Source organism: Chitinophaga sp. SYP-B3965 (assembly GCF_009647655.1).
Taxonomy (GTDB): domain Bacteria; phylum Bacteroidota; class Bacteroidia; order Chitinophagales; family Chitinophagaceae; genus Chitinophaga.
The window spans coordinates 3,338,488-3,396,158 of sequence record NZ_WJFD01000001.1 but is presented as its reverse complement, the minus strand read 5'-3'; the positions used below and the strand labels follow the sequence as shown (position 1 = coordinate 3,396,158).

Below are 57,671 nucleotides of genomic sequence, written 5' to 3'. Positions count from 1 at the left end.
TGGTTTTCATTATGGCAGGAATTAATAGGCTTTTTACGGATGCGGGTGAATTTATGCCATATGATTCCAGCGAGGGCGGGTACTTGGGGGAAACCTTTGACGATAATGACCTAATTGAACTTATCGACTTAAATATTGATAATTATGAACTGCAAAAGGATATTTGTTACTGCATAGCTGACCGGGCCTGGGCTAAAGAATATGGGAATGATAAAGCGGAGATCCTCACGTACGGCTGGAAATATTTTAAGGAGGTAGTAAAGCATCACTCTCGATACTTGTTTTCTCAAACATCGAAATTCCACAATGAGGAGACAAGGCAGAATTCTTTTGAAATCCTTAATGATATTGGGATGATCGCCCGAAAGTATGGATTGTATACTACCATTTCGTCAAGCGTAGCGCTATATAGATGTCGGCAGCATGCCATAGCAGAAGTAATTAAGCCTCCCAAGGACCTTGCTTCCCCACCTCGTCAATATGCGATTTATCCTAATAGAATGAGTCCAGCGGGAATTTCAATGTTTTATGCCGGTTTTGATCGGGATACGGCGATAGAAGAAACAATAGATTACAACAATACCAAGAAAAAAAGGATTACCTCAGGTAGATTTTTGCCCAAGTGTACGATAAGGGTGCTGGATTTTTCGCGACTACCTCAATTGCCTAGCATATTTGACGAGGAAAAATTCCCGGATTATTTCCCAATTTCTTTCTTAAAGAGTTTCGTAACTGATCTATCGGGTAGTATTGTTCATGATGGGAAAGAGCATATTGAATATGTACCAACACAAATTGTAACCGAATTTTTCCGTTTTACCTTTGCTGAAACCAATACATTGCCTATCAATGGTATTGTATACCCTTCATCTAGATGTCGGGGCAAGAATGCTTGTGTGTTGTTCATGGATCACGAGCAGTCGTTAAAAGAGTTGGATTTTGACCCGGCTAGTCTTGAGACGATCAAAGTAGGAAAAATATCCAAACCTACTTCTCTGTAGGAAATTTCAATAAGGTTCAGATATAATAAGGCCTGTGGATACGGGTAATTATTAAGATTCTTGTTGCTTCAAAAATGCTGTTTTTGTGTTTTTAGGGGTACTCATTTCAAATATTAGTAAATCTTATAATTAATCGGTATATTAGACTACTAACCCAAAACCCTAAACCCAATTTAGCTATGAAAAAGAAATCTGTCCTTTTAATTCTTTGCGCACTATTCATGATCGTTGCCTGCAGAAAAAACATTTCAGATCGTACGGCCGAAACCCAGGTAAATAAAACAGTTAACGAGTATGTGGTAGACTACAGATCCTCATTTAAGGATAGTGTGCTGCATTTTGAACTGGAGATCTCAAAAACAGCGGAGATCATCAAAGAAGATCTTGACATCGATCTGAAAGGGAAACGATACCTGAAGACCATCTATCAAACCCTTCAGGAGCGATCTTTAGATAGTAAGTACAGCAACATCACAGTGGGACAAGCCAGGGAAATTTGCCTTTCGCTGAGAGCAGTAATTGCAGAGCACACCAGTACTTTAACACCGGAACAATTAAAAAGCCCCAACATACAGGGGATGTATATGAGCCTGGCCTTTGCCAGACGTATACTAAAGAACAAGATGAGCGTCTCTAACCTTGCCAGGACTGGTAAACTTAGTACGACTGATCCGTCAGCCGAACCTCCCTTACTTCTTGATCAACCCAGTTATGCACAGGATGTTTATGAGGGCTACGAGATTGGGTTAGCGCCCTTTGTTTTCAATGAAGATATCATTGTTAATAAGCAGGCATTTTTAGATATAGTGGACGAAGATGCAGGCGCGGCAGAGCAGGACGATCGGGGTTTATATGTTTTTCAGGATGTTCTAAATAGCATGCTGGCCAACAGTTTTAGCTTAAAGGACTTATTAACCGAAATAGATTACTATGTGGCTACACATCCTGAGAATTGGACGAGCGGATCAGGAGGATGTGCAGGAGGTTGGTGGCCCTCAGGCAGCAGTCATGGATGTTGCGGCAACTATAGCGGGTGCTGCTATTACTGGCATCCGATATGTTATGTACATGATAAAATATGTTCAAATTGTAAACCCAGATGGTTCTGTTTTAGCGGTTGTGTACCAGATCCCAGATCTGTATCACAGCCAGCAGTATTTACTTTTCTTGAAGATCCGGCAGTACTTGCAGAAGAACCAGGGGAAGACGGTATGTATATACCAGCAACTGTGGCCTTCGAAGGGATCTATTACAAAACAGAGCTGAGTGAACTGAGTTTATTCGTACCTCAACTCTATACAGACATCTATCTTAATCCGACTGATCTGAAGTATTACTCGGATCTGGCATATACTATTTTAGTGCCAGATGGATATTATGATTCACCAAACGAGATTGTTGGTAATAACCATAAGTATTATCACATTGTGGGGGGAGTAGTTGTAGCGCGGTATGGTATAGTTATTTTTCAGTAGCGGAAACAAAGAGATTGAAACCCGTTGGAAGTGTAAGTTTCCAACGGGTTTATTTATTTGATTATGGAGAATAGGGGTGTTTTGTGGAGAATTAGATGATAGTTGCAGGATTTGATTTTAAAGGCAAGAGAATGCATTTGTTGCTTAAAATCAATGATTTACACAGTTTTTTTGTTTATGTGCGTGGTGGCAGCTATTGCTCTTTTGGTAAAAGGGTGGATTTTATGGAGAATTAACCTTTGTTTTTATCATTGAACATCGACGTATTTTTTGTGCAGGATTTCCAACACATGTTTTGGTGAAGTAATATCAGTTGATGTGCCGGGAGATTGTACCAGAAGGTATTTTGTTCCTCGTCCGGTTCCCTCTGAGGTAACAATCCCATCTTCCACTAGTTTGGTGATTAAGTATTTAATCTGATTCCGGTTTAAGAAGGCAACTAGTTCTGTTTCCAATTCTCCCATCTTTAATTTTCTATTCTGAAGAATAGCTAATACCTGTTTTACTTCTTTAACAAAGTAACGTGTGCCAATCCGGTTTTCTTCACTGGTTAATTCATAATAGTTTATTGGTAATTCGTAGCGGGAAGAATTAGTAGTCCTGAAAATGAGATTTTCTTCTTCCAGTTTCCTGATCACACCTGAATTGATATTAGCATATTGCCCTTGTTTTAGTCTATGTAGCCCAATAATTTCCTGCACGCCCAGTTTTTCTTCCGGGGTTCTCACATTTTGTACTTTCCTGATAAATGTAGAAAAGGCAGGGTCTTCCATTTTCCCATCCAGTATCAGACTTACCTGATACATATTAGAATGCGTATAGTCTGGTTCCGCTTTTCCTTCCTGTAGGGTCAAAGAATATATTTTATCTACTCCCTGACCAGATCGTTCCACAAGTCCCGTTTTTTCCAATACTTCTGTCATCAGGCGGCTTCGTGGAGTGCTGGAAACAGTGACGAGATTTTCAAGACTAACACCTTTGGGGAATCCTCCCGGATTGTGGATCTCTATTTTATAAGGATATTGCCTGATCACTACTTCACTTTGCATGGTATAATCACGATGTGCTATAGCGTTTAGAATAGCTTCCCGGATCACTTCTTCATTGAATACGTGGGTTGGAAAAATATATGCCTGATCCCGCATAGGAATAGGTGAATTTTTATCATTGATAAGTTCCCAAATCCGATCAATAGCAATAAACAAAGGCTGTCTTATCACCTCTCTGAAATTATAAGGCGTTTGGGATATCGTATATCGGAACTCCCAGATGATACTGGCTTGTGGTAATTCTCTAGAGATAATATCTTCCTGTCCTAAAAGGATCAGTGCTGCATGGGTCAGCTTTCCTCCCGGATTAGCCAGTCTAAGGTCCGAAAGTAATTGGGGAAGAGGAAGATGCATGATATTGGGGTTTCCATTCTTCCTGCTGTATGCCTGGCGCATTTTTACTATAGCAGCTATGTCAAGGTCTATAGGCCTTACGCCTTCACAAATTTTTGCAGAGAAGTCTGGTTCTTGTTCAGATAGTATGTGCCAGATCATTGTCTGATCCATGTTGCGAAGGCTGTCACCTGTGCGCATTAACGGAACACCTTCAAAATCGAGGTATCTGCCTAAAGGCCTGCCAGGGATTTTAACGCATACAACTCTCAAATCATTTTCAAATAATTCCAGGATCTGTACTCTTATCTTTAAGCTGATATAGACATTGTCTTCCGCTTTTTTAATTCTACCCTTGAGGAATTCAGTTCCAACAACTGTATGAGGAATACGATCACTCATTCCTAATATCAGCATACCGCCTCCTTCATTGGCCAAAGCAACAATATATCCAAGCAGGCACTTCCGCCGTTTGATCTGATCTTTATGATCACTGCCATCAAAAGAAAATCCGTTTCTGGCTTCTTTAAACTCAACATTATCTTCAGATTCTTTTAATAGTTTTAATTCAGCTATGGTCATGATTGTGAATGTTCTAATTGATAAGAGTAAAAAAACATGCGGGGAGGGCTAATTTATTTATGATTTAATGTTTCCTTATTCAATACATATCAACCAAATCCCAAATATTAAACTAAATCCCCATAAAGCACTGATAATCCATATTTTAGATACCTTCGGGGCAAAATTATGCTCATGAAGAAAATGTTATTCCCAATTATTGCTGCCCTTATTGTTTTAACCTCTTGCGCTGCCTCTAAAAAACTAACCGCTGAACAGCGATACATGAAGCAGCAATACAATGAACTGAAAAGTGCTTTAAATGAAGCGGATGTAACGATCCTCAACGATAGTGTGAAAGTGATCTTCCCGGATCATGTATTGTTTGCCACTGCTTCTGATCAATTGAAAGATGACATTAAACCAACGTTTGAACGTTTTGCAGCGGTGCTTAATAAATATGATAAAACGAAGATCCTGATCACCGGGCATACGGATAATACAGGTGAGACTGCTTATAACAGGAACTTGTCTGAAATGCGTGCGGTGAATGCGCGGCAGTTACTGAATAATTACAAGGTAGATCTGGATCGTATGTTCACCTGGGGGCTTGGAGATCATGTGCCTGTTGCGGATAATGCTACGGACGCCGGGAAAGCAAGGAACCGCCGGGTGGAGTTTGTGATGTTATATAATCTGAAATAGTTTTTATCCTGATGGCCTTTTCGCCTTTGCAATAAGGGATGCGGCAACTGGTAACCGTGTTGCAGCTGCCATTCCATACAAAATCAACTTCTCCGGATACAAGGATGCCAATGATCTCATGGGTATTCATGTTGAACACGGGAGAGCCTGAATTACCCTGGAATGCATCCAGGGAAGTATAAAAATATTGCGGGTGATTGTTCTCTTTCACACCGGCATTCATGGCTACTTTTGCAGGCAGGCCGCAGGGATAGCCGATCATATATACATCCTGTTCTTTTGCCGGGGCGCTGGTGGAAAACGTTAAGGGTGGTCTGTCTGTTGGTTTATTCAATGCTGCTACTGCCACATCGAGTTGTTCGTCTTTATAGAGTATTTGCGTGAGGTAATAGATATCTGTAATGGGGATGAATGTTTCGTAGGCGCCACCTGTTTTATTCAATACTTCATATCCGAAAACAATGGCATAATGATCTACGGGTTCGGTGAAAACGTGATTGGCTGTCATTATTTGCGGGCCGTCGCCCTTGATGAGGAAAGCGGTACCTTCTCCGGCAACGGGTTGGGTTGCAAATGCCTGTCCGATGCATAACCCATATTTACTGCCTAACGTTAGACTTGTATTAATGCGGTAAAAACTATCGGTTACAGCTTGCAGGTTTTCTTTCAGGATGATCAGCCCTACGGAACGTGCGTTAGAAATTATCTGGTTTTCATTATTTATCAGTGGGTTGAGGTCCCGGAGTTCGATCCGGCTGTCAAATTGAGAGGGGCCGACGTACCTTTTCCTGGCAGGATACTTTGCCTGGTCCTGGAGATATTGCTCCATGTCATCTTCAACAAGGCCTTTTCCTTCCCTTTCCTCATCTTTTTGGAGTGCTTTCTGTGCCAGTATTGACTGATCAAGCTCCAGGGAGTTTTTTTGTTCCTGCTGGGTAGCTTGTGCTTTGATGATCATGAATGTATTGGCATCATACTCCGGAGCGGTACGCGTTACTTTGTCAAACACTACTTTCTTCTCATAAGATTTAATGCTGGCAGAGTCTCTCAGAGGCAGCCTTGGCGGTCTGATCTTTATACGGAACTGTGCCGTGCTTGTTTGCATGATCAGCAAACATACCAGTAACCCAATTAATTTCATTTCCTGAGTTTTGTATGCAGGTTGAGTAAAGGTATATCCAGCACAGCCCCAATTCCTATACGATAGGAATCAAATGATTTGTAGCTATTATCACTTTGCAGTACCCTGAGTTCCGGTCCATATTGGATCCCGAGATTAATGGAGAAAGGTGTTTTTGGAAAGCCTAAGCTAACATGCAGGCCGGGTGCCAGGATATTTTTAAAATTAAATTCCGGTAACGCGCGGGTGCTATCAGAACTATTCAACCTTAATCTTGTAACAGCACCAATATCAATTACAGACAGGAACCCTCCCAGTGAATATCCGCATCCGATACCCCACGACATGCTTATGCCGATCGGAGCTGTAAAACCAACACTCATAGCAGACTTATTCTCAGAAGGGGTTATTTCATAAGCTGCCATGATCCCGGGATAACTGTTAAGAGAGAAGTTTTTTGCGGCTTTACGTTTGATGGCATAACTGCCAGCTGGTAATGCGAATGCTTCTATAGCTTTTTCTACTCCTTCTGCATCCTGAGCAACCGCCATATCATTTACAAAATGAATGAGTGAGATCAGCCTGGGATTCAATTGCAGATCTAATTTCTCAGGTAATTTCAGCGCGTATACACGAAGGGCATCCGTCAGGGCCCTTCGTTTTTCCTGTAGTTCTTTTCCTTCTTCTTTGAGGCCCAGTATAAAATAGTTTGTGCAAATGGCTAAAGAATATGCCTTAATACTTTCAGTGATCTGCGTTGCTTCCTTAACAGTAAAGAGCGGTTCTGTGGTATCGCTGGCCCTTTTTATGCGGATACTAACTAGTTCACTTTTTATCGAATCAAGCTTTTCCTGTAATAAGTTTTGCGAATAATAGGAAACGACCACCTTAATAAAATCTGGGGTGTTTAGGAGTTCTTGTGTTTTTTGTAGGTTTGCGGCAGTCATACTCCCTGAGGTATATGCTTCCAGGCATAGTGTTTTAAATACGTCTATCGGGCCATTGAATATTTGAGGGTCTTTATAATTCCTGGTGTAGTAATTTTTGACCTTGTCAAGTTCAATATTGAAACGGGGGATGGCTTCTTTCATTGTTGTGTTCACATGTCCTTTTATTATTGCCGGAGCAACTAAGGCCCAATCATATACACTGAGGTTGAAACGGCTATTGTCCACACTTTTAACAAAATTGCTTACCAATGTAAGCTGGTTGTTTTGAAGCAAAGGGGCACTGATCTCCAGTGCTTTTATCAATGCTGTGGTATATTTTTTACGTTGTATATCGTAAATGACATCATTGGTAGTATTGGCAATGGTAAAGTAAGGTTTGGTGAGTTGTGATATCTCTATCCTTTCGGTTGCCTTGTCTGTATCATCCAGGTAATTGATCAGTTTATCTGCTGCACCGGTAGTTTCTTCGGAGAAGGAAATAATGCTTTTGATAAAAGCGTAAACAGTGTCTGCTCCTGGTTTGATGCCTGCCTTGTTTGCTTTGCGGATATCTGCGGCGAGCGTAAATACTTTTTCTGCATTCTTTGCGGACTGTGTGATCAGATCTGTGAAGAATATCCGGTTGGCCTCCATGTCATCAACATAATCCAGCACCTTTTGCTTAAACAAACTTTTTAATAGAACAGGATCTTTATCATTATTGATAAAGGCGATGTCATAATATTTGAGGTTCTGCTGGTGAAGGAATCCGCTGTATAAAATGAAGAAGATACTTTCCTGCGCATAGGTGGTGAGGAATTCTGTACTTGCGAATCTTTTTTCACCATTGTCTATCACCACCAGGCTTCTTGAAAGGAGGGCCGTGAGATAAACGCCATTTGCAATATTGTATCTGATCTTACTCTCCTTCTCTTTTTTCCATCTGCTGATATTCCGGCTGGTTTCGAGGAAAGTAAAGTAATCAACCGGGTTCTTTATTTTGGAGATATCCGGTATCAGTTCTAATGCTTCAAATGCAAAATCAAGGTCTGGATACCGGGAAAGGAGTTTACCTATCCTGGGTGTATTACGGAGGTTTGCAGCATTGTCCAGCAGGTGATTCAGATCATCTTCGATGTATTGTTTGATCTCATTTGGAAAATTGGTGATCTGGTCTGCATTAAAACCTATCAGGAAGCTGGTGGTTTTGGGAAGCAATACTTTAAATTCTGTCAGCGGGTCATTTTCATCCGGGTTTTGAAGCCAGATCTTTATCCGGTCCAGTACGTAAGTGGTCAGTTCCTCTTTTATCCTTTTGGCAAGAAACCGGCCAAGGCCATCTATCACTGTTTCAAATGTCAGGGCGCCTCCTATAAAGGGAATGCTTTTTTGAACGGAGGAAACGGTATTGGAGGTAGCAAACAGGTCAATCTCATTAGTGTTTAAGGAAGTGTATTTATCTGCAAACTGTTTGATAGCTTTCACCAGGAACGCGTTATCGCTGTACTGGTTTGAGATGGCATCCAGTTCTAACAGATCTACTTCAGTTTTCCTGGCATTATATCTCCTTTTGATTCCTTCCAGTTCCTGGGTAACGGATACAGCTTTGTTCAAGGTATTTAAGTCCTTTTCATGCTCGGCCATGTAAATATCCAGTTCCTTTTTTTTCATGTTAACACTGTCCAGGCAGGCTTTCAGTTCGTTTGCACTGGTATTAAAAAGTTTGGATTTCAGGCTTGCCTGCTGCGGGTCCGTGAGATAAGACTTAAAAATAGCAATCACCTGCGTCCTGTCACGGCTGATGTCTGTTTCCCGTTGTTCAGGGTCCGTAGCGCTATAATCCTTTTTTAAGAGATCGGTAAGGGTGGCAGCATGCCCTGCCACCGGGGCATCTTTCTGCGCGTACAGGAAAGAAGGGATCGAAAGGAGTACTAGGGTAACCAGGTAAAGGGAACGTTTCATATGTACAGGGGGTAAGTATGCGCGTAAAAATATCAATTATAATGGGTTTTCCAATAGCCAAACATAATTGCATAATATTTGTTAAATAACATTATCTATTTAAACCATGGTGCCAACATGTAGTCATTGATAACATTAATGGATATACAATGGTGTTCTTATTAAGGTCGGGAGTAGCAATAGTGCTTGTTTTTCTATTAAGTGGCAGGGTGCTGGCGCAGGACAGCCTCCCCGCCAAATGGGGTTTGCAGGATTGCCTGGATTATGCCATTCAGCACAACATCCAGCTGAATAGCCTACGGTTAAGCCGTTTGAGCAGCGGGCAGGATGTACTGCAATCCCAGGCGGCCAGGTTACCGGACCTGAATGGCTCCGCTTCTCAGAACCTCAGTGGGGGCAAGGTGGTGAGGTCTGCCAACAGCACGCCTTACATAGTAGGCAGCTCCGGTAATTATTCCCTCAATTCAAACCTGGTGATCTTCCAGGGTGGCATGCTCAACTATGACATCAAACAGAAGAACCTCGCGGTACAGGTGGCGGACCTGGACATTGCCCAGCAGGTAAATAATATCACCTTACAGATCACACAGGCTTTCCTGAATATTTTACTGGCTAAAGAGAACATCGTTTATGTAAAGGATGTGGTGGCTACTTCTGAAGCACAGGTGCAGCAAGGGCAGCAGCGTTATGATGCAGGCAGCATTGCATTGAAGGACCTGGCCCAGTTGCAATCTCAGCTGGCCAATGATCAATACACATTGGTGGCCGCAGAAAATCAACACCGGCAGAATAAACTGGTGCTAAAACAATTGCTGCAATTGCCTTACACGTACAGTATGGAAGTCAGTGAGCCGGATACGATCACCACAACGGAAACCCCTTATCCTTTGCGGGAAGCGCAGGATGTGGCGCTTACCAGCCGGCCGGAAATTAAAAGCAGTGAACTGGGCATTGAAATAGCAGGGCTGAACCTGGCAAAAGCAAAAGCGGCTTACCTCCCTACATTAAGTGCCGGCGGATCTATCGGCAGCTCTTATGCAAGAGACCCGGATTTTGCTTATCTCAAACAACTGGATAATAACTTTTACCAGCAGATAGGGCTTACATTATCCGTTCCCATTTTTACACGGCGGGTGAATAAAACCAATGTGGAGAAATCAAAGATAGAAGTGGATCAGTCCAAACTGGTATTGCAGGATACCAAAACCAATTTATCGCAGGCAGTGGAGCAGGAATACATCAATGTGCAGAATGCACAGGCGCAATATGATGCGGCGGTGGTGCAACTGAAATATGCACAGGAGAGTTATCGTATTGCCGCAGAACAACAGAAAGTGGGAGTGGCCAATATGGTGGAATTCCTGCAGCAGAAAAACTTATACATACAGGCCTTTCAGGCATATATACAAGCTAAATATACTGCAGCATTAACTATCCGGATATATGACTTTTACAGGGGCGTACCCGTAAAACTATGATCAGATGAAAAAATATAAAAAAGGCATTATTACAACTGTGCTGATCCTTGTGGCGGCGATAGCTATCTGGTATTTTTTTATCAGGAAGAAGGAAGTGCCGGTGAGTTTTGAAACGGCAGCACCGGAGTATGGACACATTGCCACTACAGTTACGGCTACGGGTACACTCCGGCCTGTGGATACTGTAGCAGTGGGTACACAGGTATCAGGTACTATCAAGAGCCTTTATGTGGATTTTAATACACAGGTGAAGAAAGGGCAATTACTCGCCGAGCTGGATAAATCTTTATTCCAGGCACAGGTAGATCAGTTCAGGGCTAATCTGCAGGTGGTGCAAAGTAACCTGCAATACCAGCAGAATAATTTCTCTCGACAGGACCTGCTCTATAAAACAGGCGCTATCAGCAAAGCGGATTATGATAATGCCTTTAACCAGATCAACCAGGCAAAGGCAAATGTAGCCAGCGTGAATGCGCAATTACAAACGGCCTTAAAGAACTTCTCTTTCACGGAGATCTATTCTCCGATAGATGGTGTGGTACTGAACAGGAATGTGAGCTTAGGGCAAACGGTGGCAGCCAGTTTTAATACGCCTACCTTATTTGTGATCGCAAAAGATATTTCGCATATGCAGGTGGAAACGAGTGTTGATGAAGCAGATATCGGTAACGTGGCAGATTCGCAACGGGTAACTTTCACGGTAGATGCTTATCTCGATGATGTGTTTGACGGGCAGGTACAGGAGATCAGGTTATCTCCCTATGTATCCTCCAACGTGGTTACCTATAATACGATCATCAATGCCGCGAATGCATCCATGAAACTGAAACCGGGGATGACGGCCAACGTGACCATCTTCACCGCAGAAAAAGATACAGCCTTATTGTTACCGGTAAAAGCATTGAAGTTCCGGCCGGATTCTGCGTCATTGGAAGATTATGTAATTGTAAGTGCGGTGCAGAGAAAACCGAAAGCAGATACAAATACAGACAAACCCCGGCAACGGATGGGTTCTTCCAATTACGTTTGGTTGCTGCGTGGGGACACGCTTGTGCAGAAACACATCCGCACGGGTTTAAATGATAATACACATATAGAAGTACTGTCCGGCTTGTCGCCAAAAGATGTGGTGGTGATGTCTATGAATGGGAGCAGCGGTCCTGCGGTGGCAGGTGGTGCCAGCAGTCCTTTTATGCCAAGAATGGGAGGGCGCAGACGATGAACAACAAAATACTTGAACTACAGGAGATCCGGCGGGAGTTCGTGATGGGCACGGAAGTAGTACGTGCGCTGAAAGGTGTTTCCTTTGATGTGCATGCCGGTGAATTTGTGACCATCATGGGCAGCAGTGGTTCCGGGAAAACAACCCTGCTCAATTTACTGGGGTGTTTGGATAAACCTACCTCTGGTAATTATTTGCTGGATAATGTGAACGTAAAAGAGCTGTCCCGCAATGAGCTGGCCAGGTTGCGTAATCATAAGATAGGATTTGTATTTCAATCTTATAACCTGCTACCACGTACTTCTGCATTGGAGAATGTGGAACTGCCGCTATTTTATAATCCTTCGCTGAGCACACATGAAAGAAAGGAACGTGCAGTAAAAGCATTGCAATCCGTGAAACTGGGAGACCGGCTGGATCATATGCCCAATCAGCTTTCCGGTGGACAGCAACAACGGGTGGCTATTGCCAGAGCATTGGTAAATCAGCCGGTGATGATCTTAGCGGATGAAGCTACGGGTAACCTGGATACACGTACTTCTTATGAGATCATGATGCTGATGCAGGAATTAAATCAGCAGGAAGGTAAAACGATCGTGTTTGTTACGCACGAACCGGATATTGCTGCATTCAGCAGCAGAACGGTGATGTTGCGGGATGGGAAAGTGGTGAAAGACAGTATCAATGAAAACATCCGTTCGGCAAAAGAAGCATTGGCTGCTTTGCCTGCGGCAGACGACTATTAAGCATGAATGCAATGAACCTCATACGGATAGCATTTAAAGCATTGCAGCGTAATAAACTGCGTGCTTTCCTTACGATGCTGGGTATCATCATCGGCGTGGCGGCTGTGATTGCCATGGTGGCTATTGGCGAAGGGTCCAAGCAAAGTATCCAGTCGCAGTTGAGCAGTATGGGTTCTAATATGATCACCATCCTGCCCAGCAGTAATGTAAGCGGTGGTGTGAGGATAGAAGGCGCCAGTTTTCAGAGCCTCACCATTGAAGATGTAAGGGCGATAGAGAACAATGCGGAGTATGTAAGTGAAGTATCGCCGGTGTCTTCTACAAAAGGACAGGCTATTTTTGGGGCGCTTAACTGGCCTACGAGTTTACAGGGAGTAGGGCCTGCGTATTTTGATATCCGTAAATTAGTGGTGCAGGATGGGGTGAGTTTTTCTGAAGCGGATGTTGCTACTTCGGCTAAAGTATGTGTGCTGGGACAAACAGTGATCAATAATTTATTTCCCAGCGGGGAAAGCCCTGTCGGCAAAGTGATCCGGTTAAATTCTATTCCCCTGCAGGTGATAGGTACGCTGGCGGCAAAGGGGCAAAGTTCCTTCGGGCAGGACCAGGACGATATCATCCTCACGCCATACACCACGGTGCAAAAAAGAATTCTCGCCACTAATTATTTTCAGAGCATTTATGCTTCTGCTATCAATGAAGGGGCTTCTGCGCAGGCTACGGAAGAGATCATCTCCATCCTTCGGGAAACACATCGGCTGCGGCCAACAGATGAGAATAATTTCCAGGTGAGAACGATGGAAGAGCTGATCAAAACACTCGGTTCTACGAGTAGTTTGCTGACGATATTGCTTACTGCTATTGCGGGTATTTCCCTGGTGATTGGAGGGATCGGGATCATGAATATCATGTACGTTTCCGTTACAGAGCGTACGAAAGAGATAGGGTTGCGGATGTCCATCGGGGCCAGGGGGATTGATATCCTTTTGCAGTTCCTGGTGGAAGCGATCATTATCAGTATCACCGGTGGGATCATTGGGGTGATACTGGGGATCACTTCTGCGAAAGTGATCACGCTTACATTGGGATGGCCAACGCTGGTATCTGAATCCTCTATTGTGTTGTCCTTTATGGTGTGTGCGTTTACCGGAGTGTTCTTTGGATATTACCCGGCACAGGCAGCTTCCCGTCTGGATCCTATTGAGGCTTTGCGGTATGAATAAATTTATTTGATCCGGTCAAAGCCTTTGTAATCTGAATAATAGCGTTCTGCGGACCTAATCTCATCCTTGTCCAGCATTTCTTTCAGATCTTTTTTCGCGATGGATATAATATCGTCTTTTACAAAGAAATCGCCTTTAGCGAATTTTGATACATAGCGATTGTACTCCAGGTTACTGTGATAGCCAAAAACGGAATCTCCTTTTACTTCTGTGAGCCTTATAAAATAATAAGTGTTTTCTTTTTTGATGGTGAAAACATCGCCTGCTGCGGGTGCTGCTACGTACTGTGCTTTTGCTTTGTTTCCTGCAATGACGGCGTAAACAATGAGCAGTGCCAGAGCGGCAATGATCATTAATCCTGCGTAATAATAGAAAGGAGGTTTGGCTGTTTTTTCAGCATGTTCCTGTAATGATTCGTCCTGAGCCAGGTTGCCGCAGCTCTTGCAGGTGATGGTGGCTGTTTTTCGTCCGTAAGGGAAGAAGGGGATATAAAAAACGTGGAAGTATTTTTTAAAGACTTCAACCTGCATATCGAAAGCTTTGCAGTTCTTGCAGCTTTCCTGGTTATAGGCGTATTTTTGGATGGTGGCGTTGCGTTTTCCGTAAATGATGAACATAGGATAAGGGATTTTTTTTGAAGATATAAAAAGGGAGCTTGCCGCGCAACAGAGGGCGGTATTTTTTTTCTTCTGGGGGAGAAGTTATTTCTTTTCAGGGAAGGGGTAGTTATTTCCCCTTTTAGAAGACCTTGGTAACTACTGCAATGGGTCAACTATAGGCAAACAGGCCACGATGGCTATATGAACCTTAGATGGTTGTTGGAGAGGATGTGGAGGGGCTTTGGAGCCGTTGTGGAAGCGATGTGGAATCGGAGTATCAGTAGATTTTGTGTGATTTGGGGGAATTGGGGAGGGTTCTTATAATGATTCGGGGTTTTTCTCTTTCGGGCGGATGCAGCTTGCGCTGAGAAAGCCGGGCTTTTCTTATTTTCTTGTCACCACTAAAACTATGGATCATTCCAGTTGAGGGATAGTGGTCTTCCCGTAGTGATGTTTGGTGGGAAGCAATGCGGGTATCTTCTTCAGGGATGGTTTGCTGTTTGATCTCATTTCTATTACTGGCATCGGTGGCAGTACGGCAATGATGTCTGCAGCACAATAGTTCTTGTCTTCAAATACACTCTTTGCTCCGTTCACTTCTTCCAACGCACGTACCTGTAAGATCACCAGTGCGGTTTCTTTACCCGGGCGGGGCATTGTGAGTTCCAATGGCTTCCAGGGTTGGTGAACATCAATCAGAATGGCTTCGGAAGTTGTTTGTTTGAATGTGCCTCCTGCAAAATCTGCACTGATCGCTATCGCTTTTATTTCTACATGCGTGGTGCGTTTGGTGCGTTTGATCTTGGAAACGATGGGGATATTCACGGTGATGAATGCAGTTTGCTCTATCTCTGCTTCTATGCCCAGCAGCACAGTATCCAGTTTTGTTTCTTTGTTAAAAGCGAAGCCCTTCAGCAACGATAAATGCTCAGGCAATACCAATCGGCTGCCAGCCAGGTGGGCTGTATCTTTGCGGATCACCTTCGCCAGTACTTTATTCAGGCGGTTAGTGAGGCGGTGTTCCTGCTTCAGGTCCATTGACTGATGCAGCGCTTGCCGGATCAGTTTACCGCAGGTGCTTGCTACGCCGAAATCTTCGGCGGCCAGCTTTGTGGCGGCTGTTTGTGTTATCTCGTCGGGTATGGCGCGGAAGAAATAATCATTTCCCACTTTATAACCGACCATTCCGTTGTAAGTCCCGGTGAAATAAAAGGGACCCATTTGCCTTGCCATAAAAACAGATCATTTTGGTGATCCTCAATTTACGGAAACAACCATAGAATAAATGTATTTAATTATTAATAATTAAATATTCAACATATATTATTGGTGTGTTATTTATATTGGTAGAAGAGATCAGTGTACTTGTGGATGACTGCGTCAAATAATAACCCGATGGGTATAAAAACAAAACTGGTGTAGGGGAAACTTTCTATTAACAGGTAAGAGTGTCCGAAGTCTTCCTTTGGCCCGAAAGTAAATGTAGCCCATGAGTAAATAAAGTAACCACAGGGATGTACCAAGAAACAAAGAATAACAAAAAAAAGACTGATCCATTCGCTTGCAAACCGACCTGTTCTAATGACCATTTTTTTAATCATCCTCAGAAAAAGAATAATTACGATCAAAAGCGTTGCAGTTAACAGAACAGTTGCCAGTTTGTCGTGATTAACATGAAAGAAGCCATTACCTGTTAGTAGTTGTGCAAGATTTTTAAAAGCAAATGCCGGAACAATAAAAAGGGCAGGTCCTATATAAGTAAGGATCGATAATAATGATAATACAGTGAAAACGATTCCCAGGTTACGCCCATCGTGCGGCTTTTTACTATTCATATATCGTTCAAATTAATAATAAATGCGGTAGGTAATAAATCTTTTGTACATTTCTCGGATGAAACGCGTCCTCCCGATACTATGTCTTATCCTGTTATGCCACATTGTATCAGCCGCTGATGTTCCATCATGGCTGCGTTATCCTGCCATTTCACCAGACGGAAAAACCATCGTTTTTTCCTGGCGGGGTGATCTGTATAAAGTCCCCACAGCAGGAGGTTCCGCTATCCAGCTCACTTCAGATACTACTTATGAATGCATGCCGGTATGGAGCAAGGATGGTAAGTCGATTGTATTTGCGGGGAATAGCTTCGGCAACTTTGATCTCTTCATTATTCCGGCTACCGGCGGTAAAGCCAAAAGGCTCACCTGGCATTCTGCAGATGAATATCCTTATGACCTGGTGAATGATAAAGTGATCTTCGGCGCGGTGAGATTAGATGATCCGGAGAACCGGCAGTTTCCTTCAGATGCTTTGCAGGAATTGTATGAAGTGCCAATGCAGGGAGGGCCTGTTACACAAATTCTTACTACTCCTGCGGAAGATGCGAAGGTAAGTTCCACTGGCCGTTATATCATCTATCACGATAGAAAAGGCCGTGAAAATATCTGGCGCAAACACCAGGTATCTTCCATTGCGCGGGACATCTGGCTGTATGATACCCAAACGGGTTCGCATAAAAAGATCACTTCTTTTGCAGGGGAAGACAGAAGTCCTGTATGGGCCGGGGAAGGAAATATCTATTATCTCAGTGAGCAAAGCGGAAGCTTTAATGTATTTACAACTGATCTGAAAAACAATGTGCAGCAGGTGACTTTCTTTAAAGAACATCCTCTGCGTTCTTTGAGTATTTCGCAGAATGGCACGCTCTGCTTCAGTTACAATGGGGATATCTATCAGCAGCAAAAGGATAAGAAACCAGTTAAAATAAACATTCGCATTGCTGCACCTGTAAAGAACAGGGATGAAATAAACGTACCGATCGCAGATATTTCAGAATTGGCTATTTCCCCTTTCGGTAAGGAACTGGCTTTTATTTCCAGGGGGCATATTTTCACGGGTAGTACTACTGGTAAGAGTTTCAGGTCATATGTAAGTGGGGGCACGAGTGTCAGCTTTTCTCCGGATGGGAAGGACCTCTTGTTTGCCAGTTTTGTGGAAGGCAAATGGAGGATCACTTCTTCTTCAACAACGATAGCAAATGAACACGATAATTACCAGCCGGTATATTCTCCGGATGGAAAAGAGATCGCTTTTATTGAGGACAGAACAACACTGAAAATATTCAACATAGCAAATCATACCTTCCGCACCATCCTTGGTCCTGATCAGCTAACCAGCCGCAGGGACCATGATCAGTATTTTGAATGGAGCCCGGATGGTAAGTGGCTCCTGGTAAAGTTTAATGAACAGGGTGCAGGCAATGATGAAGTAGGCATGATCAGTACATCGGGAGAAGGCAAACTCATCAACCTCACAAAAAGCGGATACAGTGACACCAACCCGCATTGGGCCCTGGAAGGGAAGATGATCGTATGGTTCACAGACCGGCATGGCCTGCATAGTTATGCGAATAGCAGTACACGGCAACAGGATGTATATGCTTTATATTTTGATAAAGACACTACTACAAAGAGAGAAAGGCTCACCAATTATCCTTCCCTGCTGGCCAGTGCATTGGTAAACCGCAACGGGGACATGTTATATTACCTCAGCAAACTGGGAAAGAATTACGACCTGTGGAGCTGCAATCTTCGTACAAAAGAAACGAAATTACTCCTGCCGCTGAACATAGAGGAAACCACGATGGAATGGGATAAGGAAAAGCAATTCATCTATATGCTGGCGGACGGGAAAATATTACGGGTAGACCCGGTTGCAGGGAAAAAAGAAAACATCGAATTCAAAGGCAGCTTCCCTGTAAATATAAAAGAAGAGCGAAAGGTGATGTTTGAATACGTCTGGAATAAAACAAAGCAAACTTTCTACACGGCCGGTATGCATGGTGTTAACTGGGAAGCACTCAAAGTAAACTATGAGAAATTCCTTCCTCATATCAATAACAATTATGATTTTGCCGAAATGCTCAATGAGCTTTTGGGGGAATTGAATGTAAGTCATACAGGTGCTACTTATGACAGAAGGGATGGGGATGTAACGGCTTCTTTGGGTGTGTTCTATAACCAGCAGTACAAAGGCCCTGGGGTGGAAATAAAAGAGATCATGAAAGGGAGTCCGCTGGAAGGTTTGGTGAAAGCCGGCGCAGTGATCGAAGCGATAGACGGGGAAAAGATTATGCCGGATAAGGATTTCGCGGCGTATCTTAACCGCAAGGCAGGTAAGAAGATAGCACTAACGATAGATAAGCAACAGATCACGATCCAACCCATTACACCAGCCGCGGAAACAGATCTGCTCATTGAACGATGGGCACAACGTAATGAAGCAGATGTAGATAAACAGAGTAATGGTACATTGGGATATGTACATCTGTACAGAATGAATGATAACGCTTACCGGCATACGTATGAAGAAGTGTTGGGAAAATACCCCGGCAGAAAAGGTATCATTGTAGATACGCGTTTCAACAGGGGCGGGGATCTCGCTTCAGAACTGATCATGTTCCTCAGCGGCAGAAGAGTAAGGGATAACACCACAGATCATTTCCTGCTGAATAGCGAGCCTTCTTTCAGATGGACGAAACCTTCCATCGTACTGGCTTGCGAAGCGAATTACAGCGACGGGCAATGTTTCGTGCATGATTACCAGGTATTGAAAATGGGTAAACTGGTAGGTATGCCAGTCCCGGGAAGCTGTACCTGGATGACAGGGCAAACTTTAGTAGATAACACCATGCACTTCAGTGTACCTACTGTAGGCGTAAAAGACCTGCAGGGAAAATATCTTGAAAATGTAAGCACCCAGCCGGATATTACGGTGATGAATGAATTCGACAAAGTAGCCCGGGGGCAGGATCAGCAGCTGGAAGCGGCTATCCGGGAATTAATAAAAGATATAAAATAAAGTGACAGGGGAAGAAAACAATAGCGCTTATTGGGAAGGCATCAGGAAAGGGAATAAACAATCCTTTTTTGATCTCTATAACAATACCTATTTCCACCTGGTGCGGTTCGGCTTGAAGGTAACAGCCAATGATGAATTGGTGAAAGATACGGTGACACAGCTTTTCCTGCAATTATGGGAAAAACGGCAACGGCTGAATGAAGTGACGCATGTGCGGGCTTATCTATTCACGGCGCTTCGCAGGATGCTGATAGATCAGCTGGAATACCATGCAAAGATTGATACGGCTATAGAAAGGATGTCTCAACAGGAGGTGGCTACAGAGTTGCCTTATGAAGAGATCATTGTACGAGTGCAGCAGGATGAAGAGCTGAAACGTAAGCTCTATCATGCTATGCAGCAGTTAACCCCCCGGCAGAAGGAACTGATAGGATTGATGTTCTTTGAGGGATATTCTTATCAGCAGATAGCAGAGCATACTTCCCAGAGTGTGAAAACGGTGTATAATACGATCTATAATGCGATTCATTTGCTACGGAAGCTGTTGAAATGAGATCCTCTTGGCTACGAGTAAGGGGGGGATTTTTTTTAAGTAAGAAGCAGGGGATTTTTTAGGTAAGTTAACTACGCAAGCTTTTGAATGAGGTACTTCCCTCAATGGCGCTATGCGCCATTACTATAAAAAAATACTCCCCCCTTGCTCGTAGCCCCTGAAACTCCCCATCACACCCCATCTTAAAAAATAATTAACATTTCTTTGGGTAAAACTCACCTTTCTGCTGTCTGTAGTATATAAAGGTGTATGTAGATGGACCAAAATTACCGTACCGCAGAGGATTTCCTCTGTGATGAATCCTTTCAGCGCTATTGCCTGGGCACAGACCCATCCGCTATAACGGAATGGGAAAAATGGATAGCAGAGCATCCGGAAGCGACTGCCGACATAGCAGAAGCAAAAAAGATCTTCACTATCCTGAATGCCAACCAGGGCAACCTGCAGGAGCAAACCGCCCAGCTCAGAGATGGCATGGGCCGTTCCGCACTATTAAAAGAAGTATTAGCACAAGAGCCTAAAAGCAGAAAACTCCGCAACCTCTCCATCGCCGCCACTATTGCAGTATTGCTCGGTATTACGGGCATCTGGACATACACCGGCACTAAAAAAGAAACACCACCCGCACTGGCCTCAACCATCCAGTCCGGCAATGAACCCAGGAAAACACTGGTACTCCAGGATGGCTCTGTACTGACCATGAGGAATAACAGTACCGTCTCTCTCTCAGAAGGATTTGGTAAAAGCAACAGGATCCTCACCCTCTCCGGCGAGGCCTTTTTTGACGTAACGCCAGATCCCGCGCATCCCTTCATCGTACACACAAAAGACGCTAGTATAGAAGTATTAGGCACCGTATTCAACGTAAGTGCCTATCCGGAAAATGTCTATACGGAAACAGCCCTGTTCAGGGGAAAGGTATCCGTTACCTCTAAAACAAAACCAGAGTACAAAACCATCCTTACACCAAATCAAAAACTCGTAGTCTATGCTGATAAAGCAAAAGACACTGCTGCATTAAAGGTACGTTCCCTGGCGGTTGATCCTCAGGACCATAAAGCAACCGAAATTGCCTGGGTAAGAAGCCGGCTGAAGATCCAGGATGAATCACTGGAGCAGATCGCTATCCGTTTACAGAAATGGTATGGCATAGAGATCGTTATCACTGACGAAGCGGTAAAGCAATACAGCTATTCCGGCACTTTTGAAAGTGAAACAGTGGTCAAAGCATTGGAAGCATTACAGTTATCTTATCCATTCAGTTTTCAGATGGAGCAGAACAAGATCGTTATCAGTAAATAAGTCAGTAAATAAAAAAAAGTGGGAAGTGTTGGCGCACTTCCCGGCGGTTAGTTAAAAGAATTAGGGTATTCATTCACTAAACCATAACAAAGTTATGAGAAAAAATGTGTTGGAGCCGGGTTTTATATGCCCGTTTCCATCTAAACGCGCGCTAATATTAGCTATGAAACTAATTACGCTACTGCTTCTTTTAGGCCTGCAGGTTTATGCCGTAAACGGCGCAGGACAAGACAAGATCAGTCTGGACCTGCGTAAAAGCAGCATCCGGCAGTTATTGAACGAAGTGGAAAAACAGACGGATTACCGTTTTGTTTACCACACGGGCACTTTGCCGGACAACCAGCGGGTGAGCATTTCTGTACAGAATGCCAACCTGGCGCAGGTACTTTCCCGCGCTTTTGCCGGACTGGGATTGGGTTATGTGGTGAAGGAAGATCACCTGGTGGTGATCATGGCCAACGACCAGAACGCCCCGGTAGACAAAGTGGTGAAAGGCCGCGTAACAGGAACTTCCAATGAAACCTTACCGGGTGTGACCATCCGGGTTACAGGTAACGCTACAGGAACTGTTACAGATGCCAATGGCCGTTTTGTGCTGGCGGTACCGGATGGCGCTAAAACACTGGATTTCACTTTGCTGGGATTCATTGCCCAGCAGGTAACGATAGGGGACCGGGAGGAAATCAATGTAGTGCTGCAACCTTCTGTTACTGGTTTGGGCGAAGTAGTAGTAACAGGTTACACCGGTTATAACAGGAGTAAATCAGTTTCTGCTGCTACTACTGTTGGCGGTGATAAGATAAACGATGTACCCGCTGCTACTTTTGAACAAGCTTTACAGGGCCGCGTTCCGGGTTTACAGGTGAATGCTGTGTCCGGCCAGCCGGGTACCAGTGCAAAAGTAACGTTGCGTGGTGTAGGTACCATTGCAGGAAATACTTCGGTGTTGTATGTAATGGATGGTGTGCCCATTGAAGCGGGTTCTTTTCAATCTATTAATCCGGGAGATATTGAATCCGTGACGGTGTTGAAAGATGCATCTGCGAAAGCATTGTATGGTTCAAGAGGTTCTAACGGGGTGATCGTGATCACTACCAAGAAAGGGAAGGCTGGTAAAGTTTCGGTGGATTACAGATCACAATATGGTGTGTCTACGCTTACTTCGCCACGTTTCGATATGATGAATTCTCCACAGCGGAAAGAATTTGAAGAAGGCATTGGTGTGGAAACTGGCGACCCATCTGGTCCGTTCTGGACGTATTCAAAACTGAACCCTGATTATGCGCTGATGTCTCCTGCTGAACAAGCAGAAGCAGATCATATCGTAGACAGTCTTCTCCAAATGGATACAGACTGGAGAGACCTGTTCATGCGCAACGGCAAATACATGGAACAACAAATCAGCGCCAGCGGCGGTAATGAAAATATTCGCTTTTACACTTCCCTCAATTATTTTGATCAGCAGGGATTGGTAAGGGTTTCAGATCTTAAACGATACACACTAAAAAACAATCTGGACTTTACGGCAGGTAAATTAACTGCCAATCTGAACGTGAACGTAGGGTATTCAAAAGGTAATCTCATTCAGCAGGAGGGTGCTTCGGCAGCGAATAATCCTTTATCTGCCGTGTATTATGCGTTACCGTATGAATACCCTTTTGCGCCTGATGGAAAACTGGTAACTACAGGAGATGGTGCTGCTTATCCTGTGCTGGATATCCGTGAAGGCAGTGATTCTTATGAGCGGATGCTGAACACCTCCAGGAAACAGAACCAGTTGAAACTGATCGTGAGCACATCCCTCAGTTATGAGATCGTAAAAGGACTGGTAGCAAAAACAAGATTGGGTATCGACTTCCGCGACCAGGTAAATGAAGACTGGATCAATCCGGATTCTTATGCAGGCCGCAGGGTTTCCAACGGCAGGTTAGGTAGTTATGGTGAAAGCGGTGTGAAAAATTCTTCGCTGATCTCTACTTCCGGTCTTACCTATAACACGGTTTTCAATTCGAAACATGAACTGGAAGTATCCGGGTATTTTGAATTCCTGCAAAACAATTATAACTCCTTTGGCTTTACCGGTTACGGTTTGGATCCAAGGATCGTACAAACACCAGCAGGTGTAGGTGATCCGGGAACTTTTACTCCATTGCTTTCCGGTGGTAAATCAAAGAATGCAACCGCTTCTTACATCGGGTTGCTGCGTTATACTTACAACAATAAATATACTTTCAACGGAAGTTACAGAAGGGATGGTTCTTCTATGGTGCCGGCTACTAACAGGTGGCATGGTTTCTATTCTGCGGGTGTAGCCTGGGAAGCAAAGAGAGAACAATTCCTGGAAGATGTGAGCTTCCTTTCCTCGTTGCGTTTCAGGGCCAGTTATGGTACTACGGCCAGTCAGTTTGGTAGCGATTTTGCTTACCTGGCTACTTTCGCCAGGGCTTCTTATGGTGGCAATGCGGCTATTGTGCCCAGTCAACCTGGTAACGCTGAATACGATTGGGAATATGCAAAAGAGCTGAACGTAGGGTTTGATCTCGGGCTGACTAAAAGCAACCGTATCCGCCTTACTATGGAATATTACAACAGGATCACGAGTAACCTGTTCATCGATCAGCGTTTGTCTTTCACAGCAGGTGTACCGGATGAAACATTACCGATCAGTTCCGGAAAGATGCGGAACAGGGGTGTGGAAATTGATCTGCAGGGAGATGTTGTACGCAAGAGTGACCTTACCTGGACGGTGGGTGTGAACATGGGCTATAACAAAAACAAAGTGTTAGACCTGGGTGGTGCAGATGAGTTTGAAAATGGTTATACCGGTATTATCCGTGTAGGACTTCCTTTCGGCGCACATTACGCTCCTAAATGGGCAGGTGTGAATCCGGCAAATGGAGATCCGCAATATTATACAGCGGATGGCGTGATCACTACAAACTATAATGCGGCTACGATGAGTGTGGCAGAATTTGGTACTTACATTCCTGAAATAACAGGCGGTATCAATACTTCCCTCACCTGGAAGAACTTTTATGCCAATGCCTTGCTGAGCTTTAATGCCAGGGTGATGCGGTATAATAATGAGGATTATTTTAATGAGAATCCCAGCTTCACGCAAAGTAACCAGTCTACCCGGTTCTTATATGACCGCTGGAAGAAACCAGGTGACATTGCTATCCTGCCACGTATCAGTGCAGCCCGTAATTACACTTCCAGGGATATACAGGATGCTTCTTTCCTGCGCTTAAGGAATGCGAACATCGGGTATAACCTCCCGAAGAGTGCATTGGGCAATATGAAATTTGCAAAAGGTGTACAGATCTATGTACAGGGGCAAAACCTTTTCACCTGGACCAAATGGAGAGGTTTCGATCCTGAGAACGGCAACGAGTATGCCCGTTTCAGTTATCCTGCTCCGAGGACTTACGTGGTTGGTTTAAATGTTAACTTTTAATCCTTCATTATGCGCATCAGAAAATATTCTCTATATATCATTTTCATAGCCTTTGCCGCTTCTGCCTGCAATAAGCAGATAGATCTGCGCCCATCCGATTTCATTGATCCGGATGGCGCATACCAGAAAGTGGACGATATCAACAAAGGATTGCTGGGGGCTTACTCCACACTCGATTTTCGTTCCAGCATGTATTATACTTCCATCATCACGGATGAGAACATGCTGCCTTCAGAAAACAGCACTGGTTCCGGTTTTGCCACACACCGCTGGCAGTACGACGGTAGTTTTCTGCACCCTGCTTTTAAAGATAACTATGTTGCCATAGATCGTTTGAACAGGGCTTTGAGTGCTTCCTGGAAAATTCCGGTGAAACCTTCAGAGGAAGAAGCTATCAAACAGTACAGGGGTGAATTACTGGCTATGCGTGCCTATTGCCACCTGGAACTGATCCGGAACTTTGCTGCCAAATATGAAGCGGATTCTTTAGGTGTGCCTTATATGGATAGTTCCATGAACGGCAAACCCGCGCGCCTCACCTTTGCACAAACCATGGCAAGGATCAATACAGATCTTACTGCTGCCAAGGCCCTCATACCGGCAGGGTTTGATGACAGGATCCGTATTACATTACCTGCTGTTTCTGCTTTGCAGGCACGTGTTGCCCTGTACGAAAAGAACTGGGATAATGCCATCACTTATGCCACGGAGGCCATTAATGCTATGCCATTAGCTTCTAAAACTGCTTTCCCGCAGATCTGGAAAGATGGTTCCAATGCAGAAGTGATCTGGAAACTGAAAAGGGTAGAAGGAGATGAGATCATTGGTAACTTATATACACAACAAGGATTCCTGGATGATCCTGCAGGATCAAGGATCTACTACGCTGCTTCTTACAAACTCACCAACCTGTTCGATAAAGTAAATGATGTTCGTTTCGGTTCTTATATCATGATCGAGCCGGGCCGCCAGGGAACTGGTAAAGTGCCGAACGTAGTGGTGAAATACATCAAAGGAGATGGCTCTAATCTTACGGACGTTAAATTACTCAGAACAGGAGAGATGTACCTGATCCGTGCAGAAGCGTATGCAGAAAAGAATAATCTTCCTAAAGCAGGAGATGATCTGAATGAATTACGTGCGGCCCGTATTACAGGTTATGTACCAGTAAACATCGTGGATAAGGATATCATGATCGATAACATCATGACGGAACGTTTTAAGGAACTCGCTTTTGAAGGGCATCGTCACTTTGACCTGCGCAGGCGCAACCTGTACATCTCCCGCAACCCGGAAGATGCGGTGAATGCATTAGGAGCGGTATTACTGAAACCTACAGATGCACAGTATGTGTACCCTATTCCTAACAGTGAGTTAAGGGCTAATCCAAATATGAAACCAAATCCGGGATACTAAGTATGAAAAGATATATGATCGGGTGCCTGTTATGCATATCAGTATATGCACAGGCACAAAGGGTGGCATCGTTAGGATTCACCGGAGATACAACAGACGTTAAAACAAAAACCAGTGGCGGCGTAGCCCTGGTAGGCGGTGGCGGAGATGTGCCCGGTGCTTTTCAATGGATGATCAAAAAGAGCGGTGGTGGCAATGTAGTAGTGATCCGCGCATCCAGTAATTATTTATATAACAGCACCATTGATAGTTTAGGTAAAGTAGCTTCTGTGGAAACATTATTGATCAACTCCCGCGAGGTGGCCAATAACCCTGAAGTGGAAAGAGTGCTCAGGAATGCAGAGATGCTTTTCATTGCAGGCGGAGATCAATCCAACTACATGAACTTCTGGCGCGGCACCAAAACGGCCGATGCCATCAATTACCTGCTGAATGTAAAGAAAGTACCGGTAGGCGGAACCAGCGCAGGCTGTGCTATCCTCACAGGACTTTATTACAGCGGAGAAACCGGCAGCGCTACCGCAGCTGCATTGATGAATCCATATGATACATTAGTAACATTATATAACAACGACCTGCTGCGTCCGCCTTTCTTAACGAACGTGATCAGCGATCAGCACTATGTAGCCAGGAAACGCCAGGGAAGGCATATGGCCTTTATGGCACGCATCATCACAGACTGGAAGATCTTCCCGAAAGGTATTGCACCGGACGAAAGAACAGCGGTTTGCATTGATGAGAACGGACAGGCACAGGTGTATGGAGAAGGTAAAGCGTATTTCCTCCTGACTAAAGAACCACCTGAATTATGTGCCCCCGGTAAACCAGTACAATGGAAAGCCAATGAAAAGGCAGTGAAAGTGTATGAGTTACAAGGTGCTCCACAAGGAAATGGTCACTTCTCTGTAGCGGATTTTTCTGCTAACAAAGCGAAAGGAGGAAAGTGGTACTTTTGGTGGGTAGAAAACGGACTGTTAAAAGAAAAGTTACAATAAAATCTATTCCTGTTTTATGAGAAAACTACTTCTCTTTTTGCTGCTTCCACTTCTGATGGGAGCCTGCAAAAATGCACAACAACGGAACATCGGGAACTATGTATTGGTGATCCATGGTGGCGCCGGTACCATTCTCAAAAAGAACATGACACCTGAAAAGGAAGCCCGCTACAAAGCTGGTCTGGAAGAAGCGCTGAAGAAAGGTTATTCCGTTCTGCAATCAGGCGGTACCAGTCTGGATGCGGTGGAAGCCACTATCCATATACTGGAAGATAATCCTTTGTTCAATGCGGGTAAAGGTGCGGTATTTACACATGACGGCCGCAATGAACTGGATGCCGCTATCATGGATGGTAAAACATTGTCAGCCGGTGCGGTAGCAGGAGTGCGTACCATCAAAAATCCTATCAGCCTTGCAAGGGCAGTGATGGAAAAGTCTGAACATGTGATGATGGTAGGCAGTGGAGCAGAACAGTTTGCTGCAGAAGTAGGTGTTGAAATAGTAGACACTTCTTATTTCAGAACAGAAGAACGCTGGCAGGGATTACAAAATGCATTGAAGGAAGATTCTATTAAAGCAAAGCTGGACCATAGTTTTCTGACGCCACAAAAAGCAGGTACGATCAACCGGGATAATAAGTTCGGTACAGTCGGCTGTGTGGCGTTGGATAAACATGGCAACCTGGCCGCAGGGACTTCTACCGGTGGCATGACCAATAAAAAATACGGCCGTGTGGGTGATGCACCTATCATTGGCGCAGGTACTTATGCTAACAATAAAACGGTAGCTATATCCTGCACAGGATGGGGTGAATTCTATATCCGCAGTGTAGTGGCACATGATCTTTCCGCACTCATGGAATACAAGGGATTGAGCGTACAGGTAGCTGGTAAAACAGTGATCAAAAAAGTAGGTGACCTGGGTGGTGATGGTGGATTGATTGCGCTGGATAAAGATGGCAACATGGCCATGCCTTTCAATACAGAAGGGATGTATCGGGGCGCTGTTACGAAAGATGGTAAGATTGAGATCTTGATCTACAAAGAATAGTTCTAAAAAGGCCGCTTCATCAAGCGGCCTTTTTTTATAGTAACACTAACGATAAGATATATACGATCACTAATGTTGTTAGACCCATCAATAAAGTAGCTACGGAATATACCTTCAGCATGGGTTTCATTTCCAGTCCGGAGAATTTGCTGATCACCCAGAAGTAAGCATCATTGGCATGAGAGATCATCATAGACCCGCCTCCCAAAGCCAGCATGCAGAGCAGTTTGCCCATATCACTATCCAGCCCCAGTGCAGGTAATAAAGGATGAATGATAGAAGCAGCTGTGATGATAGCCACCGTAGAAGAGCCCTGTGCTGTTTTTAATAAGAACGCCAGTAAGAAGGGGAAGATGATACCCAGGTTACCCAGTGACAAAGAGTTATTAAAATGATCGCCGAGTTTAGTGGTAGCGAGTACTGCGCCAAAAGCCCCGCCGGCACCAATTATCACTAATATACTGCCAGCTTTTTCGGCGGCTTCCTGCATGAGATTACTCACAGCATCCCGGTGCCAGCTGGTGCTGGTAAAGAAAGCCAGGATCACACCAATGAACAATGCTATTACCGGATCTCCAAGAACATGCAGGATGGTGGCGCCTTTTTGCAGATCACTGAATGCACCGATACCAATTAAAATAATAGGAATGATAATGGGGAGGAATGCTTTCCAAACAGGAATATTTGGGAGTGTCTGTGTTTCTTCTTCTTCTTCCACATCTGTTACGGGGATCTTTTTACCCATGTAAGAAGCCCACCAGCAACCCACAACAGCAGCAGGAATGGCCACCAGGATACCCATCAGGATGAGCTTTCCGATATCTGCTCCTATGATGCCCGCAGCAGCTGTAGCGCCGGGATGCGGAGGAATTAAACAATGCACCGCGTACAATCCGGATGCCAGTGAAACAGACATCACGAGAATGGAGATGCCACTTCTTCTCGCTACAGACTTATTCAATCCACTTAATACAATATATCCTGAATCACAAAAGATGGGAAGGCCAACAATGAAACCGGTGATGCCCATCGCGGCAGCTGCATTCTTTTCTCCTACTAACTTTAAGATGAATGCTGCCATTACGCGTGTACTGCCGGTATGCTCCAATACCACGCCCAGCATGGTACCCAGCATGATCACAAAACCAAGGTTCTTCAGGATGTGCCCGAAGCCTTCTTTCATGGCTGTTACAATTTCAGCAACAGATAACTGCACACCTAATCCCACCACAAAACAGGCGAGGAATAAGGCGAAGAAAGCATGTACACGGAACTTTACCGTTAATAGTACGATCAATCCGATACCTGCTGCGAGCGACAGCAGTACTTGTAAGAAGGAAGGCGTCATACCTTAAATATACAATATTCCCTCCATCACAATGATAGATGTACCACTGAGCCAGATGCCTTCAGGAGTTACGCGGAAACGCAGCACAGAGGGCTGATTCATTTTAACGCCTTGCAGGATGCTGTAGTCTGTGTTCTGATGGATGTATCCCTTATGAAAGAGGAATCCGCCAAGAGGCCCGGCAGCGCTGCCGGTAGCAGCATCTTCATCAATACCGATGCTGGGATTGAAGAAACGTGCCTGCGCGATCTGTGGGGTATCCTTGTCCGTTATAGTGAAGCAATAACAACCTTCAAAACCATAACCGGTGGCGAGGTTCTTCAGGCTGTTTTTTACAGATACAGCCCGGTTGAGGGCTTCCATATTTTTAATGGGTACCATCAGATGCCCCACTTCCGTTTTAACAACCGTAGGCTGCCAGTCGCGCACAGCGAGATCTTCCGGCTGGAGAGAAAGTGCTGCTGCCATATCTTCTATGGGAACCGTGTTGCCGGTGGTAGCTGGTTTTTGTAACATGCCTATATAGGGAAGATCGTTACCGTTGTTTTCAATTGAAATAGGGATGCGTTCCTTTTTCATGATCACAAAAGGCTTTTCCTGGTGGCGGAAAATGTTCATGTCCTTCAGCTCTGCGAGGCAGATAGCGCCGAGGAGATTATGCCCTGCACCATTTATCTCAATGCCGCTGGCGGTGAAGGAGCGGACCTTTAATGCTTTTTCTTCTTTGGAATAGTGAATGAATGAGGTCTCTGAATAATTAAATTCGCGGGAGATATCATGATAGAGTTTGAGATCAAGGTCTTTGTTGATCACCACTACGGCCAGCTGGTTGCCTTTAAACCTTTCATGGGTGAATACGTCCAGCACATAATACTGCATGGTCCTTTGTTCCGTTGTCATAGATAGCCAGTTAAATTGGGAATTAAATGTACACGCCCTGCTCTAACCGGCCAAATTATTTATGCCAGCGATAACAATTTATTTCTCACCAGCAGGCAGGCGCCAATGATCCCTGCTTTTTCGCCGAGGCGGGAAAGGATCAGGTGGGTATCATTATTCACCAGGCTGAGGGAGAATTTATTGATGGCGCTCTTGATCGGCAGGCGGATGTAATCTCCTGTGGTGGAGAGGCTGCCGCCGAGGATCACCAGTTCCGGGTTAAAGAGATTGATGAGCATGGCAATGCCTTTGCCTAACTTTTCGCCGATCTCCGCTACGAGTTCAATGGCCAGCATATCGTCGTTATTGGCGGCCTGGATGATGTCTGTTAAAGTGATCTGTTCCGGTTGTTTGTGTTTGCGCATCACCACGGTAGAAAAACCTTCCTTTAGTTTCTCCTGGAATTTGCGGACCAGTGCGGCTCCGGAGGCTTCTGTTTCCAGGCATCCTTTTTTACCGCAATGGCAGATGAGTTCATTATTAAAGAAAGGGATGTGCCCAAACTCCCCGGCAAAACCGGATTTACCATAATATAACTGCCCGTTGATGAGGATCCCCAAACCAATACCATGGTCCAGGTTCACGAACAGTACGTTCTTTTCGTTGTTCACAGTACCACTGCTGAATTCCCCATAGGCCATGGCGCGGGAATCATTCTCGAGGAAAGTCCTGATACCAATGCGGGCTTCTATCACCTTGCTCAGCGGTTCTTCGTCGAAATGAAAAAAGCTGTAGCTGTAACCGGTAGCATAATTAATACGGCCGGAGAGGTTCACGCCGGCGCCCAGGATCTTTTCCCGGCCAACGGGTAGTTCATCAATGAACTTTACTATGATCTTGCAAAGGTCGTCTAAGGAAGCGGCGGTGTTTTGCAGATCGTAAGGGATCTTCTCCACAAACTTCACGAGGTTCTTTTTGAAATCCAGCAGGCCCAGGTTAATATGATAACGTTTTACTTCCACGCCAATAAAGAAACCGGCGTCCGGCGCCATACCATATAAGTTAGGTCTTCTGCCACCTGTGCTATCCACTTTTCCGTAGTCGTGCACCAGGCCTTCCTGGAGCAGTTCGTTTAACAGGTTTGTTACTTTAGGTGTGCTGGCATTCAATTCCTTGGCCAGGTCTGCAATGGTCGCATTATTAATATTGGCAAAATAGGCGATCATCTTCTTCTTCAGGCTCAGGTTCTTATACGCAACACCGCCCAGGGTTTCATTATTTAATTCTTCAAAGAATGTTTGACTCATGTGAGTGTGTGGGGATAGGTTTATTTAAAAAGTTTTACAGCATTTGCCACATCTTATAAATGTACAATCTACGCAAAGATATTCTTTTTAAAAAAAATTAAAAACAAATCTTGATAATCTGGGCTTTTTAGGGATAATTCCTTCTTTTTCTCCTATGACCCTGGAATCGGTGATACTATTTTTCCTTTTAAGCCTTACTTTCCTCATTTTAGAGGTTAATAATACTATAGTTATAAAATAATATTAAAAAGTACTTGTCTTTTAATAAAATTTATTCTTATTTAGAGGAATCATTTTAAATATTTAGACACCAACCAGAACAGAGGGACTTTAACAACACAAATTGACTAGAAGGATGCGCAATTGTACTCAGTTATTAATACTGGTATTCGGTTTCGTTTGCACTACTGCGAACGCACAAACGAAAACTGATCTGCTTGTGATCGGCGGTGGTGCAAGTGGCACCATGGCAGGTATTCAGGCTGCACGTTTGGGTACAAATACACTGATCATAGAAGAAACTACCTGGCTGGGCGGCATGCTTACTTCCGCAGGGGTATCTGCTATTGATGGCAATCACAGGATGCCTTCTGGTTTATGGGGCGAGTTCCGTTCTCATCTGTATACATATTATGGTGGTCCAAAAGAAGTATTCACCGGTTGGGTGAGTAATTGTTTGTTTGAACCGCATGTGGGGAATGATATATTAAAGAAGATGGTAACTGCGGAGCCCAAATTAAAAGTTGTTTACCAAACAAAATGGCAATCCATCCGCAAGGTGAACGACCGTTGGGAAGTAACCATCTTACAGGGAAAAAAGACCAGCACCATTGAAGCAAAACTGGTGATAGATGCCACTGAACTGGGAGACGTGATGGCGGCTGCCGGTGCAAAGTATGATATCGGGATGGATAGCCGGGAGGAAACAGGAGAATTACAGGCGCCTGAAAAAGCCAACGATATTATCCAGGACCTTACGTATGTGGTAGTGCTGAAAGATTACGGAAAAGGCGCCAACAAAACCATCACCAAACCGGAAGGATATAATGCGGCGGAGTTTGCAAAGAGCTGCGATGTTTCTGATCCTGCTTCTTTTGATTCTCCTGATAATAACTGCAACCACATGATGCAGTACGGCCGTTTGCCGAATAATAAATACATGATCAACTGGCCGAAATCCGGCAACGATTTTTATCTCAATATTATTGAGAATACACCTACCGAAAGGGAACAAGCCCTGAAAGCCGCCAAGCTGCATAGTTTGCGCTTTATCTATTACCTGCAGACTGCGCTCGGTTACAAACACCTTGGTATTGCGGACGATGAATTTCCCACCACTGATAAATTACCGATGATCCCTTATCACCGCGAATCCCGCCGTGTAAAAGGAGAGGCTGTGTTAACAGTGAATGAAGTATCCCGGCCTTATGATAAAACGTTGTATCGTACGGGCGTGGCTGTAGGCGATTACACAATAGATCATCACCACGATAAAAACCAGGCGGCACCTAAGATCGATTTCGTAAAGATCCGTGTGCCTTCTTACAATGTTCCGTTAGGAAGCCTTATACCGAAAGGAGTAGATGGATTGATCGTAGCAGAAAAAAGCATCAGCGTTACCAATATCGTGAACGGCGCTACCCGTTTACAGCCTGTGGTATTGGGTATTGGCCAGGCAGCAGGAGCACTGGCGGCGCTTTCCCTGCAAAAGAACATCCAGCCACGTGAAGTAAATATCAGAGCAGTACAGCAGGCCTTGCTGGATGCAAAGGCTTACATCATGCCCTTTATTGATGTGCCTGCAGAAAGCGCACATTTTGCAGCTATCCAACGTATAGGCGCTACCGGTATCCTTAAAGGAACAGGTGTGCCTTTTCAATGGGCGAATCAAACATGGTTCTACCCGGAGAAGATCATTTCCCGTTATGAACTCGCAGAGGGCCTTCGCCCCTATTATCCTTCCCTGCTCAATTACTGGGGCGCATCCGGCGATCCTTTAACACTGCAGTTCCTGCTGGAATTATTGGAGAAAGCAGGTACGAAGGTAACACTGCAACAGGTGGAAGCAGATTGGAGCAAACTGGCTATCGCCGGCAAACCTGCAGCCACACTGGAACTAAACAGAAGCACTACAGCTGTATTAATAGACTATTATTTGAAGCCATTCCAAAAGGGCGTGGACTTTAGCGGACAACTAAATTAATTCCTACTCACCTAATCAATGATTTTTATGGAGGTTTTATCTACCAAAAGAAGAATGGTCAGATGGCTGCTATGCCTCGCTATCCTGATAGCGCCATCCATCCACACCTACGCGCAGACGGGCAATGTTAGCGGAACGGTGACGGATGAAAAAGGAGGCTTTTTACCGGGTGTTACTGTGCAGATCAAAGGTACTTCTCTCGGCACCAAAACAGATGTTACAGGTAAATTCTCTTTACCGTTGAAAACGGCATCTGCCACGTTAGTATTTAGCTTTATCGGCTATCAGACAAAAGAAATTTCCACTGCAGCTGCTGGTGATCTTAAGATTACACTCGCAGAATCTGCCAGTGGTTTGAATGAAGTGATCGTAGTAGGTTATGGCAGGCAAAAAAGACAAAATGTAATTGGTTCTGCTGTGCAGATCAGTGGCGATCAGTTGAAACAAGCGCCTACCATGAACCTTTCGAATGCATTGGCAGGTCGTTTACCTGGTCTTACTGCATTGCAGCAGTCCGGCCGCCCGGGTAATGATGAAGCTACTTTGCGCATCCGTGGTGTAGCTACTTATAACGGTAATCAAAGTCCATTGGTGATCATCGATGGAGTGCCACGTAGTTCTTTTAGCTCGCTGGACCCGAATGAAGTAGAGTCCATTACACTTTTGAAAGATGCGGTATCTACAGCGGTATATGGTTTGCAGGCTGCCAACGGTATTATCCTCGTTACTACTAAACGTGGTAAATCCGGAAAACCGCAGATCAGTTATGATGGTGGTATACAGGTAACTTCCAATACGCGTTTCCCTAAATTCCTGAATGGCCCGGACTACATGACCTGGTATAATAAGGGTATAGAGATGGATAGCGATTACCAGGAGAACATTGGTGCTGGTCCTGTTCCTTTTGTGTATTCACAGGAACAAATTGATGCAGTGCGTAATGGTACCAATACGAATCCTTTATTAGGTAATACGGACTGGGTAGGAAAACTGGTGGGCAATGAAGCTATTTCACATCAGCACAATATTACAGTAAGAGGTGGTACAGATAAGGTGAAATATTTCACCAGTGCAGGTTTCCTGGACCAGAACGGCGTGGTGGAAAACACCGGTTTCAAACGTTATAATGTTCGTTCCAATATTGATGCAGAATTGAGTGATATCTTCTCTGTGTCGATGGACCTGGGTGTTCGTCAGACAAATACACGCACACCTGGTCTCTCTCCGGATAATGATGCTTACCTGAATCCATTCTACCAGGCGGTGCGGATGCTTCCCAACATGCCGGAATATGCGCCAAATGGTTTACCGGTTGGTTATAACAGTAATGCAGGATGGGTGAATCCCATTGCATCTGTACAACAATCTGGTTATCAGAACGGGCAATCCAATATATTCCAGGGTAATATCACCTTCCGGGCTAAAATACCCTGGGTGAAAGGTCTGGAAGCAAAGGTGCTGGCAGCTTATGATAAAACCAGCACGGAAAATAAAAGCTGGCTCACCCCTTATACATTGATGGGGCGCAACAGGGATCAAACCACGGGTGACTTTACTCCGATAAACTCTTTGCCGGGGATCACAAGAACTACCTTGCGCCAGTCTTACGTGCAGAGTTTCAGAAAAACATTCCAGCCAAGCATCACGTATAACCAAACATTTGGCGACCATGAAGTAAGTGCGCTGGCCTTGTATGAATTTGGTCAGGGCAGGAACAACTTGTTCTCTGCAGGTGCCAGTAATTTTCCGTTAACGGATATTCATGAGATCAATTACGGCGGGCAGGGTGCATTGGATGTAATTGCACCAACCGGTAGCAGCAATCTGGATTCACGCGCGGGGTATGTTGCCAGGATCAATTATGCTTATAAAGGGAAATACCTGGTAGAACTTGCTACCCGTTATGATGCATCCATCAACTTCCATCCGGATTACCGCTGGGATTATTTTCCTGCGGCAGCCGTGGGCTGGATCGTGAGCAAGGAACCATTCTTTGAAAAGGCGAAAAGTGTGGTAGATTTCCTGAAACTGAAAGCCTCTGTCGGCCGTTTAGGAAATGAAAGGGCGGGGTCTTTTGAATATTTACAAACTTATCAGTTGACCACAGATCCGGTGATCGTATTAGGTGGAAAACCAACAGCTGCTATTTATACTAGTGCGCCTCCTAATCCTATACTCACCTGGGAAACAGCAAAAGTAACCAACGTAGGTTTTGAGTCTATTTTCCTGGATGGTAAACTTGGGTTTGATCTTGAATATTTCTATAAGTTAACCACAAATATCCTGGCATCGCAGGGTGGTTTATTTCCATCCACTATCGGTGGATATTATCCTGCCAACGTAAACTCCGGTATCATGGATAACCGTGGTGTTGACTTGCAGATCCGTTATAATAACAAAATAGGTAAACTGGAATATGGCCTTACCGGTAACTTTAACTGGGCAAGGAATAAGATCATCCGTAAGGATGAAGTGCCTAATACACCAGAGTGGATGCGCCAGGTTGGCAGACCACTGGGTACTAAATTTGGATTTGAAGCAGATGGTATGTATCAGACATGGGAAGAAGCAGCGAATGCTCCTTCGCCCAGTGCTGGTGTGGTGGCCCCTGGTTTCTTCAGATATAAAGATATCAATGGCGATGGCCGCATTACCCGTACAGATGATTTCGTGGTGATTGGCCGCAGCAATCTGCCGGAGATCATGTATGGTTTGAACATCTACCTGAAATACGGCGGTTTTGATCTTACTGCCTTGTTACAAGGCGCTGCACTCAGCAGTGTGAATCTGGCAGGTACCTACGAAGGTTCCAGCGGAACAAGTGGTGTTGATGATAATACACCTTTCACAAAAAGTTTCTATGGATATGGCAACTCTCCTTACTTCCTTGTGGAAGGTGCCTGGACGCCTGATAATCCAAATGCAGAATTCCCGCGTTTAACTTCATACAAAGCAGCGCTTACAGCACATAATGCACATATCAATTCAGGCTGGGTACGTGATGGTGGTTACCTGCGTGTGAAATCCATGCAGCTGGGATATACCATTCCGGCAAGCTGGATGAAACAAGCGAAGATCCAGCAGTTCCGGGTATATGTTTCCGGCTTTAACCTGTTCACATTCGACAAGTTGAAATACCTGGATCCGGAAATGCCGAACGTTAATAATGGTTTCTATCCGCAACAACGCATTTTATCAGCAGGTGTAAACCTTTCATTCTAAAAAGTACAGCGATGAGTATAATATTTTCAACAATAAAAAGATCGTTCTTACTGGCAGGTATTGTGGTACTGGCACATGGCTGTAAGATCGATATACCACCTACCACTAAATACACAGAAGAGGCCATCTACAAGAATCCGGCGAATATGGAGTTGTACATCAGCGGTATGTACTCCGAGTTTAATACATTCCAGTTCGGTCAGTTCCCTATTGGGTATAGTAATGCTACAGATGCGCTCACTGATGTGATGAAATATACTTCCACTACGTCCGGGAACGGAACGGTGAACATCCTGGCCATGGATGCCAGCCGTGTAGATGCTGCCGGTCCTCAGCTGAACTATTGGAATACTGGTTATGGCCGTATCCGCAGGCTCAATGAGTTCCTGTACGGTTTAGCCAAATATGCAAAAGTAAGTGAAGCAGAAAAAGAACAGTATGAAGCAGAAGCGCGTTTCATCCGTGGGTATGTATATTTCTGGCTTGTGAAGTTACATGGCAGTGTAGTATTGATGCCTGCACTGGAAGGATATTCCGATAAGAACAATGCACGTTCCAGTGAAGACGAATGCTGGAAATACATTGCAGCAGATTTTGCTTATGCCGCAGAAAAATTACCTGTTACACAACCTGCCGCCCGTTCCGGCCGCGCTACAAAGGGCGCTGCTTATGGCATGCTGGCACGTACATGGTTGTATGCAGCTTCTATTGCTGAATACGATAAGAAATTATATAACGATGATCCTTTAACCGGTGTGCCGGCTGCCAATGCTCCTGCTTATTACAAAAATGCAGCAGATGCAGCAACGGAAGTGATCAAACTGGCAGACCAGGGTGTTTATGCGCTGGAGCCCAACTTTGCTTCCCTGTTCCTGAGAAAGGATACCAAAGAAGCCATCTTCAAGCTGGATTATATCGCACCACAATTCACCCATCAGTTTGATCTTGGTTTTGCACCTGCCGGTGATATTCCTGGTCAGGGGCTGCTATACGGTGTACCTACAGCAGAACTGGTGAATGAATTCGAAATGAAAGATGGTTCCAAATTCTCGTGGAGCAATGCCACACAGGCGGCGAACCCTTACGTTGACCGTGAGCCAAGATTTTATACGACCATTTTATACAATGGCGCTCCCTGGAAGAGCAGGAACATCAATTCACAGGCAGGCAGCGGTGTAGATAATTTTATGGACTTTTCCCTTACACCTGACCCTAAAAGAACAATTACCGGCTATTATATCAAGAAGATGCTGGATTCCTCCAATCTCAATTTTGTGATGAACAAGAGTACGCAAAGCTCTATTGAAATGCGTTATGCAGAGGTATTGCTGATTGCGGCTGAAGCCAGAACAAAGCTGAATGATCTGGGTGGTGCTGCCGATGCACTGAATGCACTCAGGAACAAACGTTTATTACCTAACACCACTGCAGGGGATGCTGCGCAATTCATGACAGCTATTGAACATGAGCGTAAAGTGGAACTGGCTTTTGAAGGCCACCGTTATTGGGACCTCCGCCGCTGGCGCAAAGCGCACATCGTATTGAACGGTATGAAATTTACCGGTCATAAGATCACACCGCAGGGCGCAGGCTGGAAATATGAAGTGGTACCGGTAGATAATACCAATCGCCAGTTCACTACCAAGTTGTATTACATCCCTATTCCGGTAGATGAGATCCAACGTAATGGCGCCATGTCACAAATCAAGGGTTGGTAAGGTCTTTCACCTGTTCACACAAAAAAGCAAACTATGAAACGTATCAGTTCATTTATTATATTCACCATAGCCACCGGCAGTTTATTTACTGCCTGCCGTAAAGCGGATGAGATCCAACGTAATCCGGCAAATGTCCTCACCGATATTTATGCCTCCAAAGATGGCAACGGCCGGGATCGTTTATTCAATCCCCGCTACAGCAACGATACCATCTATTTTGATATTCCGTATTTTTTCCCGGAATATTCTGATGATGAAACGGATCTGACAAAGATCTTCCTCCGTGGATCTATTCCTTCTGATGCCTATATCACACCAGCATTTGGTGTATTTACCGATCTCTCTAAACCGTACACTTTTTCCGTTGTTTCCGGTACTGGCGAGGTGAAGAAATACGTGGTGATGTCAAAGAAGGTGGGCAATGTTTCCTTAGCTAATGTGAAAGTGAAATTTACAGATGGGGCCGGTGCAACGCAGGAGATAGATGGTGTGCTGCAACCGAGCGGTGAAGTGCTGTTCTATCTATTACCCGGCACAGCCATGAACAATGCAAAGATCACTTACGAGATCAATAAACATTCTACGGCTTCCATTGCAATTGATGGTGCAGTAGACCTGTCGCAACCACTTCCTTTTGTAATAACAGGAACAGATGGTGTTTCCAAAACCTATACCCTGAAAGTTGCAGAGCCTATTAAACTGGCTTATGGTATTGGCATCAATCGCCAGCTGTGGGTTAAATCAGGTTCCGATCTTGGTTTCACGGCCAATAATGAAGTAGGTATTGCTGTAAGTGGTGATCACCTGATCCTGGTAAGAAGGACAAACCCTTCCAAATTCAGTGTGTATAACCGTTTCACGGCTGCTTATGTACAGGAGATGTACAATCCCTTCGGTGCACAATTATCTTTCCAGATGGTGGAAGATACAGTAGGTAATCTGCTGGCTGCATCCTGGGCACCTAAGAATGCGAAGTTTATGTTGTACAAGTATAAGAACGCACTGGATGGCGCACCTGTAAAACTGATCGACTGGACCAACAATAATCCCGCTACTATTCCGCTGGATGGTGGTGTAGGCCGCAGGGTGAACATTTATGGTAACCTGGATGGTAATGCAGTGATCATGGCACCTGCCGGGCAATCTAATGTTATCTTCAGATGGAGGGTACAGAATGGAGTAGTAGTTAGTCAAACACCTGAAACGATCGTTTACCCCGGTCTTGCTAACGGTGCTGCCAACTTTGGTTTTTATGCAGAAGCACAGCCTGTTTCCGCAGGTGCCAATGCTGATTACTTCATCAACTACCAGCAGGATATAGCATTTGTGAACGGCGCTACAAATGCAAGATCAGTAGCATTTGCCAATGAGGTGGGTAACTTTGGTATCTTCCACATGCCTACTGCTTACACCCGTTTCAACAATGCCAACTATCTCGCTATTGTGAAATATGTGTCCACTTACGACCTGAACAGGATCCATACCTGCCTGTTTGATGTAACAAACACTTCCAGGTTAAATACTTCTTCCACAGATCCTAATTACTCCACTTTCAATGTATTCACTTCTGCTGAGCAGAACGGTACACTGAATGGTAACGGTACGGCAGATATCTGTGTGGCCTTCTCTCAGAATAAAGAAAGGATGCAGGTGTACACTTTGCTCACCAATGGGGGCATTGTGGCACATGAGTTCACTACTTACGCTAAGTAATAATCAAAATTATGAAAAGATCTATAAGTGCGCTGCTGGTGATCATCATGATATCCGCAGTAGCCTGTAAGAAAAATACGGAAACAGCACCACCTCCTCCGGGAGGTGGTGATACTGTTATCACACCAAAAGGAGATGTAATTGCCTGGGTAGACGCACGCTCCAATGTATTTGGAACGTACGGCCGCCTCAATGATACGGCAAACATCAAAACTGTTCTGGATACCCTGCAACAAGTAGGTGTGAACGGACTGGTGATAGATGTGAAAGGCAGCAGTGGTTACACCATGTATCCCAGCGCCTACACCAAACAAGTGACCACGCAGGATGGTAAATCCATTACTGCCGGTGTAGATTACGTGGGTTACATGATCCAGGAAGCGCGCAAGCGTAACTTTAAAGTGTATGCTTCCATCGTCACCTTTGTAGAAGGAGATGAATCCCGCAGCATCGGAACAGTGTATGACGATGCGAGCTTCAGAAGTAAATATGAAGCCATCGTATGTGATGTAACCGGTAAACGGGTACCTGTTACTTCAACAGGCAGAAACGCATTTGTGAATCCTGCTCAACCTGAAGTACAGACCCGCGCACTCAATATCATTAAAGAGATCGCTACCAAATACACTTTTGATGGCCTGATCCTGGATTATTGCCGCTACACGGACATTGATGCAGACTTCTCTGATTTCTCCAAAACAGAATTCATCAAATACCTGGAAACAAACTACCAGGATAATGATGCCAAGAACATGAAGTTCCCTACGGACATTGTGGCTACCTGGAGAAATAATGCCGGCCAAACATTACCAGCCACTACCGGTAAGTATTATAATAAATGGTTGATGTACCGTTGCCACACCATCCAGCAATTCTTTATCAAAGCAAGGCAGGCGGTAAAAACTGCGAAACCGGATATGAAGTTTGGTACTTATGTGGGTGCATGGTACACTACTTATTACCAGGTAGGTGTAAACTGGGCGAGTAAAGACTACGATCCCTTCAACGATCAGGAGCTGCGGTTCGACTGGGCTTATCCTAAATACGGAGAAACCGGTTATGCTGAACAGCTGGACATGTTGATGACAGGTAACTATTTCACACAGCTGAAGCTGGCAGATAACCCTGCAACCGCAAGTTTGAAATATCATTGGTGGAGTGTGGAAGGTTCTCTGATAGGAGGCATGTATATCACCCGTAATAAAATGCCTTTGTATGGCAGTATTGATATGGGGAATGTGGATTGGGCATCGCAGGCAGATATCTCTAAAACGATCAGATACATTTTAGGAAAAGCCAGTGGCGGTATAATGTTGTTTGACGTGGTACATATTTACGCACCGCAATACAACAGGTTGAAACAACCGTTGTGGGAAGCTGTCAGGAATGGATTGAAAAAATAGTTACGAATCACAGAATGGACAATGAAGCATAAGCTGCCGGTGAAAGCCGGCAGCTTACTATGAATCCAAATCACATGAAACGAAGCAATAGTCTTGATGCACTCCGCGGTTTTGCTATACTGGCCATGGTCCTGTCCAGCAGCATCGCATTCGGTATTTTGCCGGAGTGGATGTATCATGCGCAAACGCCGCCACCAGGGCATCAGTTCAATCCTGAATTGCCCGGTATCACCTGGGTGGACCTGGTGTTTCCTTTCTTCCTTTTCAGTATGGGTGCTGCTATTCCGTTAGCGCTGCATAGTAAAAAGGTGGTTTGGGGTAGTTTGGTACAACGTTTCATCTTACTGACCTTTTTTGCTGTATTTACATTACATACACGGCCGGATCCGATTATTGCTATCGGTGCATTTGTACTGCTTTGTTTCCTGTTCATCAGGATGGAGTCTAAAATACCTAAGATCATTGCGTTAACCGCAGCTGTTGCTTTTCTTATTTACAAAGGCGTGGATGTTTACAAAAGCGATATCATTATCCTGGTATTGGCGAATATGGCTTTCTTTGGTGGTATCATCTGGTGGCTCACGGCTAAACAGCCGCTGTTGCGCTTGGGTGTGCTGCCTTTCATCGCGGCCGTATTTTTAGCTGCCGATACGCCCGGCAGCTGGGCAGAGGCTGTTTACAACTGGTCTCCGCTCCCCTGGATGTATAAGTTCTATTATCTCAAATACCTGTTCATTATCCTCCCCGGCACTTTTGCCGGGGAATGGCTGATGCTGTCTGTTCCTGCTATCCCTGCATGGGATAAACGAAAATGGATGGCGATTGCCGGAGGAGCATTCCTGCTGGTGATCGTGAACGTGGTATGCCTTTTCAGCAGGCAGGTAGTATTGAATCTCGTTTTATCTGTATTGATAGGCACCTGTATGTTGTTAATAGCTGCAAAGGTGCAGGCCTGGAAGAACTATTTGCAGGCTGGCGTGTATTTACTATGGCTGGGTTTATGTTTTGATTGTACGCAGGGTGGCATTAAAAAAGATCCCTCTAATTATAGTTATTACTTTGTGACCGGGGGGCTTGCTTTCCTGGTTGTGTTAGGTTTTATGATACTGGAATATTATGGGTATGGGAAACGTGTGATCAGCTACCTGGCTGCTAACGGAAGGAATCCGATGGTAGCTTACGTAGCGGGGAACCTGTTATTATTACCCCTGTTAAGGCTCACCGGAGCTATTGAATGGTTTAGCGCGATGGAACATAATGTTTGGCTGGGTGTGTTACGGGGCCTTTTATTCACGGGTATCGTATCAGGCATTACCCTCTTTTTTGTTCAACGCAAATGGTATTGGAAAACATAAAAAATTATAGATGTCGTTAAGTGTATTGGATATTGGGATCATTATCGGTTATGTAATAGCCATCCTATTCCTGGGATTTTACATTGCAAGGAAAGCCTCGAAAGACCTGCAATCTTATTTCCTGGGAGGGAATAAGATGAAATGGTATATGCTGGGGCTGAGCAATGCTTCCGGCATGTTTGACATTTCAGGTACGATGTGGACGGTGAGCATCCTCTTCATCTATGGATTGAAGAGCGCTTTCATTCCCTGGTTATGGCCGGTATGGAACCAGGTGTTTGTGTTTGTATACCTCGCCATCTGGATGCGACGTTCTAATGTAATGACGGGTGCACAGTGGATCACCTTCCGTTTCGGAGATGGGAAAGGGGCACGTTTATCCCACATCATCATTGTGATCTTTGCCATTGTGAGTGTGATCGGCTTCATTGCTTATTTCTTTGAAGGGATCGGCAAGTTCTCTACTTCTATTCTTCCCTGGGACCTTTCCGTACAACTGGGCGCTTTCCATCTTTCCTCTGAAAGGAGTTACGCACTCATCCTTTGCATCATGACTACGCTTTATACCATTAAAGGTGGTATGTACAGTGTGGTAGCAACAGAAGTGATGCAGTTCTTCATCATGACGGTTTCCTGTTTTGTGATCGGGTACATTGCTTATACTTCCGTAACGGCAGAACAGATCAATGCGGCTATCCCCGCAGGCTGGAAGGACCTTTCCTTTGGATGGGACCTTGGTCTCAACTGGAGCGGGACACCTTTCCCGGGCGTGGATAGTAAAATAGCTTCCGATGGATTTGGCCTGTTTGGTATCCTGATGATGATGATGTTATTCAAAGGCATTTTTGCTTCCATCGCAGGTCCGGTACCCAGTTATGATATGCAGCGCGTATTATCTACCCGCACTCCTGGAGATGCCGCCAAAATGAGCTTTACCACCATCTGGGTGATGTACATCCCCCGGTACCTGATGGTAGCTGCTTTTGCGGTGCTGGCATTGGTGTATATGCAAACAGAACTGAACCAGCAGGGCGGTCATATTGATTTTGAAAAGATAGCGCCACTGGCCATTGCGAAATTTGTGCCGGCTGGTTTTAAAGGTTTATTATTAGCTGGTCTGCTGGCTTCCTTCATGGGTACTTTCTCTGCTTTTGTGAATGCTGCGCCTGCTTACATCGTAAATGACATCTACAAGAAATACATTAATACAAACGCCACCGATGCCAAATACATCCGCATGAGCGTGATCTCTTCACTGGTACTGGTGATGATCGGAATTGCATTTGGATTCATGGGTGCATCGTTGAATAAGCTCACCCTCTGGATCACTTCTGCATTGTATGGCGGATATGCCGCTTCTAACTTCCTGAAATGGCTCTGGTGGAGATTCACCGGATACGGTTATTTCTATGGCATGTTGTTCGGGTTGATCGGTTCTACGATCAAACTGTTCTTCTTCCCTGAGATCGTGGACATCTATGTATTCCCTATTATCCTGGTCTTCTCTTTCGCCGGTTGTATTGTAGGCACTTATCTTTCTCCGCTGGTGAACCGTGAAGTGGTGAAAGCGTTTTATAAACAGACCAATCCATGGGGTTTCTGGGGGCCTATCAAAAAAGAAGTGATGGCAGAAGATCCTTCTTTTAAACCTAACGGCGAATTCAAGCGGGATATGTTCAATATCATCGTGGGTATCATATGGCAAATGGCGCAGGTGGTAATTCCTATCTACTTTATGATCAGGGAGAACTGGCAGATGCTGGGCTGGGTGATCATCTTCATCGCTACTACCTGGATATTGAAAAAGAACTGGTGGAACCATCTCGGTAAAGCAGACGAAAAATATAAACAATGATAAAGCAACTGAAAGGTACGGTGCTGTTGATGGCTATCGGGTTTTCCGCCATGGCGCAAACGATAGACAGTACTTATGATAACGGGTATTATAAAGAGCGGCTGGCGTTATTCTCCAGCTTGCCGAAGCAAAAGAATGCGATCGTTTTCCTGGGCAACAGTATTACAGAAGCGGGTAAATGGAATGAAATACTACCAGGGCTGCCTGTGCAGAACAGGGGCATCAGCGGAGATAATTCATTTGGTGTACTGGCCCGCCTGCCGGTGATCGTAGCGGCTAAACCTGCGAAGATCTTTTTATTAATAGGCGTGAATGATCTCAAGCGGGAAGTACCTGCTGCCGTGATCATCCGCAACTGTGAAAGGATGCTTTCGATGATCAAAACAGGCTCTCCGCGTACAAAGGTATATGTACAGAGCATCCTGCCAGTGAATGATACCATCCTGATAGAAGCATTTAAGAAAGTGACGAATGCGAATGTGGCCATCGTAAATAAAGGATATGCAGACCTGGCGTTGCAATACGGATACACTTTCGTGAACCTGCATGAACCTTTTGCAGATGCAAAAGGCCAGCTGAAAAGGGCCGAAACACCGGACGGCCTGCATCTTAAGATCAGTTCTTATCCGGCATGGGTGAATTACCTGCGCAGTAAAAAATATTTATAATGAAGAAGCGATTACTATTAGCTGCCTGTTTACTGCCTGCATTCGGATTTGCGCAGAAGATAGACAGCAGTTATAATAACTGGTACTACGAAGGCCGCATGGACCTTTATAATCAACTGAATAACCAACCAGCGGATATCCTGTTCCTGGGTAACAGCATCACAGAAAGAGGGGAGTGGGCTGAACTGTTACCCGGCAGGAAGATCGCTAACAGGGGCATCGGAGGGGATAATACTTTTGGTGTGCTGGCGCGCCTGGATGGTGTGATCAAACAACAACCAGGGCGCATTTTTTTGCTGATAGGGATCAACGATATCGGCAGGAGCGCACCCACAGAAGTGATCCTGAGCAATTACCGCCAGATCGTTGCAAAACTTACTGCGGGTTTACCTCGCACAAAACTGATCATTCAAAGCGTATTGCCCATGAACGATGGCAAGCTGGCCTATGATTATCTCAAAGGGAAAGCTGCAAAGGTAAAAGCGCTGAATGAAGGCATTGTGCTCATTGCAAAAGAATTCAAGCTTACCTACCTGAACCTGCACGAATTGTTTGCAGATGAAAAGGGTGAGCTGAAAGCTGAGTATACGAAAGATGGTATTCACCTGGAACCAGCTGCTTATGTGGATTGGGTGAATTGGTTGAAAAAAAGAAAACAATTGTAGCATGAAGATAACAGGCACTTTCCTGGATGAGATCAGTCATGATATCCCGCATCAAAATTGGGGGCGTGAAGAATGGGACCGTGATTTCGGTCACATGAAAGCCATTGGTATTGATACGGTGATCCTGATCCGCAGCGGTTACCGCCGTTTTATCACCTATCCGTCTGTCTACCTGCAAAAGCAGCATGGATGTTATGAGCCGCCGGTGGACCTGGTTAAAATGTACCTGGAGCTGGCGGATAAACATGGCATGCAGTTTTACTTTGGCCTCTATGACAGTGGTCATTACTGGGATACCGGTAACATGCAATCAGAGATCGATGCGAACCGTTATGTGATAGATGAAGTATGGCAGCAATATGGTCATTACAAAAGTTTTAAAGGCTGGTATTTGAGTATGGAGATCAGTCGCCGTACCAAAGGGGCCGTAGAAGCTTTCTCCACTTTAGGTAAGCAATGCAAAGCAGTAAGCAATGGCCTGCCCACTTTCATCTCTCCCTGGATAGATGGAAAGAAAGCCGTGATGGCAGCTACTGCCGGGTTAACGAAAGAAGATGCCGTTTCCATACAGGAGCATGAAAAAGAATGGAGTGAAATTTTCGACGGCGTACGCGGAGCAGTGGATGCCATTGCTTTCCAGGACGGTCATATCGATTACCATGAACTGCCGGAATTCTTTGCTGTCAATAAAAAGATGGCAGATAAATACGGTATGCAATGCTGGACAAATGCAGAGTCTTTTGACCGTGATATGCCCATTAAGTTCCTTCCCATCAAATTCGAGAAACTACGCCTGAAGCTGGAAGCAGCCAGGCTGGCCGGCTATGACAAAGCCATCACTTTTGAGTTTTCCCATTTTATGAGCCCGCAGTCCGCCTACTTGCAGGCAGGACATTTATATAACCGTTACAAAGAATATTTAGCCAATTTTTAATGAAACATCTAGCCACATTATATAAGAAGGAATTATTAGAGAATGTGTTACCCTTCTGGACCAGCAACTCCAAAGATGAACAGCACGGCGGTTTTTTTACCTGTCTGGATCGTTACGGAAAAGTATTTGACACAGATAAATTCATGTGGCTGCAAGGCCGGGAAGTATGGATGTTCTCCATGCTGTACGATAAAGTAGCACAGAACCCATTATGGAAGGACATGGCCCTGCATGGCGCCGCTTTCATGGAAAAATACGGGAGGGATGAACAGGGTAACTGGTACTTTTCCACCACACAGGAAGGCCAGCCCCTCATCCAGCCCTACAATATTTTCTCCGATTGTTTTGCGGCCATGGCTTTTGGGGCATTGTACAAAATAGATCCTAAACCGGAGTATCACGCTATTGCAAAGGATACATTCGAAAACATCCTGCGCCGCAGAAAAAATCCTAAAGGCAATTATACCAAGAACGTTCCGGGCACACGTAACCTGAAGAACTTCGCATTGCCCATGATCCTCTGCAACCTGTCACTGGAACTGGAACACATCCTGGGTAGTGAGAAGGTGAATGAATTCATCCCGGAAGTACTGGAAGAGGTAATGAACGTTTTTTACCTGGAAGATAAAGGTCTCATCTTAGAGAACGTACTGGAAGACGGTAGTTTCTCTGACTCTTTCGAAGGCCGTTTATTAAATCCCGGTCATGCAATCGAAGCCATGTGGTTCATCATGGACCTTTCCGTGCGCCTGAACGATATGCCCTTAGCCAACAAAGCCATGGAAATTGGCCTGCGTATGCTGGAGCATGGATGGGATAAGCAATATGGCGGTATCTTCTATTTCATGGATGTGCATAATCACCCTCCGCAACAATTGGAGTGGGATCAGAAACTCTGGTGGGTACACATGGAAACCCTTGTGTTCCTGGCCAAAGGCTGGCAGCTTACAGGTAGTGAAACCTGTAAGACCTGGTTTGAAAAAGTACATGCCTACACCTGGAAACATTTCAAAGATGCAGAACATCCGGAGTGGTTTGGTTATCTGAACCGTCAGGGGGAACCTTTGCTGCAGTTGAAAGGTGGTAAATGGAAGGGTTGTTTCCATGTGCCGCGGGCTTTGTACCAGGTATGGCAAACGCTTGAAAAAGCACCGGCATTTAGTTATCTTGAAGTATAAAGCTGGATGATTTAAGAGGCCTGCTATGCATTGCATGGCAGGCTTTTTTATTTTGTTCCGGGTTAGTGCAGGATGCGCGTTTTGTTTAAATCCTGTATGTTGTTCTTCTTATGAAAGCATTTTTTCTTTCTTTATTATTAATGCCCGTTGCAGCATTTGCCCAAACACTGGCAGCTACAGACGGGTTGGGGCGTGTATTACCACAGCAGGAAGAAGTTGGTGTTCTTAAGGCCAATAAACATATTGCACTGTTCTACTTTCTATGGCAGGGAGATTCCCCTACATCCGAAAAATACTGGGACCTGACCGAAATGTGGCAGCGGGACTCTTCTGTATTTAATGATTTTGATCATCCTGGTTGGGGTGGTGGTGCCGGTGTAGCAGGAAAGTATTATTTCTGGGGGCAGCCCATTTATGGATATTATCATGGCGGGGATTATTGGGTGCATCTGAAAAACGTGCAGTTATTAACTGATGCCGGCGTTGATATTTTAATCCTTGATGCCACCAACAGGCTTACTTACCTGAAGCAAACGGATGTATTAATGCGCGCCCTGGAAGCTGTACATAAACAAGGAAGGAAAACACCTAAGGTAGTATTCTACACCAATACGAAATCCGGGGAAACCATGCAGGAGCTTTACGATAGTTGCTACAAAGAAGGTGCTCCCTATCGCTATCCTGATAACTGGTTTTACCTGGATGGTAAACCCCTGATCATTGGTATTTCCAAAGAAGCGGGGAACTCTTTTTTTACGATACGTGAATCCCAGTGGCCTAATGAGGCGCTTAAAGTGAATAGCTGGCCTTGGATAGAATTTCAACGCCCGCAACATGTATATCTCAATAACAAAGGGGAAAGAGAGATCGTGAATGTTTCCACTGCGCAACATCCTGTTGTGCCTATGGGGCATTCTGCTTTTTACGGGCAATCAGGTAATTGGGGCAGAAGTTACCGGAATGGGGTAGAAGGTAGTTCAAAAGACCTGCCCTGGGGTTATAATATACAGGAGCAATGGGAGTTTGCATTGAAGCAGGATGTGCCGTTCATATTTATAACAGGGTGGAATGAATGGATAGCAGGGAAATGGAGATACAAGAAGAGTAAAGACACCGCGGTCTTTGTAGATCAGGCTAGTGCGGAGTATAGCAGAGATATAGAACCTTCGCTGACTGCGGGATTGGAGGACCATTATTACATGCAGATGGTGAGTAACATTAGACGGTATAAAGGTGTGGATACTGTTTCCCTTGCATATAAAGATTATACAGGCGATGTACAGCACAGGCATTACCCCGGTGCGCAATCATCACCGAAAGTGATATATGAGAACAATACAGGCAGGAATGATTTTGATCTGATGAAAGTAACACGTGATAAGCAGTATGTGTTTTTTTATGCGAGTACTGTTGCTCCTATCACGCCTAATACCAGCAATAACTGGATGACCTTGTGGCTGGATATTGACCGTTCTGCTAAAAGTGGCTGGTGCGGGTATGATTATCGTGTGGTTGGAGGGAATGAGTTACAGCAGTATAAAAATGGTATGTGGAAGAAGGTGGCAAAGGTGACGTATAAACTGGAAGGAAAAGAACTGACCATTAGTGTGCCGGTTAAATTCATGGGGAATAGGGACTTTGAATTCAAATGGTCAGATAATATGCAGGAAGAGAACCCGCTGGATTGGTATGTGAATGGAGATGCGGCTCCGGGGGGTAGGTTTAATTTTGTTTTTAAAATAAAGAAAGAGATCTGATAGCCAGATCTCTTTCTTTATTAAGGGTGGCGCCTGCGGCGGCTTTTATCGTTGCCTCCCGCAGTTTTATATCAACCTTTCTTTATTTCAATCTTAGCACTCCCTTTCACCCCTGCATTCTTCCCCTTCAATAAAATCCTCTCTAACCCACCAGGCCATATACTCTCCAACCGAGGATCGTTGTTGTCAATATGCGTGATCTCTGCTGTGAATTGCTTTGTATCATAATGCATGATCAACACGAAATTTTCTCCCGTTAACTTCAATTGCCCCGGCGCTGTTTCTACTACTTTACAGAAGGTTAAAAAATTCAACTGCTGCGCGGTAACAAACTCACTCAACGCATAATCATCCGTGATCACGAAAGAACCGCCCCTGTTTAGTTTATACCCTCTCTTCCACGACTTCACTTTAGCAGCAGCAGGATACGCTGTTGCAATATCCGCCGTAAAAGAAACCTGTTTAGCCGTAGATGAAAAAGCCGCAGAAGCCGCTTTGAACTCTGCACCATTCTGTTGCTGCACACCGTTGATGATAGGCAGGTTATGGAAGGCAGACTGCATCGTCCATATTTTATAACGGTCAGGACTGAAGGTTTGCCTTACGTAAGTACCTACACCAGCATCTACCAAACAAGGCAGGCCATTGTAATAGAGGATGAAAGTACCTACGTCGTTGTGGTTATGAGATTCCGCATTATGCCCACCTTTACCCGCAAAATAGAAACCCTGCTTAGAGCCAGGGTATTCCCGCGCAATAGCAATCTGGTTATCAGGATACCAGTAAGAACCAATAAGCGGTTCCTTAGCCGGATACGCCATGATCTCATTCATCGTAGTAAGATCTGTGATCACTGCTTCAATCGTTCCACCCGCAGGTTTCTCATTCATTTTATTCTTCTGCGCATAGAAGGCACCAAAGCCGCTCATGGTGGAATCTTTGATCGCTTCTCCGAACCTGTATACCATTCCTGCATTAATGCCGCCTTTAGCACTCGCATCCGCGAAATTCACGAAGTAAGGACTGTTGATATACATGTTGCAAATGTAGTTGCCCATGTTTTTGATCAGGGGATGAGAGAAAACATCCAGTTTGCCATGCGTGGCGTGCTGCAACAATTCCAGGCATTCAAAATATTTACCGCCTGCGTGGCTCCAATAGGAGGGGCCTTCATCACAGCCGCCATCCGGTTTGTAAGAATTTGTGAATTTATCGATGGATTGCAGGGCTTTGTACACATTCTTCACTTTCACCGCCTGATCATCTTCCATCAATAACATGCATTGCAGCATATTGTAATTGATCCAGGGATTCCAGTTGTTCTGCGGGCGATCGTTAAAACCCATCCACCAGAAATCATTGCGGGTGTAATAAGGGATGAGCACATTATTGCGCACTGCATATTTGATCCTTTCTGCGATCAATGGATTCACTTTATCCAATGGTGCTTTCAGGAAATAATGCACCCAGGAAAGTAAGGCGGCTGCATCAGCAGAACCGAGATCGATAACAGGTTTGGTGATATCCGGTAAAAGTTCCACGCCTTTTGGAACAGGCAAATGTGCGGAGAGTACCCAGGAGCTTTGCTCACAGATGGCCCAGCTGCCATTGATGATCTGATCCATAAAACGCCCTTTCCCTTCTGCCAGTTCCGCGAGCACAAGATTTTGCAGCGCAGTTTTACGGGCGGAGTTAGGATTCTGCATGATGTTGCGGTTACCCGTACGGGTGAACTCCATGATATCCGTGGCTTTTACAACATCCCATTTGAAAGGCAGAGAAACCTCTCCCTGTTGGATGAGCGCTGTGCGGATACTTGCAGGCAGGCCATTCCAGAAATCACGTTGCGTGTAGGAGGGGAGTGTTACCCAATCCTGGTCTTTAGTAAGGATAGTGCCGAGCTGTGCTTCGCTGTAGCGCGTGGTGAGGAGGTCCTTGTGATCCTGTGCCGATACGGCTAAAGACAGGAACAGAGCCCCGATAAATAAGAAGATACTTTTCACAATGTGGAATTTTGATCGTGAAAATACTCCTTTCTTATCTTTCTTTCAGTTTGTTAAGGTTAATTTTGAAGGTTTGTCCGACAGGAAGACTTTCATCCAGGATCACCACGTGGCGCGGACCCCATTCATCCACTTTATCTGCAGCGATGATATAGGATTTGTGGATGCGCACGAAATTGCAAACGGGCAGCAACTTCTCCATTTCGGCGGTGGTGGCGTTCACGATGAGGCATTTATTTTCCAGGTACACTTTCACATAGTTGCCCATGCTTTGTACATAGTAAATATCTCCGGGGTCTACAGACGTTTGGGTACTGCCGGTTTTCAGCAGCAGGGGTTCTTCCGGCGGATTGCTGGCCGGCGCTTCCTGTTGCAGGATCTTGTTCACTGCTTTCAGGAAACGGGGGAAACTGATGGGTTTGAGGATATAATCCACTACATCATATTCATAACTTTCCAGCGCAAACTCGCTGTAGGCACTGCAAAGAATGATCTTGGGATGATTGTTGTTGAGCGTTTTCAGAAGGTCCAGCCCGCTAAGTTCCGGCATATTGATATCCAGGAATACCACATCCACTTTCTCGCGATGCAGGAAGTTGGCGGTTTCCATGGCATTGTAGCAATGCCCTACTATCTGTAAGGCCTGCACTTTTTCAATATGCGCTTCCAGCACATAATGTGCCCCGGGTTCGTCATCTACGATCAGGCAGCGGAGTACTTGCATGGCGTTCTAAAGTTAAAAGCAGTTCTGTGTAATAAATGTTGTTCTCTTCGTGGGTGACCAGGGTATGCCGTTTGGCATAGGCCAGGGCCAGCCGCTGTTTCACATTGTTCAATCCTACGCCCGTCGAAGATACGGATTGTTTATTTTCCGGCACGGTGTTGCGGATCTTGAGCAGTAAAGTTTCCCCTTTGATCTCCAGTTCCACTTTGATATAAGAGGCCTGGATACTGGAAGGGGCGTACTTGAAAGCGTTCTCTACAAAAGTGATCAGGATGAGCGGGGTGATCAGCAGGTCTTTTTCACTGCCTTTCTTTTTAAAGCTCACCTGGCATCTTTGCCTTACCCGCGCTCTTTCCAGGTGTACATAATTCCGTACGAACTGGAGTTCATCTTCTAATGGCACCAGCTGTTTGCGGGAACTTTGCAACTGGTACCGCAGCAGTTCTGAAATGCTGAGGATCAGTTCCGGTGTTTTATTGGGATAGCGTAAGCTAACGCCATACAGGTTATTGAGTGTGTTGAAGAAGAAATGGGGGTTCAGCTGGCTTTGCAGGTATTGGATCTCTTTATCCCGCATCAGCAGGGAATTCCTTAATTCCAGGGTATGCCAGGTAGCCTGCCGGTAAAGGAACCAGAGCCCGATGCCTATCAGCAGGCAGGCCAGGGAAAATACCAGGTCGCTCACCCAGATCATGTCCGTGTCCGTTTTGAAGACATTCATCCTCAGGAAATAGGACCCGTATGCTGTAACGGCCAGCCAGCAAACCAGCAGCCCTAAATACTGCCAGTACTGCCGTTTCATGATCAGCATCTTGAGCATGTACTTATTATGGACGGCACACATCACATAAATGAAAATAACAGACACCCCGTTGTTAAGGTACAACCGCACATTATTGATGGGCTCATACTGCATGTTCACCAGTACCATCACGGTCAGGAGCACGATCAGGAAGAGCGTATTCACCACCCAGCTATTATTCAATAGATTCTTCTGCGCCATACAGGAGGCAATTTAATACGATCGGTCTCAAAGTTCGGAGAATTTCTGATGTCCCGCATTCATCATTTGCAACGTTCAGTTGATCAATCATATTTTGGCGGCAACTTTCCTTGATGCTACTTTGCATCAGATTAAACTGTACGTCCGCCATTTTAACCTGATCAGATGTTTGTTTTCGCCATTTTTTCCTAAAGCCTGCCCCTATATTGACGGCAGGCTTTAGATTTTATCTAACAAAATGCTTCTTTCTTCAGAAATTGTCTATAAAAGCGAAATGTGATTTGATTATTCAGATTACTTCCTATTTTTGCACCAGATTTTTAAAACATGAACAACAACGTACACATACATCATCACCATACTTACCCAACCGGTAGGCAGGGAATGCTGTAATGTACACACAGATATTCACCATCAAAGGCTTACCGTTTTCCGGTAAGCCTTTTTTTGTTTCAATCAGAAAATTATGAAACTGCGTATTGCCATTCAGAAATCAGGTCGCCTGCACGAAGATTCTATCAAACTGCTGAAAGAATGCGGGATAGACATCAATAACGGCGTGAACAAACTCAAAACGGAAGCCTCTAATTTTCCGCTGGAAGTATTCTTCCTGCGGGACGATGATATTCCGCAATACGTGGAAGACGGTGTAGCGGACATTGGCATCGTAGGCGAAAACGTAGTACTGGAAAAGAGCCGCCCGCCTTTACGCACCGTAGAGAAACTGGGCTTTGGCAAATGCCGTTTAGCCATGGCTGTTCCTAAAGCCATGCAGTACAATTCCATCAAAGACCTGGATGGTCAGCGTATTGCTACCAGCTATCCCATGATCCTGGGCGATTTCCTGAGCAAACAGGGCATTACAGCAGAGATCCATGAGATCAGCGGTTCCGTGGAAATAGCGCCGGGCATAGGTTTGGCAGATGCTATCTGTGATCTCGTGAGCAGCGGCTCCACCCTGTTCATGAATGGCCTGAAAGAAGTGGAAACAGTATTGAAGTCGGAAGCCATCCTGGTGGCCAATGATAAACTCACTGCTGAACAGCAGCAGTTACTGGCTAAACTGATCTTCCGCATCCAGGCCGTGAAGAAAGCCAAGAACAATAAATACATCCTGCTCAATGCGCCGAATGATAAACTGGCGGAGATCATCAGCCTGCTGCCAGGGATGAAAAGTCCGACTGTACTGCCTTTGGCAGAAGAAGGCTGGAGCTCTGTGCATTCCGTACTGAATGAAAACGAATTCTGGGATATCATTGAAAGCCTGAAAGGCGCCGGTGCACAGGGTATCCTGGTGGTACCGATCGAGAAAATGATCATTTAAAGAACATTACTATGCAGATCATCCGCTTTCCGGAAAAGAATACATGGAACACACTGCTGCAACGCCCGGCGTTTGATACACGCCAGCTGGAAGCCACTGTGTCTGCTATCCTCGCTGATGTTAAAGCCACCGGTGATGCAGCTTTGCGCAAATACACACAGCAGTTCGATAAAGTAACGTTAACGGACATCCGTGTTACCGCAGCGGAATTTGAAGCAGCAGATGCCAGCCTGGATGAATCACTGAAAAGTGCTATCCGCCAGGCAGCGCTGAACATAGAAGCCTTTCACCGGGCACAGATAGAACCGGTGACCATGATAGAAACCATGCCAGGTGTGCAATGCTGGCGCAAGCCGGTAGGCATAGAAAAAGTAGGTTTATATATTCCCGGTGGTACCGCTCCTTTATTCTCCACTATCCTCATGCTGGCCATTCCGGCCAGGCTGGCGGGTTGCAGCGAAATTGTACTGTGCACGCCTCCGGGTAAAGATGGGATTGTGCATCCCGCCGTACTGTGGGCTGCTCATTTTACCGGCATTACGCAGGTGTTCAAAACCGGCGGGGTACAGGCTATTGGCGCCATGGCCTATGGTACGGAAAGCATACCTAAAGTGTATAAGATCTTTGGACCAGGCAATCAGTATGTGACCTGTGCCAAACAATTGGTGAACAGTGCAGGCATTGCGATTGATATGCCAGCCGGACCTTCTGAAGTAGCGGTGTTTGCAGATGAAACATGTGTGCCGGCATTTGTGGCGGCAGACTTATTATCACAGGCAGAACATGGTGCAGACAGCCAGGTATTACTGGTAACCACATCAGAAAAAGTGATCCTGGAAGTAGAGAAAGAAGTAGCGCTGCAACTGGCTTTACTGCCTCGCAAAGACCTCGCCGCCAAAGCACTGGACAATAGCAAACTCATCCTTGTAAAAGACAGGGACGAAGCGATGGACATGCTCAACGATTATGCACCAGAGCATTTGATCATGGCCTGTGAAAATGATGAAGCATTAGCTACCCGTGTGATAAATGCAGGTTCTGTATTCCTCGGTAATTACTCTCCGGAAAGCGCAGGAGATTATGCTTCAGGCACCAATCATACATTGCCCACCAATGGTTATGCCACAGCATATAGTGGTGTGAGTGTAGACAGCTTTGTAAAGAAGATCACTTTTCAGCGCCTCAGCCGCGAAGGCCTGACAGCATTAGCCCCGGCCATAGAAGCCATGGCAGCTGCAGAAGGACTGGACGCACACAAGAACGCGGTAAGCATTCGTTTAAAATCTAATTAAATACGCATGTTCGATCTTAATAGTCTCTTAAGAGATAATATCAAAAGACTGGTTCCTTATTCTTCCGCCCGGGATGAGTTCAAAGGAGAAGCATCTGTATTCCTGGATGCCAATGAGAATAGCTATGGCTCACCATTACCCACGGATTACAATCGTTATCCGGACCCTTTGCAATGGAAGGTTAAATACCGCCTGGCAGAGATCAAAGGTGTGCCGCCACAGAATATTTTCCTCGGCAACGGCAGTGATGAAGCGATAGATGTATTGTTCCGCGCATTCTGCCGCCCCGGTGGTTTGGATAACGTGGTATTGTGTCCGCCCACTTACGGCATGTATGAAGTGAGCGCCAACATCAATGATGTAACTATCCGCAAAGCTACACTTACAGAAGACTTCCAGCTGGACCTGCCTGCAATAGAAGCAGCTATAGATGACAACACGAAACTGATCTTCATCTGTTCTCCCAATAATCCTACTGCAAATGCTATCAACCGGGAAGACATTGAAGTAGTACTGAACAACTTCCACGGTATTGTAGTTGTAGATGAAGCATATATTAACTTCTCCAAACAAAAGACATTGATCCAGGAACTCACGGAGTATCCTAACCTGGTGATCCTGCAAACCCTCTCCAAAGCATGGGGGCTGGCGGCATTGCGGGTAGGGATGGCTTTTGCGAGTGAGGATATCATCAATGTATTCAACAAAGTAAAACCACCGTATAATATCAACCAGGCTTCGCAGGAACTGGCACTGGAAGCATTGAATAACATAGACCAGGTGAATGCCTGGATCCGGGAAACAGTGCTGGAGCGGGATAAGCTGGAATTTGCACTGAAGGCATTACCGATCGTTGAAAAGGTATATCCCAGCGATGCTAATTTCCTGCTGGCTAAAACAACAGATGCGAAAGGCATTTACAATCATCTCATAGAAAAGGGCATTGTAGTGCGGGACCGTTCCAAAGTGGAACTTTGTGTGGGATGCCTTCGTATTACAGTAGGTACACCAGCGGAAAACATTGAATTGATTAATACTTTACAAGCTATAGTATGATGAGACCGCAAGGTCCCATCAGGCAAA

41 protein-coding genes (1 of these 41 running past the window's edge) are annotated in these 57,671 nt (G+C 45.1%); 29 read left to right on the top strand and 12 right to left on the bottom strand.

Going from position 1 to position 57,671, the window contains the following annotated elements:
* Both GFS24_RS13450 and GFS24_RS13445 read left to right on the top strand, forming a co-directional pair.
* Nucleotides 1-1,001, top strand: partial view of a HEPN-associated N-terminal domain-containing protein gene (locus GFS24_RS13450; RefSeq protein ID WP_173003066.1) — the 3' portion only. It extends 163 nt beyond the left edge of the window; only the last 1,001 of its 1,164 coding nucleotides appear in the window; the start codon falls outside the window, past its left edge; the stop codon is at nt 999-1,001.
* A gap of 179 nt (nt 1,002-1,180) precedes the next feature.
* Nucleotides 1,181-2,476 carry a hypothetical protein gene (locus tag GFS24_RS13445; RefSeq protein ID WP_153660070.1) on the top strand — a complete coding sequence of 432 codons (1,296 nt, stop codon included), beginning with the start codon at nt 1,181-1,183 and terminating at the stop codon, nt 2,474-2,476.
* A 248-nt stretch (nt 2,477-2,724) separates the two neighbouring features.
* On the opposite strand, the gene GFS24_RS13440 is transcribed toward GFS24_RS13445, so the two are convergent.
* A complete protein-coding gene (locus GFS24_RS13440; protein WP_153660069.1) occupies nt 2,725-4,440 on the bottom strand; it encodes an ATP-binding protein in 1,716 nt (571 codons plus the stop codon).
* A gap of 174 nt (nt 4,441-4,614) precedes the next feature.
* Here GFS24_RS13440 and GFS24_RS13435 point away from each other — a divergent pair, with 174 nt between their 5' ends.
* Nucleotides 4,615-5,124 (top strand): OmpA family protein, encoded by a 510-nt coding sequence (locus tag GFS24_RS13435; RefSeq protein ID WP_173003065.1) that lies wholly within the window; start codon nt 4,615-4,617, stop codon nt 5,122-5,124.
* On the opposite strand, the gene GFS24_RS13430 is transcribed toward GFS24_RS13435, so the two are convergent.
* The gene (locus tag GFS24_RS13430; RefSeq protein WP_153660067.1) at nt 5,060-6,265 is read right to left on the bottom strand and encodes a serine protease; all 1,206 of its coding nucleotides are present in this window, start codon (nt 6,263-6,265) and stop codon (nt 5,060-5,062) included. The two genes, GFS24_RS13435 and GFS24_RS13430, sit on opposite strands and share 65 nt — an antisense overlap.
* Nucleotides 6,262-9,135 carry a hypothetical protein gene (locus GFS24_RS13425; protein ID WP_153660066.1) on the bottom strand — a complete coding sequence of 958 codons (2,874 nt, stop codon included), beginning with the start codon at nt 9,133-9,135 and terminating at the stop codon, nt 6,262-6,264. The genes GFS24_RS13430 and GFS24_RS13425 overlap by 4 nt, the downstream gene beginning before the upstream one ends.
* A gap of 149 nt (nt 9,136-9,284) precedes the next feature.
* On the opposite strand from GFS24_RS13425, the gene GFS24_RS13420 reads away from it, so the two are divergent.
* From GFS24_RS13420 to GFS24_RS13405, 4 genes are read left to right on the top strand one after another with little or no spacing between them, the layout of a single operon-like run.
* Nucleotides 9,285-10,613 (top strand): TolC family protein, encoded by a 1,329-nt coding sequence (locus tag GFS24_RS13420; protein WP_153660065.1) that lies wholly within the window; start codon nt 9,285-9,287, stop codon nt 10,611-10,613.
* Between the two features lie 4 nt (nt 10,614-10,617).
* On the top strand, nt 10,618-11,835 hold the full coding sequence (locus GFS24_RS13415; RefSeq protein ID WP_153660064.1) for an efflux RND transporter periplasmic adaptor subunit: 1,218 nt from the start codon (nt 10,618-10,620) through the stop codon (nt 11,833-11,835).
* A complete protein-coding gene (locus GFS24_RS13410) occupies nt 11,832-12,581 on the top strand; it encodes an ABC transporter ATP-binding protein (RefSeq protein ID WP_153660063.1) in 750 nt (249 codons plus the stop codon). Before GFS24_RS13415 ends, GFS24_RS13410 begins: the two co-directional genes overlap by 4 nt.
* Nucleotides 12,582-12,592: 11 nt before the next feature.
* Nucleotides 12,593-13,804, top strand: a complete 1,212-nt coding sequence (locus GFS24_RS13405; protein WP_253906443.1) for an ABC transporter permease — start codon at nt 12,593-12,595, stop codon at nt 13,802-13,804.
* A 2-nt stretch (nt 13,805-13,806) separates the two neighbouring features.
* Here the strand turns inward: GFS24_RS13405 and GFS24_RS13400 are convergent, their stop codons facing one another.
* From GFS24_RS13400 to GFS24_RS13390, 3 genes are all read right to left on the bottom strand, one after another.
* Nucleotides 13,807-14,421: a zinc-ribbon domain-containing protein gene (locus GFS24_RS13400; RefSeq protein ID WP_153660061.1), complete on the bottom strand. Its 615-nt coding sequence runs from the start codon at nt 14,419-14,421 to the stop codon at nt 13,807-13,809.
* A gap of 396 nt (nt 14,422-14,817) precedes the next feature.
* A complete protein-coding gene (locus GFS24_RS13395) occupies nt 14,818-15,636 on the bottom strand; it encodes a hypothetical protein (RefSeq protein WP_153660060.1) in 819 nt (272 codons plus the stop codon).
* A 101-nt stretch (nt 15,637-15,737) separates the two neighbouring features.
* Nucleotides 15,738-16,238 carry a hypothetical protein gene (locus GFS24_RS13390; RefSeq protein ID WP_153660059.1) on the bottom strand — a complete coding sequence of 167 codons (501 nt, stop codon included), beginning with the start codon at nt 16,236-16,238 and terminating at the stop codon, nt 15,738-15,740.
* 58 nt (nt 16,239-16,296) lie between these two features.
* On the opposite strand from GFS24_RS13390, the gene GFS24_RS13385 reads away from it, so the two are divergent.
* The 7 genes from GFS24_RS13385 (at nt 16,297) to GFS24_RS13355 (ending at nt 28,037) form a co-directional block, all read left to right on the top strand.
* Nucleotides 16,297-19,263: a S41 family peptidase gene (locus GFS24_RS13385; protein ID WP_153660058.1), complete on the top strand. Its 2,967-nt coding sequence runs from the start codon at nt 16,297-16,299 to the stop codon at nt 19,261-19,263.
* A gap of 1 nt (nt 19,264) precedes the next feature.
* Entirely contained in the window at nt 19,265-19,816 is a 552-nt protein-coding gene (locus GFS24_RS13380) for a sigma-70 family RNA polymerase sigma factor (protein WP_153660057.1), read from the top strand.
* Between the two features lie 255 nt (nt 19,817-20,071).
* A complete protein-coding gene (locus GFS24_RS13375; protein WP_153660056.1) occupies nt 20,072-21,118 on the top strand; it encodes a FecR family protein in 1,047 nt (348 codons plus the stop codon).
* 163 nt (nt 21,119-21,281) lie between these two features.
* A complete protein-coding gene (locus GFS24_RS13370; RefSeq protein WP_153660055.1) occupies nt 21,282-24,575 on the top strand; it encodes a SusC/RagA family TonB-linked outer membrane protein in 3,294 nt (1,097 codons plus the stop codon).
* A 9-nt stretch (nt 24,576-24,584) separates the two neighbouring features.
* Nucleotides 24,585-25,991 (top strand): RagB/SusD family nutrient uptake outer membrane protein, encoded by a 1,407-nt coding sequence (locus GFS24_RS13365; RefSeq protein WP_153660054.1) that lies wholly within the window; start codon nt 24,585-24,587, stop codon nt 25,989-25,991.
* 2 nt (nt 25,992-25,993) lie between these two features.
* Nucleotides 25,994-26,986, top strand: a complete 993-nt coding sequence (locus tag GFS24_RS13360) for a cyanophycinase (protein ID WP_153660053.1) — start codon at nt 25,994-25,996, stop codon at nt 26,984-26,986.
* Nucleotides 26,987-27,002: 16 nt separating this feature from the next.
* The gene (locus GFS24_RS13355; RefSeq protein WP_153660052.1) at nt 27,003-28,037 is read left to right on the top strand and encodes an isoaspartyl peptidase/L-asparaginase family protein; all 1,035 of its coding nucleotides are present in this window, start codon (nt 27,003-27,005) and stop codon (nt 28,035-28,037) included.
* Between the two features lie 34 nt (nt 28,038-28,071).
* Here the strand turns inward: GFS24_RS13355 and GFS24_RS13350 are convergent, their stop codons facing one another.
* The 3 genes from GFS24_RS13350 to GFS24_RS13340 are packed head-to-tail and all read right to left on the bottom strand — an operon-like array spanning nt 28,072 to nt 31,571.
* Nucleotides 28,072-29,385, bottom strand: a complete 1,314-nt coding sequence (locus tag GFS24_RS13350) for a GntP family permease (protein ID WP_153660051.1) — start codon at nt 29,383-29,385, stop codon at nt 28,072-28,074.
* Between the two features lie 3 nt (nt 29,386-29,388).
* Nucleotides 29,389-30,285, bottom strand: a complete 897-nt coding sequence (locus GFS24_RS13345) for a PhzF family phenazine biosynthesis protein (protein ID WP_153660050.1) — start codon at nt 30,283-30,285, stop codon at nt 29,389-29,391.
* A gap of 59 nt (nt 30,286-30,344) precedes the next feature.
* Nucleotides 30,345-31,571 (bottom strand): ROK family protein, encoded by a 1,227-nt coding sequence (locus GFS24_RS13340; RefSeq protein ID WP_153660049.1) that lies wholly within the window; start codon nt 31,569-31,571, stop codon nt 30,345-30,347.
* A 355-nt stretch (nt 31,572-31,926) separates the two neighbouring features.
* Between GFS24_RS13340 and GFS24_RS13335 the strand changes: the two genes are divergently transcribed.
* From GFS24_RS13335 to GFS24_RS13280, 12 genes are all read left to right on the top strand, one after another.
* Nucleotides 31,927-33,774, top strand: coding sequence for an FAD-dependent oxidoreductase (locus GFS24_RS13335; RefSeq protein WP_153660048.1), 1,848 nt, complete (start codon nt 31,927-31,929; stop codon nt 33,772-33,774).
* Between the two features lie 27 nt (nt 33,775-33,801).
* On the top strand, nt 33,802-36,996 hold the full coding sequence (locus GFS24_RS13330; protein WP_173003064.1) for a TonB-dependent receptor: 3,195 nt from the start codon (nt 33,802-33,804) through the stop codon (nt 36,994-36,996).
* Between the two features lie 11 nt (nt 36,997-37,007).
* Nucleotides 37,008-38,714 (top strand): RagB/SusD family nutrient uptake outer membrane protein, encoded by a 1,707-nt coding sequence (locus GFS24_RS13325; RefSeq protein WP_153660046.1) that lies wholly within the window; start codon nt 37,008-37,010, stop codon nt 38,712-38,714.
* Nucleotides 38,715-38,747: 33 nt separating this feature from the next.
* Nucleotides 38,748-40,427, top strand: coding sequence for a DUF5018 domain-containing protein (locus GFS24_RS13320; RefSeq protein ID WP_153660045.1), 1,680 nt, complete (start codon nt 38,748-38,750; stop codon nt 40,425-40,427).
* An 11-nt stretch (nt 40,428-40,438) separates the two neighbouring features.
* The gene (locus tag GFS24_RS13315; protein WP_153660044.1) at nt 40,439-41,830 is read left to right on the top strand and encodes a family 10 glycosylhydrolase; all 1,392 of its coding nucleotides are present in this window, start codon (nt 40,439-40,441) and stop codon (nt 41,828-41,830) included.
* A 74-nt stretch (nt 41,831-41,904) separates the two neighbouring features.
* On the top strand, nt 41,905-43,185 hold the full coding sequence (locus GFS24_RS13310) for a DUF5009 domain-containing protein (RefSeq protein ID WP_153660043.1): 1,281 nt from the start codon (nt 41,905-41,907) through the stop codon (nt 43,183-43,185).
* 10 nt (nt 43,186-43,195) lie between these two features.
* Nucleotides 43,196-45,040, top strand: coding sequence for a sodium:solute symporter family protein (locus GFS24_RS13305; RefSeq protein ID WP_153660042.1), 1,845 nt, complete (start codon nt 43,196-43,198; stop codon nt 45,038-45,040).
* Nucleotides 45,037-45,708, top strand: coding sequence for a GDSL-type esterase/lipase family protein (locus GFS24_RS13300; RefSeq protein ID WP_153660041.1), 672 nt, complete (start codon nt 45,037-45,039; stop codon nt 45,706-45,708). Before GFS24_RS13305 ends, GFS24_RS13300 begins: the two co-directional genes overlap by 4 nt.
* Nucleotides 45,708-46,373 (top strand): GDSL-type esterase/lipase family protein, encoded by a 666-nt coding sequence (locus tag GFS24_RS13295; RefSeq protein ID WP_153660040.1) that lies wholly within the window; start codon nt 45,708-45,710, stop codon nt 46,371-46,373. The genes GFS24_RS13300 and GFS24_RS13295 overlap by 1 nt, the downstream gene beginning before the upstream one ends.
* Before the next feature lies 1 nt (nt 46,374).
* Nucleotides 46,375-47,307: a DUF4434 domain-containing protein gene (locus GFS24_RS13290; protein ID WP_153660039.1), complete on the top strand. Its 933-nt coding sequence runs from the start codon at nt 46,375-46,377 to the stop codon at nt 47,305-47,307.
* Nucleotides 47,307-48,485 (top strand): AGE family epimerase/isomerase, encoded by a 1,179-nt coding sequence (locus GFS24_RS13285; RefSeq protein WP_153660038.1) that lies wholly within the window; start codon nt 47,307-47,309, stop codon nt 48,483-48,485. The genes GFS24_RS13290 and GFS24_RS13285 overlap by 1 nt, the downstream gene beginning before the upstream one ends.
* Before the next feature lie 110 nt (nt 48,486-48,595).
* Entirely contained in the window at nt 48,596-50,242 is a 1,647-nt protein-coding gene (locus GFS24_RS13280) for a hypothetical protein (protein WP_153660037.1), read from the top strand.
* Between the two features lie 71 nt (nt 50,243-50,313).
* Here GFS24_RS13280 and GFS24_RS29445 read toward each other — a convergent pair whose 3' ends face one another.
* From GFS24_RS29445 to GFS24_RS13265, 3 genes are read right to left on the bottom strand one after another with little or no spacing between them, the layout of a single operon-like run.
* On the bottom strand, nt 50,314-52,245 hold the full coding sequence (locus GFS24_RS29445; protein ID WP_153660036.1) for a heparinase II/III family protein: 1,932 nt from the start codon (nt 52,243-52,245) through the stop codon (nt 50,314-50,316).
* A gap of 34 nt (nt 52,246-52,279) precedes the next feature.
* A complete protein-coding gene (locus GFS24_RS13270; protein ID WP_153660035.1) occupies nt 52,280-52,969 on the bottom strand; it encodes a LytTR family DNA-binding domain-containing protein in 690 nt (229 codons plus the stop codon).
* Nucleotides 52,938-53,972 (bottom strand): sensor histidine kinase, encoded by a 1,035-nt coding sequence (locus GFS24_RS13265; RefSeq protein WP_153660034.1) that lies wholly within the window; start codon nt 53,970-53,972, stop codon nt 52,938-52,940. Before GFS24_RS13265 ends, GFS24_RS13270 begins: the two co-directional genes overlap by 32 nt.
* 466 nt (nt 53,973-54,438) lie before the next feature.
* Here GFS24_RS13265 and hisG point away from each other — a divergent pair, with 466 nt between their 5' ends.
* The 3 genes from hisG to hisC are packed head-to-tail and all read left to right on the top strand — an operon-like array spanning nt 54,439 to nt 57,644.
* The gene (gene hisG, locus GFS24_RS13260) at nt 54,439-55,296 is read left to right on the top strand and encodes an ATP phosphoribosyltransferase (protein ID WP_153660033.1); all 858 of its coding nucleotides are present in this window, start codon (nt 54,439-54,441) and stop codon (nt 55,294-55,296) included.
* 11 nt (nt 55,297-55,307) lie between these two features.
* A complete protein-coding gene (gene hisD, locus GFS24_RS13255; RefSeq protein WP_153660032.1) occupies nt 55,308-56,588 on the top strand; it encodes a histidinol dehydrogenase in 1,281 nt (426 codons plus the stop codon).
* 6 nt (nt 56,589-56,594) lie between these two features.
* Nucleotides 56,595-57,644 (top strand): histidinol-phosphate transaminase, encoded by a 1,050-nt coding sequence (hisC, locus tag GFS24_RS13250; RefSeq protein ID WP_153660031.1) that lies wholly within the window; start codon nt 56,595-56,597, stop codon nt 57,642-57,644.
* Nucleotides 57,645-57,671: the final 27 nt, after the last annotated feature.

Excerpts from the sequence above, each read along its gene's own strand:
- GFS24_RS13440 (WP_153660069.1), bottom strand. The coding sequence starts at position 4,440 with ATGACCATAGCTGAATTAAAACTATTAAAAGAATCTGAAGATAATGTT.
- GFS24_RS13360 (WP_153660053.1), top strand. The coding sequence starts at position 25,994 with ATGAAAAGATATATGATCGGGTGCCTGTTATGCATATCAGTATATGCA.
- GFS24_RS13400 (WP_153660061.1), bottom strand. The coding sequence starts at position 14,421 with ATGTTCATCATTTACGGAAAACGCAACGCCACCATCCAAAAATACGCC.
- GFS24_RS13365 (WP_153660054.1), top strand. The coding sequence starts at position 24,585 with ATGCGCATCAGAAAATATTCTCTATATATCATTTTCATAGCCTTTGCC.
- GFS24_RS13280 (WP_153660037.1), top strand. The coding sequence starts at position 48,596 with ATGAAAGCATTTTTTCTTTCTTTATTATTAATGCCCGTTGCAGCATTT.
- GFS24_RS13435 (WP_173003065.1), top strand. The coding sequence starts at position 4,615 with ATGAAGAAAATGTTATTCCCAATTATTGCTGCCCTTATTGTTTTAACC.
- GFS24_RS13405 (WP_253906443.1), top strand. The coding sequence starts at position 12,593 with ATGAACCTCATACGGATAGCATTTAAAGCATTGCAGCGTAATAAACTG.
- GFS24_RS13395 (WP_153660060.1), bottom strand. The coding sequence starts at position 15,636 with ATGGCAAGGCAAATGGGTCCCTTTTATTTCACCGGGACTTACAACGGA.
- GFS24_RS13410 (WP_153660063.1), top strand. The coding sequence starts at position 11,832 with ATGAACAACAAAATACTTGAACTACAGGAGATCCGGCGGGAGTTCGTG.
- hisD (WP_153660032.1), top strand. The coding sequence starts at position 55,308 with ATGCAGATCATCCGCTTTCCGGAAAAGAATACATGGAACACACTGCTG.
- GFS24_RS13385 (WP_153660058.1), top strand. The coding sequence starts at position 16,297 with ATGAAACGCGTCCTCCCGATACTATGTCTTATCCTGTTATGCCACATT.
- hisC (WP_153660031.1), top strand. The coding sequence starts at position 56,595 with ATGTTCGATCTTAATAGTCTCTTAAGAGATAATATCAAAAGACTGGTT.
- GFS24_RS13420 (WP_153660065.1), top strand. The coding sequence starts at position 9,285 with ATGGTGTTCTTATTAAGGTCGGGAGTAGCAATAGTGCTTGTTTTTCTA.
- GFS24_RS13300 (WP_153660041.1), top strand. The coding sequence starts at position 45,037 with ATGATAAAGCAACTGAAAGGTACGGTGCTGTTGATGGCTATCGGGTTT.
- GFS24_RS13265 (WP_153660034.1), bottom strand. The coding sequence starts at position 53,972 with ATGGCGCAGAAGAATCTATTGAATAATAGCTGGGTGGTGAATACGCTC.
- GFS24_RS13345 (WP_153660050.1), bottom strand. The coding sequence starts at position 30,285 with ATGACAACGGAACAAAGGACCATGCAGTATTATGTGCTGGACGTATTC.
- GFS24_RS13370 (WP_153660055.1), top strand. The coding sequence starts at position 21,282 with ATGAAACTAATTACGCTACTGCTTCTTTTAGGCCTGCAGGTTTATGCC.
- GFS24_RS13325 (WP_153660046.1), top strand. The coding sequence starts at position 37,008 with ATGAGTATAATATTTTCAACAATAAAAAGATCGTTCTTACTGGCAGGT.
- GFS24_RS13375 (WP_153660056.1), top strand. The coding sequence starts at position 20,072 with ATGGACCAAAATTACCGTACCGCAGAGGATTTCCTCTGTGATGAATCC.
- GFS24_RS13340 (WP_153660049.1), bottom strand. The coding sequence starts at position 31,571 with ATGAGTCAAACATTCTTTGAAGAATTAAATAATGAAACCCTGGGCGGT.
- hisG (WP_153660033.1), top strand. The coding sequence starts at position 54,439 with ATGAAACTGCGTATTGCCATTCAGAAATCAGGTCGCCTGCACGAAGAT.
- GFS24_RS13315 (WP_153660044.1), top strand. The coding sequence starts at position 40,439 with ATGAAAAGATCTATAAGTGCGCTGCTGGTGATCATCATGATATCCGCA.
- GFS24_RS13425 (WP_153660066.1), bottom strand. The coding sequence starts at position 9,135 with ATGAAACGTTCCCTTTACCTGGTTACCCTAGTACTCCTTTCGATCCCT.
- GFS24_RS13445 (WP_153660070.1), top strand. The coding sequence starts at position 1,181 with ATGAAAAAGAAATCTGTCCTTTTAATTCTTTGCGCACTATTCATGATC.
- GFS24_RS13310 (WP_153660043.1), top strand. The coding sequence starts at position 41,905 with ATGAAACGAAGCAATAGTCTTGATGCACTCCGCGGTTTTGCTATACTG.
- GFS24_RS13295 (WP_153660040.1), top strand. The coding sequence starts at position 45,708 with ATGAAGAAGCGATTACTATTAGCTGCCTGTTTACTGCCTGCATTCGGA.
- GFS24_RS13290 (WP_153660039.1), top strand. The coding sequence starts at position 46,375 with ATGAAGATAACAGGCACTTTCCTGGATGAGATCAGTCATGATATCCCG.
- GFS24_RS13355 (WP_153660052.1), top strand. The coding sequence starts at position 27,003 with ATGAGAAAACTACTTCTCTTTTTGCTGCTTCCACTTCTGATGGGAGCC.
- GFS24_RS13320 (WP_153660045.1), top strand. The coding sequence starts at position 38,748 with ATGAAACGTATCAGTTCATTTATTATATTCACCATAGCCACCGGCAGT.
- GFS24_RS13350 (WP_153660051.1), bottom strand. The coding sequence starts at position 29,385 with ATGACGCCTTCCTTCTTACAAGTACTGCTGTCGCTCGCAGCAGGTATC.
- GFS24_RS13330 (WP_173003064.1), top strand. The coding sequence starts at position 33,802 with ATGGAGGTTTTATCTACCAAAAGAAGAATGGTCAGATGGCTGCTATGC.
- GFS24_RS13390 (WP_153660059.1), bottom strand. The coding sequence starts at position 16,238 with ATGAATAGTAAAAAGCCGCACGATGGGCGTAACCTGGGAATCGTTTTC.
- GFS24_RS13270 (WP_153660035.1), bottom strand. The coding sequence starts at position 52,969 with ATGCAAGTACTCCGCTGCCTGATCGTAGATGACGAACCCGGGGCACAT.
- GFS24_RS13285 (WP_153660038.1), top strand. The coding sequence starts at position 47,307 with ATGAAACATCTAGCCACATTATATAAGAAGGAATTATTAGAGAATGTG.
- GFS24_RS13415 (WP_153660064.1), top strand. The coding sequence starts at position 10,618 with ATGAAAAAATATAAAAAAGGCATTATTACAACTGTGCTGATCCTTGTG.
- GFS24_RS13305 (WP_153660042.1), top strand. The coding sequence starts at position 43,196 with ATGTCGTTAAGTGTATTGGATATTGGGATCATTATCGGTTATGTAATA.
- GFS24_RS13335 (WP_153660048.1), top strand. The coding sequence starts at position 31,927 with ATGCGCAATTGTACTCAGTTATTAATACTGGTATTCGGTTTCGTTTGC.
- GFS24_RS13430 (WP_153660067.1), bottom strand. The coding sequence starts at position 6,265 with ATGAAATTAATTGGGTTACTGGTATGTTTGCTGATCATGCAAACAAGC.